The sequence below is a fragment of the Thermus tengchongensis genome, assembly GCF_021462405.1.
Taxonomy (GTDB): Bacteria; Deinococcota; Deinococci; order Deinococcales; family Thermaceae; genus Thermus; species Thermus tengchongensis.
Genome location: NZ_JAKEDU010000001.1, coordinates 219,501 through 274,767 on the forward strand (window position 1 = coordinate 219,501; position 55,267 = coordinate 274,767).

The following is a 55,267-nucleotide window of genomic DNA, read 5'->3' on the forward strand; positions in this document are numbered from 1 at the left end:
CAGAAGGAGGCTCACCAGGGCGGGCCGCTTCATGGCAAAACCCAGGATGGCCCCCGTTTCCTGGCGGGTGAGGTCGGTCTGCACGTAGGGCTCCACCGCCGCCACGGCCCGCGGCAGGCGCAAAAGCCCGGAAGGGGAAAGAAGTTGCTCCTTGAGGGCGTGGAAAAAGGCCTGTTGCCGTTGCACCCGCCCGATGTCCCCCAAGGCGTCCTTGCGAAAGCGTAGGTAGCCCTCCGCCTGCTCGCCGTTCAGCACCTGGCACCCCGGCTTTAAATCGATGTCCAAGCCCGCGGCGGTGTCCCGGTAGCGCATGGGCTTCTCCACGCAGACCCTAACCCCCCCCAAAGCGTCCACCCCCCGGCGGAGGGCCTCGGTGCTCACCACCACGTAGCGGTCCGCCTGCACCCCGGTGATCTGGTCCACCGCCTCCTTCATGAGGTCCGGGCCGCCCAAGGGGCTAGCCGCGTTCACCTTGTGCCAGCCGTAGCCGGGGAGGTTCACCCAGACATCCCTAGGGATGGAGAGGACCACCACCCGGCCCGCCCCCGGGTCCAGGCGCACCAGGAGGATGGTGTCCGCCAGGCCCCGAAACCGCTCCGGGGCCCGCCGGTGGTAGCCGGAGTACTCGGGGCTGGAGCCATAGACCAAGAGGGTCAAGGGGTTTTTGAGCCCTTCAGGAGCGGGCAACGCCCCATGGCGCACCGTAGGGCCCAAAAGGGGGTAGGCCCAAATCCCCAAGGCCAGCAAAAGGACTGCGAAGAGAAGGAGGAGCAACCGACGCACGAAGGCTCAGTCTACACCCCCTCGGGTGAGGGGGATTAGGGGAAGCAGTAGGTGGTGTCGGTCAGCACCCGGTCGGCGCGCACCAGGCCGAAGCCGTACTCATCGTCCTTCCCCGCAGGGCCCAGGTCCTCGGCGGTCTGGGTCAAGCAGGTATACACCTGATCCGGCGTGGGCCAGCTTTTGTATAAGCTAGCATACTTGCTCATGTACAGGGCTGCCACCCCCGCCACGATGGGGCTGGCGAAGGAGGTGCCCTCAAACCGGGCGTATCCTCCTGAAGGGACGGCCACCAGAACCCCCACCCCGGGGGCCACCAGGTCCAGCTCCGAGCCGCAGGCGGAGAAGGAGGCCCGCCTTCGGTTCTGGTCCACCGCCCCCACGGCCAAGGCACTAGGGCTGCTGGCAGGGAACATGACCGGGCCTCCTGAAGAGTACCCTGGGTATGGGCTCCGATAATTCCCCGCCGCCGCCACGATCACCATCCCCCCGGCCCGGGCCTGGGCCAGCTCCTGGTCCAGAAGCCCGTCGTATCCGTTGGTGCCCAAGGAAATGTTAGCAATGCGCACCCCCAAGTTGCGGGCGAGCCGCACCCCCTGGAGGAGGGTCAAAGTGGTAGCATTGCCCTTATCAAAGTACACCTTGATAGGCACGATGTACCCTCCCCAGGTCACCCCGGCCATCCCCAGGGCGTTATCCGTGTCCGCCCCCAGGACGCTGGCCACGGCGAGGCCGTGGCCCCGGTCGGCGCTCCGGTCGGTGGGGTCGGCGTCCCCATCGGCCACATCCAGGTTGACGCCTGCGGGGAGGTACTTGCTGGCCTGAAAGTCCTCATGGTCCAGGATGCCTGTGTCCAGCACCGCAATGAGGGGAGGACTCTCCTGGCCCGTGCTCAGGTTCCAGGCCGCTTCCAGTCGGAGCAGGTTGTTAAGGTATACCTTCTGGGTTGTATAGAGGGGATCGTTGGGCGTCCGCAGGGGGCGGTAGAGGTAGTTGGGCTGCACGTACCGCGCCCCCGCCCGGAGGAGGGCCCGGGCCTTGGCCTCCTCCTGCCCTTTGGGCACCTTCACCCGCAAGAGGCCTTGGGAAAGGGCCTCTTGGGGTTCCACGCCCTCGGCTCGCAGGGCCTGGACGGAAAGCCCCGGCTTGGGAAGCACCAGGAGCTCCCCGGGCACGTATTCCCCGGCAAAGCGGCCCAAGCCTTGGAGGCGAAGAGGCTCCTCCGTAGCCTGCGCCTGCAAGGGTCCCACAGGGCACTCGGCGGGGTTTACGGGAGGCGGCGGGGGCGTCTGGGGGCAGGCGGTTAGCAGGAAGGCCGTGCCCAAAAGAAGCACCACAAACAGAAAGGACCTCATGGGTTCCACTATACGCCGGTGCCGTAAGGGAAGCCTTAAGCCTGGGCTAAGGTTTCCTCTATGCGCCCCGCCAGCTTCTCCAGGAAGGCGAAGAACATGGGCCCGTAGTGGGCCAGCTCGTCCCCATCGGTGGCGGCCACGGGAAAGTCCCATCCCCGCTCCTCCGCCAGGGCCCTCGCCTTCGCCAAGGGGTTTCTCCCCCAGGGCTTGGGCTCGTAGAGGAAGAGGTCGGGCCTGCGGCGCTTGACCTCCTCCAGGTCCGGCGGGAAGTAGGCCTGGGGCACGTCCAGGAAGATGGGCTTAAGGCCCAGGTGCAAAAGGGCCTGGGCGATGTAGCTCCCCCGGCCCACGGTGATGGGTCCGCCCAGGTCCATTTCAAAGTAGACCTTCAGGTCAAACCGCCCCTTGAGGCGGGCGTAGCGCTGGGAAAGCCCATGGGCCAGCTCCGCGGCCCGCTCCTCCAGGTCCAGAAGGTGGCCCAGGGTGGAGAGGTTTTCCAGGATACCGTAGGGGCTCGTGGGCAAGGGTACGGCGTAGACGGGAAAGCCCTCCTCCTTGAGCCTGAGGGCCTGCTCCCGCTGCACCCCGGTGGAGAGGAGGACCAAATCGGGCTTCAGGCTCCGGAGGAAGTCGGTGCGGGTCTTGGTGTAGGAGGCCAGGACCGGCAGGGAAAGCACCTCCGCCGGGCGGTGGCAGAAGGCGCTCCGGCCCACCAACCTATCCCCCACCCCCAGGGCGAAAAGGGCGTCCGTAAGGTTGGGGGCCAGACTCACGATGCGCCCGAAGCGGTCGGGGAGGTCTAGGGGGCCGAGAAGCTCGTGAAAGATTTTCATTGCCTTAGGTCCAAGGAGCGGGCGTGGCCCTCGAGGCCCTCCGCCCGGGCCAGGAGGGCCCCCTTTTGGGCCAGGACCTTCACCGCGCCCTCGCTCAGGCCCATCACCGGAATGACCTTGAGGAAGTCCCGCACCGAAAGCCCCCCCTGGAAGCGGGCGGTGCCCGAGGTGGGCATCACGTGGCTGGGCCCGGCGATGTAGTCCCCCAGGGCCTCGGGGCTCCCCTCCCCCAGGAAGACCCCCCCAGCGTTCTGCACCCTCCCCAGCCAGGGCAGGGGGTCCGCCAGGGCGAGGCAGAGGTGCTCGGGGGCGTAGAGGTTGGCCAGCTCCAGGGCCTCCTCGAGGTCCCGGGTGAGGACCAACCCTCCCTTCTCCAGGGCCCGCCGGGCGATCTCCGCCCGGGGAAGATCGGAAAGCTGCTTGGCGAGCTCGGCCTCCACCCGCTCCAAAAGGGCCCGCTCTGGGGAGAGGAGCCAGGGCTCGGAGTCGGGGCCGTGCTCCGCCTGGGCCAGGAGGTCTGCAGCCAGGAGCTTAGGGGAGGCGGAGCCATCGGCCACAATCAGGGTCTCCGTGGGGCCGGCCAGCCCATCTACGCCCACGACTCCGAAAACCTGGCGCTTGGCCGCCACCACGTAGGCGTTGCCGGGACCCACGATCTTGTCCACCCGGGGGATGCGGGCCGTGCCGTAGGCCAAGGCGGCGATGGCCTGGGCCCCGCCCATGGCAAAGAGGCGGTCGGCCCCCGCCACCCAGGCGGCGGCCAACACCCCGGGGTGGACCCTGGGGGGACTGGCCACGATCACCTCCGCCACCCCGGCCACCTTGGCGGGCACCACGCTCATGAGGAGGCTGGAAAGAAGGGGGGCGCTCCCCCCGGGGACGTACACCCCCACCCGGGAAAGGGGGCGGACCAGCTGGCCGAGAAGGCCGCTGGCATCCGCCTTCAAAAATCCCCCCCTGGCCTCTTCCCGATAGAAGGCCTCTATGCGCTCCTTGGCGGTCTCCAGGGCATCCCTGAGTTCCTCGTCCAGATCCTCGTAGGCCTGGCGCCAGGCCTTCTTGGGAATCTCCTCCACGGGGTGGCCGTCCAGGTCCAGGCTGAAGCGGTCCAGGGCCGCATCCCCTTCCTCCCGCACCGCCTGCAGGATGCCCCGCACGATTTCCTCCACCGTGGGGTCAAAGGAAAGGCCCCGGCGGGCGAAGCGCTCCCTCACCTCCTCCGCGCGGTAGATCATGCCTCCACTATACCCAGCGGCGGCGCCTTTTCACTTCCTCCACCCCCTCGAGCACCGCCTCAAACACATGGTCCTGCACCTGCTGGGCCATCCTTGCGGGAAGGCCTTCCTCCAGCTCCACCAGGGTAAGCCCCGGGCGCAAGCGGTAATGCCAGCGCCTGCGCCCATTCACCTCGAGGTCCGCAAGCCTTTCCACATACACCCGCCCCCCGGGCATGGGGAAGCGAGCCACCCCTCCCGGCTCCAGGGCTAGGCGGGGCAGGGCCAGGAGGAGGGAAAGAGGATCGTGGTAGGGCACCAAGAAGGGCAGGGCCAGGCTTTCCTTGCCCTGGGTCACCAACACTAGCCCTTCCTCCTCCAGCCGCTCCACGGTGAACACCCGGCTCTCCCGCCCCTCCACCCGCTCGGCGAAGTATAAGGAGAAGCCCTCGGCGTCCGTTTCCGTCTGCCAGCGCTGGCGGGTCTTGGGCAGGGGCAGGTTCACCTCGGCGGTAAGGGTGGCCTTCACACCCCCTTCCGGCAGGGGGCGTACCTCCAGCCTCCCCTCCCCCGCCTCCTCCCCGGCGAAGAAGTAACGGTACACGTAAACGGCGGGGCGCTCGGTCATGGCCTTAGCGTACCCTGATGACCAGGGGTGGACCCGGTACCTCCAGGAGGTAGTCCACGGGATCGCGGCCTGCCACCCTGATGCGCAGGCGGTATACCCCCTTCTGGTCGAACTCCGCCCGGCCTGGAGCGGTGAGGAGCAGCTGGCCGGGCGCCATCCTGGAACCCTCCGGCGCCTCGAGGAGGAACACCTCCGCCCGCTCCGTGGGAGGATCGGTGCGGAACTCCATCACGTATCCCCCTCCGGAAGTGGAGGAAGGGCGAAGGAGCAAAAGGGCCAGACCCAAAAGCACCACGGCGCCCAGAAGCCCTAAAAGCAAGGTTCGCCTCCTGGGCCGCGGGGGTTCCACCACGGTAAAGGAAGGCTCCTCGGGCTCCTCGATGCGGATGACCCGGGGCCGGCTTGGGGTCTTGCCCTCGGGGGGCGTGGTTTCCTGGGTGGGAGAAACCTCCTGGCCCTCCAGGGGTTCGGAAACAGGGTCCACGCTCAGCACCTTCCGCGAGGAGGAAGGGAGCTTGGGCTCCTCCTTGGGCTTGGAGGAAGCATCCCGTAGGGGCTGAGCTTCCTGGCCAGGGGTCTCCGGGGTCAGATCCTTGGCCTCCTGTACACCATGGGCACGGGCAGGCCCCGAGAAAAGAACCTCCAGGGGGTCCTCCTTGGCCTCAATCCTTTCCAAGGTTTCCCTTAAGGGAAACTCGGGATAGCGCTCCCCGGCCAAGGCTCGAGCCAAAACGGCAAGGGCCTTCTCCGGCTCCCCGGAAAGCTCCTTAAGCCCCACTCCGGCCAACCACACCCGCTTGCCCTTCACCAGGCAAAGCTCCGGGATGGGGGCATGGGACACCCCCTTTGCCTTCAAGGACGCCAGAATACGGGCCATCTCCCCTACCCAATGCTCCAGGCGCTCCAGGTCCGCCACCCCCAGGTACTGGCTTAAGGGCACCGCCCCGATGGGCCACTCCAACACCCAAGCCTCCGGGGTCTCTTCCAAAAGGGGAAGCACCCCCTCCGCCGCCACCGGTACCCCTTGGGCCCCCTTAAGCACCATCACCGGCATCCCGGTGCGGGTATCCTGGGCTTCGTAAACAACCACGGAGGCAATACGGGCAAGAATGCGCCGCAGCCAATAGGTACCCAAAACCTCCATCCCCACAAGTATAGCCACTTTAACCTACGCTGGCCCTCAAAGGAGGCATCGGAAATCCCCCGATAACCCGCCCGGCCCTGGGCCTCGCCAAGGGTCTCCCTTTACCTGGCTTTGCCCTTCCTTCCGGCTATATAATCTCCCAAAGGTAGGGCCCTTAGGCCGGAAAGGAGCGGGGATGGAGTTCAAGATCACGCTGACCACGGAGGAGATCGTTCGGGGCTTGAAGCATTACCGCCGCATCGCCAAGCAGGACGTTCTCCGGGCGCCGGAGACGCCAAACCCGGAGGTCTTCCGCCGCCATGCGGAGGCCCGGCGCGAGGTCTACGCCAAGCTGGCCCAGGTGGCGGAGGCCGAGGGGCCGGATGCCGTGGTGCAGTACGCCCTGGAGCTCTACAAATCCCTGCCCTTTGTCACCGGCACCCCGGAGGACCAGTACCCCGAGATCAAGGGCCAGGAAAACGCCCTGGAGAACTTCTTCCTCATGATCGGCCTGGACCCCAAGACAAGGCGGGAGGCCCGGAAGGCCCGGAAACCCCTGCAATGACCCTGGAATTGCTACAGGCCCAGGCCAAGGCCTGCACCGCCTGCCGCCTGGCGGAAGGCCGCACCCAGGTGGTTTTCGGGGAAGGAAACCCCGACGCCCAGCTGATGATCGTGGGGGAAGGGCCGGGCGAGGAAGAGGACCGGACGGGGCGCCCTTTCGTGGGGAAAGCGGGGCAGCTTTTAAACCGGATCCTCGAGGCCGCAGGCATCCCCCGGGAATCCGTCTACATCACCAACATCGTCAAGTGCCGCCCCCCGGGAAACCGCGCCCCCCTGCCCGACGAGGCCAAGATCTGCACCGACAAATGGCTCCTGAAGCAGATTGAGCTCATTGCTCCTCAGATCATCGTCCCCTTGGGGGCGGTGGCGGCGGAGTTCTTCCTGGGGGAAAAGGTTTCCATCACCAAGGTGCGGGGGCAGTGGTTTGAATGGCACGGGATCCGGGTCTTTCCCATGTTCCACCCCGCCTACCTCCTGAGAAACCCCAGCCGTACCCCGGGAAGCCCCAAGCACCTCACCTGGCTGGATATCCAGGAGGTGAAGCGGGCCCTGGAGGCCCTTCCCCCCAAGGAACGCCGCCAGGTGAAGGCGGTAAGCCAGGAACCCCTCTTTTAAGCCCGGCTCCAGGGAGTATAGAGGACGGGCAAGGGGCTCACGAAGGGCTCGGCGTAGTCCACCCCCAGGTAGTTGCCAAAGTAGCGCCTAAGGGCCTTCCTGGCCTCCACCCCCTTGGGCCCCACGGTTTCGCTCACCCCCTCTCCGGCGAACTGGCTACGGTAGGCCAATACAGCGGCCTCCCACTGGTCGATGAAAGCGGAGATCTTCACCAGGAAGCTCGGGGTAAAGGGATGGTTTCCGGGGTAGAAGAAAAGCCGCTCCACCCGGTGGGGCTCAGCCTCCAAAGGGGCCTTCCTGAGGCCTGCCAGGTGCACCGCGGCCACCGCCAGGCGGCTTGCGGCGGTGTGGTCGGGGTGGCGGTCGGCCTCGAGGGGAGCCAGCACGATCCGGGGGCGAAGCCGCCTCAGGGCCTCCGCCAGGCGAAGCCTCTGCTCCGCCACATCGGCAAGACCCCCGTCCGGCAGGCCCAGGTTGCCCCTATAGTCCAGCCCCAGGATGCGGCTGGCCTCGGCCACCTCCTTTTCCCGCTCCTCCGGCGTGCCCTTGGTGCCCATCTCGCCCCGGGTGAGGTCCAAAATCCCCGTGGAAAGCCCCTCCGCCTTCGCCCGGGCCAGGGTGCCCCCACACCCTAGCTCCCCATCGTCGGGATGGGGGGCGATGACCAAAAGGTCAAGCATCCCGCACCTCCGCCTTCTCCCCCAGCCGCCTCTCCGTGCCTGCCTGAAGCCGCCTCAGGTTCTCCCGGTGGGTAAAGAAGATGAGGGCGGCCATCAGGGCCACGGTGAACACCTCCCACGAGGGCCGGCCCAGGGCCAGGGCCAGCACCGTGGCCGCCACCCCGCCGGTCATGCTCCCCGCGGAGACATACCGGGTGAGGAGCATCACGGAAACCCCGATGGGGAAAGTCCATAGGGCCAGGACCGGGTCCAGCACCAAGAGGGTGCCGAAGCTGGTGGCCACCCCCTTCCCCCCCCGAAAGCCCAGGAAGACCGAGTAGTTGTGCCCTAGGACCGCGGCCAGGGCCACCCCGCCTAAAAGCGCCCCCTCGATCCCCACGGCCCGGGCGATGAGGACGGCGATGCCCCCCTTGAACACGTCAAAGAAGGCCACCACCAAGGCCGGACCCGGCCCCAAGGCCCGGAGCACGTTGGTGGCCCCGATGTTGCCCGAGCCCACCTTGCGGATGTCCACCCCGTAGGTCCTGGCCACCAGAACCCCAGCGGGGATCGAGCCAAAGAGGTACGCCACCCCAAGGACCAACACCGCGGACGCCATAGGGGGGATTTTAACTGCTGGCGGAGGTGTAGCTCCTGAGGGCCAGGCGGAAGAAGCCCCGCGCCAAGAGGAAAAGCAGCGCCGCCAAAACCAGGGCCAGAAAGGTCCCTTCTCCCCGGCCCAAGGCCACCTCCGCGGGCACGGTGGTGAGAAAGGCCACGGGCACCACGAAGGTGAAGAAGACCCGATAAAGGGCGGGATACGCCCCCACGGGGAAGCGTCCCGCCTCCAAAAGCCCCCTCAGGACCTCGGTGACGTTGTAGATCTTCACGAACCAGATGCTGGTGGTGGCCAGGAGGAACCAGAGGCTATAGAGCATCAAGGCCCCCAGCAGCCAGTACCCGGCGAAGGCCCCGTAGTCCCAAGGCCCTAGCCCAAGGCGCACCCCCGCATAGAGGAGAAGGCCCAACCCCAGGAGGACATCCCCAAGACCCCAAGGGGAAAAGGCCCTTAGGGAAAGCCAGAACTGGGGGTCCAGGGGCTTCAGGAGCACGAAGTCCAGGGTGCCCTGCTGCACGTGCTCCACGATCTTGTTGAGGTTGGGGGCCAAAAGGGTGCTCCCAAGGCCCTGCAAAAGGGTGAAGGCTGCCAGGACCAAAAGGGCCTCCTCAAAGGCCCACCCCCCGGGCCGGTACCCCCCCTGGTAGAGGAGGAGAAGGCCGAAGAGGGCCCCCAACAGGGTGAGGGCTGAGGAGAGAAGGCCCAGGAGGAAGTTCAGGCGGTACTCCATCTCCGCGGCCAGGCTGAGGCGCAGAAAGAGCAGGAAGACCCGCAGGTAGCGCACAAGGACCATTACACCACGGGTAGACTGAAGGGGTGCGTGAGCCGCCCGTCATCCTCGCCCAAGACCTAACCAAGCACTACCGGGTGGCCTTGAAGGAGGAAACCCTGCTCGCCACCCTGCGCCACTTCTTCCTCCGCGAGTACCGCACGGTGCAGGCGGTGGAGGGGGTGAGCTTCCAGATCGCAAAAGGCGAGGTGGTGGGCTTCCTGGGCCCTAACGGGGCCGGCAAGACCACCACCTTGAAGATGCTCACCGGCCTGGTCCACCCCACAAGGGGCCAGGCCCTGGTGGGGGGGCATGTGCCCTGGCGGCGGGAGAAGGCCTTTTTGAAAAAGATCACCTTGGTGATGGGCAACAAGCAGCAGCTCATCTGGGACCTGCCCGCCATGGACACCTTCCGCCTCAACGCCGCCATCTACGAGATCCCCGAGGCCGAGTTCCGAAGGCGGGTTCTGGAGCTCGCTGAGATGCTGGCCCTTACGGAAAAGCTCCACCAGCCCGTGCGCAAGCTCTCCCTGGGGGAGAGGATGAAGGCCGAGCTCCTGGCCGCCCTCCTCCACCGCCCCGAGGTCCTCTTCCTGGACGAGCCCACCCTGGGCCTGGACGTGAACGCCCAGGTGGCGGTGCGGGAGTTTGTGCGGGAGTACAACCGCCGCTATGGGGCCACGGTCCTCCTCACCAGCCACTACATGGCGGACATCGCCGCCCTGGCCGAGCGGGTCCTGGTCATCCACCAAGGAAGGCTCCTCTACGACGGGGCCTTGGAGGGGCTTCTGGACCGCTTCGCCCCTTACCGGGAGGTGGGGCTCACCCTGAAGGCACCCCTCCCCCGGGAGGCCCTGGCCCCCTTCGGGGAAGTGCGGGAGCTAGAAGGGCGGGAGGCCAAGCTCCTGGTGCCCCGGGAAAGGCTCACGGAGAGGGTGGCGGAGATCCTCAGGAAGCTTCCCGTGGAGGACCTCGAGGTCCGGGAGCCCCCCCTGGAGGAGGTCATCGCCCGGGTCTTCCAGAGCCCAGTCCCGGCGGAGGAGGCATGAGGAAGGCAAGAACCCTCCTTTCCGTGTACCTGGCCTACATGCTGGAGTACCGGGCGGAGCTCTTCCTTTGGGCCTTGGCGGGGGCCTTGCCCCTCATCCTCCTCGGGGTCTGGACGGAAGCCGCCCGGAGCGGGGATTTCCCCTTAAGCCCCGGGGAGTTCGCCCGGTACTTCCTCATGGTTTTCCTGGTGCGCCAGGCCACGGTGGTCTGGGTGGTGTGGGAGTTCGAGCGGGACGTGGTGGAAGGGCGGCTTTCCTTCCGGCTGTTAAGGCCCCTAGACCCCTTTTTTGACCATCTGGCCGCCCACGTGGCCGAGCGCCTGGCCCGGCTTCCCTTTGTCGTGCTCCTCACCCTGCTCTTCTTCTGGCTCTTCCCCGAGGCCCGCTTCCTGCCCGAACCTAAGCCCTTCCTCCTGGGGCTTCTTTTCACCCTTTTGGCCTTCCTCCTCCGCTACCTGATGCAGTACACCACCGCCATGCTCACCTTCTGGAGCGAGCGGGCCTCGGCGGTGGAGGAGGTCTTCTTTCTCCTCTACCTCTTCCTCTCGGGGACCATCGCCCCCCTCGAGGTCTTCCCCGAGCCCCTGAGGGCCCTGGCCCTCCTCACCCCCTTTCCCTACCTGGTCTACCTGCCCGCAGGGCTCCTGGCGGGGCAGGAGGTGGGCCTCTTTCCCGGCGTCTGGGTGATGCTCTTCTGGGGCCTGGTCTTCCTCCTCCTCTGGCGGCTTCTCTGGCGCTTGGGCCTAAGGCGCTACTCGGGGATGGGGGCATAATGAGCCTATGGCCACCCGCTACCGCTTCCGCGTGGAGGAGTTTGAGCGGGCCTTCCGGGATGTACCCCGGGTGGAGCTCCTAAAGGGAGAGGTCTACCAGATGAGCCCCATTGGACCCAAGCACTTTCTTGCGGTGATGCGCCTCGACCATAGGTTGAAGGAGGCCCTCCAAGGAAAGGCCTTGGTGGCGGTGCAGTCCCCCCTTTACCTTTCGGAGGATTCCGAGTCCGAACCCGATCTCCTGGTGCTTCAACCTCCCCTGGAACGCTACGAGGGCCGGCTCCCCCGCCCTGAGGATGTTCTCCTCCTTGTGGAGGTCGCCGACACCTCCTTGGCGTTTGACCGGGAGGTGAAGCTTCCCCTCTACGCCGAGGCCGGCATCCCCGAGGTCTGGCTGGTGAACCTCAAGGAGAACCTCCTGGAGGTCTACCGGGAGCCCAAGGAGGGGCGCTACCGGGCCATCCGCCTCCTCTCCCCCTCCGAGACCGTAAGCCCCTTGGCCTTCCCCGAGGTCAGCCTGCCCTGGGCGTAGCCTCCCGCACCGGGTAGAGGAGGGCGTAGGCGTAGCCGTCGGTGAGGGCCTTTAGGGAGGCCTCGAGGATGTTCTCGCTGGCCCCCACGGTGGCGAAGCGCTCTTCTCCCCGCTTCATCTCCACCATCACCCGCACCCCGGAGTTGGTGCCCGCCTCCTGGCCCGCAAGGATGCGCACCTTATAGTCGGCAAGCTCCACGTCGGCAAGCTCCGGGTAAAACTGCAAGACCGCCTTGCGGAAGGCCTTATCCAGGGCGGAAACCGGGCCGAAGGGGCTTTCCGCCGCCGTGTGCTGCAAGCTTTCCCCCACCCTCACCCGCACCGTGGCCTCGGCCCAGGCGGTGGCGAGGCCCGAGCCGTGCACGAAAACGGAAAACCCCTCCACGGCAAAAGGCAGGCTTCCCCCTTTGAGGCGGTGGGCCAGGAGGTAGAAGCTGGCCTCGGCCCCCTCAAAGGCGTAGCCCTCGTACTCCAAGGCCTTCACCTCGTCCAGGAGGCGCTTGGCCTCCTCCTTGGAGAGGTCCACCCCCAGCTCCTGCAGCTTGGCCAGGAGGTTGGAGCGCCCCGCCACATCGGAAACCAGAAACCGGCGGCTATTCCCTACCCAATCAGGAGGGATGTGCTCGTAGGTGCGGGGGTTCTTGAGGACGGCGGAAACGTGCACCCCCGCCTTGTGGGCAAAGGCCGACTCCCCCACGTAGGGGGCGCGGCGGTTGGGGGTCTGGTTGGCCCGCTCGTCCACGAAGTGGGAAAGCTCCTTCAGGCCCTTGAGCCGCTCCGGGGGGAGGGCGGGGATGCCGTACTTGAAGACCAAGGCGGGGAGGAAGCTGGTGAGGTTCAGGTTGCCGCACCGCTCCCCGTACCCGTTGATGGTGCCCTGGGCGTGGGTGGCCCCGGCCCGCACCGCCGCCAGGGCGTTGGCCACCGCCAGCTCGGCGTCGTTGTGGGGGTGGATGCCGATGCGCACCCCAGGAAAGCGCTCCACCACCGCTTTGGTGATGGCATAGACCTCCTCGGGCAAGGTGCCCCCGTTGGTGTCGCAGAGGACCAGGGTGTCGGCTCCCCCCTCCCGGGCGGCCTCGAGGGTTTCCAAAGCGTACCCAGGGTCCTCCTTGTACCCGTCGAAGAAGTGCTCGGCGTCGTAAATGACCCGCTTGCCCCGCTGGGCAAAGAAGGACACCGTGTCCTGGATCATGCGGAGGTTCTCCTCCAAGGAGGTTTCCAAGGCCTCCAGCACGTGTAGGGTCCAGCTCTTGCCGAAGAGGACCACCACCGGGGTTTCCGCCTCCAAAAGGGCCAGGACCGAGGGATCCTCCTCGGGAAGGAGGCCCTTCCGCCGCGTGGCGCCGAAGGCGCAAAGCCGGGCCTCCCCCAGGTCCACCCCCTTCATGCGCTGGAAGAACTCGGCGTCCTTGGGGTTGGACCCCGGCCAACCCCCCTCGATGAGGTGGATGCCGAAGGCGGCAAGCCGCCGGGCAATGGCCACCTTGTCGTCCACGGAAAGGCTGATGCCTTCCCCTTGGGTTCCGTCCCTCAGGGTGGTGTCGAGAATTTCCACCATCGCTTCCTCCCCCCTAAGGCCCCTCGCCCAACCAGGGGCCTCATCCTTTCGTCCAACGCCTCCTTCCTCCCCTCGGTGGAAGGCCCCACCCCGACGGCGTCAGGGTGGGGTGGCCTCAAACCCCTCGCTGGACCTCCTCGATGGAGGGGGGGTGACGGGTGGCGCGGCCTGAGGCCAGCTTGCCCGCGGCGTCCAAGAAGGCCAGGGCGCTGGCCTCGATGATGTCGGGGGAAACCCCCACCCCCACCGCCTGGAGCTCCCCCAGCCGCAGGCGCACCGTCACCTGGCCCAAGGCCTCGGTGGAGCCGGTGATGGCCTCCACCCGGTAGAGCTCCAGCTCGGGCCTGAGGCCGATGGCCTCCTCCAAGGCCTTGTACACGGCGTCCACGGGGCCATCCCCGGTGTGGGTGGCCACCCGCACCCCATCGGGGGTCTTCACCTTCACCGTGGCCGTGGGCAGAAGGCCGGAGCCGGAGAAGAACTGCACGTGCTCCAGGGCGAAGAACTGGGAGGCGGGCTCCCGCTCGCTCTCCACCAGGGCCTGGAGCTCCTCGGCGGAGAGGGGGCCTTTTTTCTCGGCAATCTCCTTGAAGCGGGAGAAGAGGACCTTGAGCTGATCCTCGGTGAGGTCCTTGTAGCCCAGGTCCTCGAGGGCCTTCTTGAAGGCCGCCCGCCCGGAGTGCTTGCCCAGCACGATCACGGCGGGCCGCCGCCCGATGAGCTCGGCGTCCATGATCTCGTAGGTGGAGCGGTGCTTCAAGACGCCGTCTTGGTGGATGCCGGACTCGTGGGCGAAGGCATTGTCCCCCACGATGGCCTTGTTGGGGGGCACGGGCATGCCGGTGTAGCGCTCCACCAGCCGGGAAACCCGGTAGATCTCTCGGGTGTTGATCTGGGTCTTGGCCTTGTACCAGTCCCGGCGCACGTAAAGGGCCATGACCACCTCTTCCAAGGAGGTGTTGCCCGCCCGCTCGCCGATGCCGTTGATGGTGCACTCCACCTGGCCCGCGCCGTTCTCGATCCCCGCCAGGGCGTTGGCGGTGGCCAGGCCCAGGTCGTCGTGGGTGTGGGTGGAGATGATCACGTTCCGGCCCCGCACCACCTCGTCGCGGATGCGGCGGATGAGGGCCCCGTACTCATTGGGCGTACCGTACCCCGTGGTATCGGGAATGTTGATGGTGGTGGCCCCGGCCTCGATGGCCACCTCGTAGAGGCGCTTCACGAAGTCCCAGTCCGCCCGCATCACGTCCTGGGCGGAAAACTCCACGTCGTCCACGTACTGCCTGGCGTAGCGGACCATCCGGTCCGCCATCTCCAAGACCTCCTCCTCGGTCTTCTTCAGCATGTACTCGAGGTGGATCTTGGAAGCCGAGGTGAAGACGTGGATGCGGGGTTTTTCCGCCTTCTCCAGGGCCTTGGCCGCCTGGTCGATGTCCAGGGTGTGGGTGCGGGCCAAGGCGGCGATGATGGGCCCCTTTACCTCGGCGGCGATGCGGCGTACCGCTTCAAACTCCAAGGGCCCGGATACGGGGAAGCCCGCCTCAATGATGTCCACGTTGAGCCGGGCCAGGGCGTGGGCGATCTCCAGCTTCTGGTCCAGGGAAAGGGCCACCCCTGGGCTCTGTTCCCCATCCCTCAGCGTGGTGTCAAAGATTCGGATGTGCCTTTCCATTTCTCCCTCCCCAAAAACGCACCAGGCCCCCCACCTGGGGGGCCTTTTTGCCCAAGCTAGCCTACCTCCTCCAATACCCTTGCCCGCAGGAAGGGCATCATGGCCCGAAGCCTCGCCCCCACCTCCTCGATGGGGTGCTCCTTCCAGCGCTTGCGGTTCGCCTCCAAAACGGGCTGGCCCACCTGGTTTTCCAGCATCCACTCCCGGGCGAACTCCCCGGCCTGGATCTGCCGGAGGATCTCCCGCATGCGCCGCTTGGTCTCCTCCACCGGCACGGCCACCTCCCCCCGGGTGTAGTCCCCGTACTCGGCGGTGTTGGAGATGGAGTAGCGCATCCCGGCGAAGCCCGCCTCGTAGATGAGGTCCACGATGAGCTTGACCTCGTGCACGGTTTCAAAGTAGGCCATCTCCGGGGGATAGCCCGCCTCCACCAGGGTCTCAAACCCCGCCTGGATGAGCCGGGTCAGCCCCCCGCAGAGCACCGCCTGCTCCCCGAAGAGGTCGGTTTCCGTTTCGTCCTTGAAGGTGGTGGGGATCACCCCCGCCCGGGCGGCCCCGATGGCCTTGGCGTAAGCCAAGGCGGTGGGGAAGGCGGCTCCCGAGGCGTCCTGGTGCACCGCCACCAGGGCGGGCACCCCGCTTCCCTTCACGTACTCGCTCCGCACCAGGTGGCCCGGCCCCTTAGGGGCCACCATCCACACGTCCAGGTCCTTACGGGGTTTGATCTGGCCGAAGTGGACGTTGAAGCCGTGGGCAAAGGCCAAGGCCGCCCCCTCCCTTAGGTTGGGCTCGATCTCCTCCCGGTAGACCTTCCCCTGGGTTTCGTCGGGGAGGAGGACCATGACGATGTCCGCCTCCCGCACGGCCTCCGCTACAGGCAGCACCCTAAGGCCCGCGGCCTCCGCCTTGGCGAAGCTCTTGGAGCCGGGCCTGAGCCCCACCCGCACGTCTACCCCCGAGTCCTTGAGGTTCAGGGCGTGGGCGTGCCCCTGGGAGCCAAAGCCCAAAACCGCCACCTTCTTGCCTTGGATGAAGCCTAGGTCCGCGTCGTGCTCGTAGTAGATCTTCATACCGCCTCCCGTTTTTCCCTGACCTTAAGGGTGCGCTCCCCTCGGCTCATGGCCACCGCACCGGTGCGCATGACCTCGAGGATCCCATAAGGCCTGAGGGCCTCGATGAAGGAGTCTACCTTTTTGGAGTCCCCGGTGAGCTCCAGGATCAGGCTCTTCTGGGCCACATCCACCACCCGGGCCCGGAAGGCCTCCTGGATGTCCTTCACCGCCAGCCTCTCCTCTACTCCGGCCACGTGCACCTTCACGAGCGCCAGCTCCCGCTCCACGTGGGGCTCGGAGTGGTCGGTCACCTTCAAAACCTCGATCAGGCGGTTCAGCTGCTTCTCCACCTGCTCCAGGGTGTGGTCGTCCCCGGAGACCACCAGGCTGATGCGGGAAAGCCCCGGCACGTGGGTGGTGCCCACCGCCAAGCTCTCCAAGTTGAAGCCCCGGCGGGCGAACAGGCCGGTGATGCGGTTCAGCACCCGGGGGTGGTCCTGGACCAGGACCGAGATCACGTGCCTCACGCCTCCACCTCCTCCCTTTCTGCGGGGTGCTCCAGGATCATGTCCTCCGCGGCACCCCCCGCAGGGATCATGGGGAACACCCCCTCCTCGTGGTAGACCTTGAACTCCGCCACCACGGGGCCATCGGCGGAAAGCACAGCCTCCACCCCCTTCATCAGATCCTCCTTGCGCTCCACCTTGACCCCCTTGATGCCGTAAGCCTCGGCCAGGCGGGCGAAGTCGGGGTTGGAGTCCGCCAGGTAGACCTCGGAGTAGCGCTTGGCGTGGAAGAGGTCCTGCCACTGGCGCACCATGCCCAGGTAGCCGTTATTCAGGATCACCACCTTCACGTCCAGCTTGTACTTCACCAGGGTGGCCAGCTCCTGCAGGGTCATCTGGAAGGAGCCATCCCCGTCGAAGTCGATGACCAACTCCTCGGGGCGGGCCACCTTGGCCCCAATGGCGAAGGGCAGACCCACCCCCATGGTGCCGAGGCCCCCGCTGGTGATGAAGCTCCTGGGCCGGGACACGGGGAAGAACTGGGCGGCAAACATCTGGTGCTGCCCCACCCCGGTGGTGACGATGGCCTGTCCCCCCGTGGCCTCGTGGAAGGCCCGGATCACCTCCTGGCTCTGCAGGTGGGGCCGGGGCTTCCAGCGCAAGGGGTAACGGGTGCGCCACTCCTCCAGCTCCCGCCACCAAGCGGCCAGCTTGAGGGGCTTAGCCCCCTTCAAGAGCTCCCGGAGAACCAGCTTGGCATCCCCCACGATGGGCACGTGGGTGCGCACCACCTTGCCGATCTCGGCGGGGTCGATGTCCACGTGGATGATGGTGTGGGCGTGGGGGGCGAAGCGGGAAACCTTCCCCGTGACCCGGTCGTCAAAGCGGAGGCCGATGGCCAGGATCACGTCTGCGTGGTGGATGGCCCGGTTGGCGGCCACGGTGCCGTGCATGCCCGGCATCCCCAGCCAAAGGGGGTGATTGCCAGGGAAGGCCCCCAGGCCCATGAGGGTGGTGATCACCGGGATGCCCGTCCGCTCGGCAAAGGCCAGGAGCTCCCCATGGGCGTGCTGGGCCCCACCCCCCACCATGAGGATGGGCCTTTCCGCCTTCTCCAGGGCATCCAGGGCCCGTTCGATCTGCTTGGGATGGCCCTTGGTGGTGGGCTTGTAGCCGGGAAGGTCCAGCTCCACGTCAAAGGTTCCTGTGAACTCGGCAAGCTGCACGTCCTTGGGGATGTCGATGAGCACCGGCCCTGGCCTTCCCGTGGAGGCGATGTGGAAAGCCTCCCGCACCACCCGGGGGATGTCGTTCACCTCCTGCACCAGGTAGTTGTGCTTGGTGATGGGCATGGTCACCCCGGTCACGTCCGCCTCCTGGAAGGCGTCGGTGCCGATGAGGGCCCGGGGGACGTTCCCGGTGATGGCCACCACCGGGGTGGAGTCCATGAAGGCGTCCGCCAGGCCGGTCACCAGGTTCAAGGCCCCGGGACCGCTGGTGGCCATCACCACGCCCACCCGCCCCGAGGCGCGGGCGTAGGCGGTGGCCGCGTGAATGCCTCCCTGCTCGTGCCGCACCAGGATGTGGCGGATCTTGCTGTCGTAGAGGGCGTCGTAGGTGGGCATAATGGCCCCGCCCGGATGACCGAAGATCACCTCCACCCCTTCCCGCTCCAGCGCCTTCAAAAGTGCCTCCGATCCCTTCATCTCCCCCTCCTAAACCAAAACCCCCCGGGTTCTCCGGGGGGTTTTGGATGCGCCCTAAAACGCTACACCCTACCCCCCGCTGGCCCTACGATTAGGACCAGGCCTAGGGGTAGGACGAGGCCGAAGCGCATCTTGGGCTTTATCCTAGCCCCCTTTGTGAAGGGTGTCAAGAGCCCAAGCGGCGGGCAATGGCGGCTATGGCCACTCTTGCGTGCTCCCGGCCGTTTTCGATAAACACCGTGCGGGTGTCCGGCCCAAAGGCACTGGAGCCGATGGCGAAAAGCCCCTTGCGGGAGGTTTCCCATTCCGGGGAAAGCCAGGGTTTCTCCCCCTCGTAGCGCACCCCGGCCCGCCTAAGGAGATGGTCTTCCGCCCGGTAACCGATCTGGACCAGGACGAAGTCGGCCTCCAAAAACTCCTCCCCTTGGGGCCTTTCCAGCACCAGACCCGCGGGGGTGATGGCCTTCACCCTGGCCTCCATCACCGCCTTTATGCTTCCCTCCTTCACCCGGTTCTCAAAGTCGGGAAGAAGCCAGTACTTCACGCTGGGGCGCACCCATTTGCCCCGGTGGACCAAGGCCACCCGGGCCCCGCCCCGGTACAGGTCCAAGGCCACCTCCACCGCGGAGTTGCTCCCCCCCACCACCGCCACCCTCTGCCCGAAGAAGGGGAAGGCTTCCTCGTAGCGGTGGAGGACGTGAGGCAGCTCCTCCCCCGGCACCCCCAGGCGGTTGGGGTTGCCGAAATAGCCCGTGGCCAGAACCACGTATCGGGCGGCGAAGGCCTTTTCCCCCTTGCGGTCCCGCGCCCAAACCCGAAAGGCCCCCTCCTCCCCCTCCACCCGCAGGGCCTCGGTGTAGGGCAACACCCGCAGCCCCTCCCTTTCCGCCACCTGCTGGTAGTAGCGCAGGGCCTCGAGGCGGGTGGGCTTGGGCCCATGGGACACCAGGGGATGGCCCCCGATCTCGATGTTTCGGGACTCGGAGAAGAAGACCATCTGCCGGGGAAAACGGTAGATGGTTTCCGCCACCGTGCCCCTTTCCAGGATCAGGTGGCTCAGGCCTCGGCGCTTGGCCTCTATCCCCGCCGCCAAACCCACGGGTCCAGCCCCCACGATGAGCACGTCCACCATCCCCCCAAGTCTACGCCGCCGCCGGGCTCTTCCCCGTGGACGGGCCCACCAACCAAGTACCCGCACGCCAAGGTTGCCCCATCGGCCAAAGGCAAAGCGGCGTGCTCATGGCCTCTTTGGGGCCCCCGTCGCGGCGCAACCCACGACGGGGTACTTAACCGAGGCCCCTAGGAGCCCCCGCGGGGCGGAGGGGTAGAATCGGGGCTGGAGGTGCCCTATGGAATACCGGATCGAGCGGGACACCATGGGCGAGGTCAAGGTACCGGCGGACCGCTACTGGGGAGCCCAGACCCAACGCTCCCTCGAGCACTTCAAGATCGGCGCCTGGCGCTTCCGGATGCCCTTGGAGGTGATCCGCGCCTACGGCATGCTGAAGAAAGCGGCGGCCAGAGCTAACCTGGAGCTGGGTGAGCTTCCAGAGGAAATCGCCCGGGCCATCATCCAGGCGGCGGAGGAGGTCATCCAGGGCAAGCTGGACGACCACTTCCCCCTGGTGGTCTTCCAGACGGGAAGCGGCACCCAGACCAACATGAACGTGAACGAGGTCATCGCCAACCGAGCCTCGGAGCTTTTGGGGAAGCCCCTGGGCTCCAAGTACGTTCACCCCAACGACCACGTGAACCGGGGTCAGAGCAGCAACGATACCTTCCCCACCGCCATGTACGTGGCCGTGGCTTTGGCCCTCCACCAAAGGCTTTACCCGGCGGCGGAGGCCCTCATCGCCACTTTCGAGGAAAAGGCCAAGGCCTTCGACGGCATCGTGAAGGTGGGGCGCACCCACCTGATGGACGCCGTACCCATCACCCTGGGGCAGGAGGTGGGAAGCTGGGCGGCCCAGCTTAAGAACACCCTGGCCATGGTCAAGGAGGCGGGAAAAGGGCTTTATAACTTGGCCATCGGCGGCACGGCGGTGGGCACGGGCCTGAACGCCCACCCCCGGTTCGGGGAACGGGTGGCCCATTACCTGGCCGAGGAAACCGGCCTGCCCTTTAAGGTGGCGGAGAACCGCTTCGCCGCTTTGGCCGCCCACGATGAGCTGGTGCAGGTGATGGGGTCCTTGCGCACCCTGGCCGGGGCCCTGATGAAAATCGGCAACGATATCCGCTGGCTGGCCTCCGGGCCCTATGGGGGCATCGGGGAGATCTTCATCCCCGCCAACGAGCCTGGGTCCTCCATCATGCCCGGCAAGGTGAACCCCACCCAGGTGGAGGCCCTCACCATGGTGGTGGTGCGGGTCTTTGGCAACGACCACGCCGTGGCCTTTGCCGGAAGCCAGGGGAACTTCCAGCTCAACGTCTTCAAGCCGGTGATGGTGGATGCCGCCCTCGAATCCATCAAGCTCCTGGCCGACGCCATGGAATCCTTCAACGAGCATCTGGCCAAGGGGATAGAGCCCAACCTAGAACGGATAGAGGAACACCTCCAGAAAAACCCCATGCTGGCCACCGCCTTGAACAAGGCCATCGGCTACGACAAGGCGGCGGAGATCGTGAAGAAAGCCATCAAGGAAAAGAAGACCTTGAAGCAAGCTGCCTTGGAGCTGGGCTACCTCACGGAGGAGGAGTTTGACCGCATCGTGGTTCCCGTGAAGCTGGCCAAGCCCCATGAGGCCTGAGGGCCATTTGTGAGAACGCCCACCCCCAAGCGGGGTGGGCACTACTATAGTAACGGTCGCTGCGCACCACGGAACTGGCCGCACCATGGGTTCGCCACCGGGCGCCGCTTGCCTTCCCGGGTCGCGGCGCGCACCAGCGGTTCGGCGCCCTCGCTCACGCCTGCGCGACGGCGAGCAGCCGCCGGCTGTCGAGCGTGAGTGGTCCGCCCTCGTCGCCCAGCAGCTCGACGCGGGCGAACCCGGCCCGCAGCAGCTCGTCCCGCAGCTCCACCGGCGTATACAGCCGCAGCCCGTACGCGAACCGGCGCACACGCCCGTCCCGGACGATGGTGCGGTCGGTCTGCACGCGCCCGGTGAGCGGTTCGTACCCGGTGCGGTCGATCATCAGGTCGTCGCCCCGGCGGACCACGTCGAAGCGCACCGGCTCGCCGGGCGGCAGGCTGCGCAGGATCCGGTCGCGGTGGACCGTCTCGATCAGCAGCCGGCCGCCGGGCCGCAGCACGCGCCGGAACTCCGCCAGCACGCGGCGGTTCTCCTCGTCGTCGAAGTAGCCGAAGGAGGTGAACCAGTTGACCACGGCGTCGAAGTCTCGCCCGAACGGCAGGGCCCGCATGTCGCCGTGGACCCACTCGACGCCGACGCCCGCGGCCGCCGCGGCCTGGCGGGCCCGCTCCAGGAACAGCGGGCTGGCGTCGAGGCCGGTCACGCGGCAGCCTCGGCGCGCCAGGCGCACGGCGATGCGGCCGTGCCCGCAAGGCACATCCAGCACATCCGCCCCCGGACCGAGGTCGAGGAGCCGGGCGATGAGCTCGGCCTCCTTCTCGTTGCGCTCGTCGTGCAAGAAGGTCTCGTAGAAGTACAGGTAATCCTCGTCGAACACGGCGTCCCAGTGTGCACCCGTCATCGGCCATCCCCCCGCGGCGCGGCACCGGCCCCGGTGCCGGAGCTTTGGCCAAACTATAGTGCACCGCCCTGTAATCGGTCAATACATCTGAGACTGGGGGACCGACTCCGCTTGCATTTTAGCCAAGAACTCCAGGGGCGCCAGCCCCCCCAGGGCCATGTGGGGCCTGCGGTGGTTGTAGTACGCCAGATAAGCGTCCAGCTCGGCCTGCAGGCGCACAAGCCCCCTTGGCAAGGGCAGGGTATAAAACTCGTCGCGGAAGGTGCGCTGCATCCGCTCCACGTGCCCGTTGAGCTTCGGGCTCCGTGGGGGCAGCACAAAGAGCCGGATTCCCAGGCTCCGGCAGGCTTCCTCAAACTCGGCCATGAACTCGCTCCCCCCGTCCACCTGGACGGCCCGGATGGGGAAGGGGGCCTTGGTCACGAGGGCGGAGAGGAATCCCGCCGCCAGGTTGGCCGTGGCCCTGGTGTGCACCTGGGCCAGGGAGAAGCGCGTGACCAGGTCCAGGGCCGAGAAGTGCTTGACCACCTCCCCGGGCCCTAGGGTCACGGTGAGGGTGTCCAATTGCACCAGGTCCCCGGGCGCCCTGGCCTCGTATCCCCGGGGCTTCCTCTGGGCGTAGGGCCTCTGGGGTCTTGGCCTCCCCTTGCCCCGCCTCGCCCGGGCCAGGAAGGCGGCCACCCTTTCCACCCGCCCCCTGGCTTCCAGATGGGCGAGGATGCGGCCCACGGTGCGCTCGCTGACCTCAAAACCTCCCTTCCTCAAGCTCCACCAGATGGGCCAGCGGCCCCAGGTGGGGTTTTGTCTCCGCAAGTCCTCGGTGGCGATGAGGAGTTCGGAGGTCCAGTGCACCTTCCGCCGTAGGCGTTTGGGGCGTTTGGGTTTCGGAAGAAGGCCTTTAAGTCCTTCGTCCTTGAGCCTGCTCCGCCAGCGGTGATAGGTGGCCCGGCTGATCCCCACCAGGGCCTGGATCTCGGGCCAGCTCACCCCGTGCTTCCTGAACGCCTCCACCTGCTTGAGCTTGCGCAGCCGTTCCTGGACCAGGGGGTCGCCGGCCCCCGCCATCTCCAGCTCCTGGGCCTTCCTCGCTCCTCGCCAGATCGCTTTGCCAACCGTGGTAAGCTGCACTCGGGGGGCCTCCTTCCGGAGTCGGTCCCCCTCTTTTTATCCCAGCCCAGAGTCTCACATGTGTTTGTCCGGGTTCACGCCCGCCGTCCGGGAAGGACCGCCAGATGGATCGCTGGACAGCGGGCGCCCGCCGTGCTATGTTAACCCAAGTTGCTACCTATCCCGAGGCCTGAAAAAATAGTGGCCGCTATGCTGTCGCGCATCATAGCGGCCTTTTGCATTATAGACGATGCCCTCCAGGCCCTGGGCTACAAGGACGACCCCCAAGCCAAGACCCCAGCCTCCGCCATCCTGACCCTCGCCATCCTGGCCGCCATGGAACTGGGCGGCAAGCACAACAAGGCCCTGGCCCTCGCCAAAGACCTGCGCCTCTTTACCTACGTCCCCTCCCCAAGTCGCTTCAACCGCAGACTCCACGCCCTATACCCCTTCTTCCTCCCCCTTCGCAAGATAGCCCCTTCGGGGCTGACCCACCTCCTAGCCCAGGCCTGGAAAAACCTCCACCAGGCCCAGGCCTACGCCTTGGACACCTTCCCCCTCCCCGCCTGCGAGAATATCCGCGCCCCCCGCTCCCGCCTTTTCCCAGACAAGGCCTACCGCGGCTTCATCCCCAGCAAACGGGTCTACTTCCACGGCCCCAAGCTCCACCTCCTGGTGGACGACGGGAAGTTTATCCATGAAGTGAGCCTGACCCCGGGAAGCCTACATGATCTGAGCTCTTTGCTCCTTCTTCCCCTGGACCTTCCCGAGGGGGCGGAGCTCTACCTGGACCGGGGGTACGAAAGCCACTTCTATGAAGACCTCCTCCGGGAGGCGGGGGGGATTGTGCCCATGGTCATCCGTAGAAGGAACAGCCGGCGGTATGTGCCTTGGTTGCAGTACCTGGCCATTGTGGGGCGGCTGCTTTCCCGTGAGGGAAACACCTAGGGGGTGGTGGAGACGGTGGGCAGTATGCTCCATGCCCTCTTCCCGCGGCGCATCCATGCGGTGACCCAGGAGGGTTTTGTGATCAAGGTGCTCTCCTTCATCTTGGCCCACAACCTAAATCTCTTGGCTCAACAAATGCTTGGGTAGCAACTTGGGTTATAGTAAGGTTTGGGAGGTGAGGTATGCCGTATCCGTTTACGCTACCGGAACTGGGTTACCCGTACGAGGCCCTCGAGCCCCACATCGACGCCAAGACCATGGAGATCCACCACCAGAAGCACCACGGGGCCTACGTGAACAACCTGAACGCCGCCCTGGAGAAGTACCCCTACCTGCACGGGGCGGAGGTGGAGGTGCTCCTGCGCCACCTGGCCGCCCTGCCCGCGGACATCCAGACCGCGGTGCGCAACAACGGGGGTGGGCACCTGAACCATAGCCTCTTCTGGGAGCTCCTAACCCCCGGGGGAGCCAAGGAGCCGGTGGGGGAACTTAAGAAGGCCATCGACGAGCAGCTTGGGGGCTTCGCCGCCCTGAAGGAGAAGCTCACCCAGGCGGCCATGGCCCGCTTCGGCTCCGGCTGGGCTTGGCTGGTCAAGGATCCCTTCGGCAAGCTCCACGTCATCTCCACCCCCAACCAGGACAACCCCATCATGGAGGGGTTCACCCCCATCGTGGGCATCGACGTGTGGGAGCACGCCTATTACCTCAAGTACCAAAACCGCCGGGCTGACTACCTCCAGGCCATCTGGAACGTGCTGAACTGGGACAAGGCGGAAGCCTTCTTCCGGCGGAAGGGCTAAGGGAAATATAGTCCCCCACCCGGACCCCCCGGGTGGGGGTTTGTCTTCTCCCCCGGTTCCGCCGTCCGCCCAGGGTTTCCTAGCAGGTGAGCGCCCTGGAAAAGCTCCCCTTCAAAGCCCACCTCGCTTTCGGCCAGGGGACACCCCAGGCGAACAAGGGATTATCCTTGGAGCCCCTCCGGGAAGGCTCCCCCAAGGATGGGGGCCAAGGTTCCCTCCAAAGCCCTCACCGCCAAGGGAATCCTCCACGCTCCCTTGTCCCGCACCCCTGCCGGATTGGAAATAGCCCGAACCTCCACCCCCGGGATGCCCAGGGCCAGGCACGCTCGGGCGAAGGCAGCTCCCTCCATGCTCTCCACCTGGGCCCCCCAGCGCGAGGCCAGGGCCTCCGCCTCCCCCGGGTTTTCCGAAACCCGGTCCCGGGTGAGCCCCACCACCACCCGGAGGCCCAACATCCGGGCCAAAGCCCGGGTAAGGCCCGGATCCAGGGGAAATCGGTTGTAGTAGGCCTTTCCTCCCACCTCCAAGGCGGGAAAGCCCAAGGGCTTAAGGCCCTCTTGGGTACCCAGGTCCGCCTCCACCTCCTCCCCCACCAGGACCACATCCCCAGGAAGGAGGCCCGAGCTCGGGTAGGCCCCGGCGATGCCGAAAAGCAAGGCCTTCTCCACAGGATCCTGGCTGGCCCAGGCGGCCAGGGTAAGGGCCGCGTTCACCTTGCCGATCCCGGTTTCCAGCCAGACGAAACCCTCTCCCCTAAGCCCCTTCCTCCCCAGGAAGGAGAAGGGTTCGCCCCGGAGGAAGGGGGCCTCGAGGACCGTGGGGGAGAGGAGAAGCCACATCACTCCACCACCTTAAACCCCAAGGCCTCCGCCCGCTCCACGAAGAACTGGATGTTCTCCGCCTTCACCTCGCCCCCCAGGCTCTTGCGATCAAAGGCTTCCTCCGCCGCCAGGATCATGGTTTCCGCCAGGCAGGCAGGCACCTGGTCGGGGGCACCGAAGTGAAGGTCTAAGGTGGCCTTTGCCCTCCCGGGAAGCCGCACCACGCCCCCGGGGATGACCCTGACCCCAGGTACCTCTCTAACCGAGGGATGCACGTCGGGGGGCACGCCCTCGTCGTAGATCCAGGCTCCCGGCTTCACGTGCTCAGGGTAGATCACCGGGTTCGGATCGCTGGTGGCGGTGAAGACCAGGTCCGCCTCCCGGATGGCGGCCACCTCGGTGGTCACCTGGATCTCAGGCGCTTGCCCCTTTCGCTCCAGGTTCTTCCGAAGGCTTTCCGCCGACTTCTCCAGGCGCTCCCGGTCCCGGCCCACCAGGATAAGCCGCCCCACCAAGGGAGCGATCTGCCGGGCGATGCCGAAGGCCACCACCCCGTTCGCCCCCACCACCGCTGCCGTGGTGTTTCTCAGGTCCTTGCCGCTTTGGGCAAAGTGGGCCAGGATGCCGGGAATGGCCGCTTTGACGGTGCCCGCGGTGTAGGCCCCCCCGTTTGTCACCTCTATATCCGGCACCGCCTCCTGCACCCTCCTGCCCTTCTCCCCCACCACGCTCCAAAAGGCCCCCAGGCCCACCACCGTGGCCCCGAGTTCCTGGGCGAGCCTCGCCCCCTGGATGGCCCGCCTCACCGCCAGGTCCGGCTTGGCCTTGATCTGGTGGGGGAGCAGGGGAGCGGAGATGAGGTGGCAGAGGATCTCCCGGCCATCCGCCGTCTTAACCCCCCTCACCTCACCCACCTTCATGGGGCGGAAAAGCTCCGCTAAGCGTTCTATCCAGGCCTGTTTCAAAAGCCCCAGGCGAACCAGGGGCCGGGCCCAGCGGAAACGGGGACTTTGCCAAAAATCCTCCACCGTGAGGGGATGGATGAGGAAGGCGCAGACCACCTGCCTTTCCGAAGGCAGGGGCAAGGGGCTCCCCAGCTTGGGCTCGGTGCCCTCCAGGATGCGCCCCAGGTTCTCCTTGTAGCGCCAGAGGGCAAGGAGGAAGAGGAGGAGGGCGAGGAGCCTCTCGGTCAGGCCAAACCCTCCAAAGAGCATGACCCCAAGAAGCCCCAGGGGAAGCCCCAAGGCCCCCAAGGAGGCGTAGCCCGTGAGGGCGTAGAGGACCAGGCCCAAGGCCACAGGGACCAGGCCCAGGGCTGGGTCCAGGGGAAGGCCCGCCAAGACCCCCAAAAGCACCCCCGCCCCCTTGGCCCGGAGGGGCCAGGGGTCCCGGAAAAAAAGCGGGTAGAGGTGGCCCAGATAGACCGCTACCCCCAAAGCCAGAAGCTCCTCTAAACCAAGCCCCAAGCCCCGGCCCAGGGCCATGGGTAAATACCCCTTGGCAAAGTCCAAAAGGAAAGCTAGAAGGGTAAGCCCCAGCCCCGACCGCCTCAGGGCGGTTTCCAACCCCAGGGTGTAGGGGCTTGCCGTGCGCAGATCCACCCCCCGGCGCCTGGCCAGCCAGTACCCAAAGGGCAAGGCGCCCAGGGCGAAGGAAAGGGGTAGGAGAAGGAGCATCATCGCAGGTAGTTTAGCCCGGCCACCGCCCCACCCGTGAGAAGGAAAACGATGAGCCCTGCCGCCAGGACCCCAAAGGAGATGGCCAGAAGGGCGTAGCGCCTTTTGAGGCCCAAGACCACCGCCAACACCGCCCCGCTCCAGGCCCCGGTACCCGGCAAGGGCACGGCCACAAAGAGGAAAAGGCCCAAGGCTCCTAGGCGCTGCACCTGCTCCTCTCCCCGGAGGCGCACCCGGGCCTCGAGGGCCTCCCATGCCCGGGCTAGAAGGGGCACGCGGGTGGCCAACGCTACCGCCCAGGGCAGGAGGATGAGGGCCAGGGGGGCCACCAGGAGGTTGCCCAGGAGGGCCAGGAGAAAAGCCTTACCTGGGGCAAGCCCCAGGGCCACCCCCAGGGGGATGGCCCCCCGCAGCTCCACCACCGGCAGGGCGGCCACCAGGATCACGTACAGCTCAAGCGGCATAGGCCCTAAGGGACAACCCGCCGCCAGATCCAAAGGGGATCCCGACGGCGGGCCACCAGAGCCAAGGCGCTAGGCGCGGGCCGCCTTGGCCTTCTCCACCAGCTCGGCAAAGGCCTGGGGCTCCCGCACTGCCAAATCGGCCAGTACCTTGCGGTCCAGCTCCACCCCCGCCTTCTTCAGGCCGTGGATGAAGCTGGAATAGTTCATGCCGTGCTGGCGGCAAGCGGCATTGATGCGCACAATCCAAAGCCTGCGGAAATCCCGCTTCTTGCGCTTGCGGTGGGCATAGGCGTAGTTGCCCGCAGCGAAGAGGGTTTCCCTGGCCTTGCGGAAGCTTCTGGAGCGGAGCCCCCAATACCCTTTGGCCAGCTTGAGGATCTTCTTGTGCCTCCTGCGGCGAACGACTCCGGTTTTGGCGCGCGGCATCCTCTACCTCCTACTCGTAGGGCAGGAGAAGCTTCACCCGCTCCGCCTCTGGCTTGGCCAAGGCAAACTTCCGCCCCTTTTGGCGGATCTCCTTGCCGGACTTCTGCCAGTTGAGGTGCCGCTTGCCGGTCCGCATGGCCACCACCTTGCCCGAAGCGGTCACCTTGACCCGCTTCTTGGCGCCCTTATGGGTCTTCATCTTCGGCATGCTCTCCTCCTCTTTGGGAAGCGCCCCGCACCGGGGACTTGTAGGCTCCCCAAAAGCCCTCACACTATACCAAAGACGGGTGAAAAGGTCCAGTCTAGGCCGACGACACCTTGGCTGGGGCCAGGAGCATGTTCATGTCCCGACCCAGGAGCTCCGGCTTCATCTCCACCACAGCCAGACCCTTCAGGTCCTCGGCCACCCTTTCAAGAAGCCTCTCTCCCAGCTCGGGATGGGACATCTCCCGCCCCCGGAACATGATGGTGACCTTGACCTTGTGGCCCTCGGCCAGGAAACGCTTGATATGGTTCAGCTTGGTCTGATAGTCGTGGTCGTCGATCTTGACCCGGAACTTGATGGACTTTACCTCGGTGCGCTTGGCCTTTTTGCGAGCCTCCTTCTCGGCCACCTGCTGCTCGTAGCGCCACTTGGAGTAGTCCATGATGCGGGCCACGGGGGGATCGGCGGTGGGACCCACCAGCACCAGGTCCAGGTCCTGTTCCTGGGCCAAGCGCAGGGCCTCCCGGGTGTCCATGATGCCCAGCTGCTGCCCATCGACCCCGATCACCCGCACCTGCCGTGCACGGATACGTTCGTTAACCAAGTACTCCTTTATCTACACCACCTCCTAGCCCGCAGGTCTTCCCTTCTAGCTTGCGGGCTAAGGGGAGTGTAGCAGGAAAAGGCGGGCCCCTACAATGGGGGCATGGTCCAGGTAGAAGGAGGCTCCATCTTAAAGGTGTTCCTGAACGATCCTGAGCGCCGCAACCCCCTCTCCCCAGGAATGGTGGAGGGGCTGATGGCGGCCCTCGAGGAGGCGGAGAAGGACCCCGAGGTCCGGGTGGTGGTCCTTTCGGGCCGGGGAAAGGCCTTCAGCGCCGGGGCGGACCTGGCCTTTTTGGAAAAGGTCACAGAGATGGGCGCTGAGGAAAACTACCGCCACTCCCTCTCCCTCATGCGCCTCTTCCACCGCCTCTACACCTTCCCTAAGCCCACGGTGGCGGCGGTGAACGGCCCGGCGGTGGCGGGAGGAGCGGGCCTGGCCACCGCCTGCGACCTGGTGGTCATGGACCAAGAGGCCAAGCTGGGCTACACCGAGGTAAAGATCGGCTTTGTGGCCGCCCTGGTCTCGGTGATCCTGGTGCGGGCCGTGGGGGAGAAGGTGGCCAAGGACCTTCTCCTCACGGGAAGGCTCATCGGGGCGGAAGAGGCCAAGGCCCTGGGCCTGGTAAACCGGGTGGCCCCTCCAGGGAAGGCGCTTGAGGAGGCGGTGGCCCTGGCGGAGGAGGTGGCCAAGAACGCCCCCACCTCCTTGCGCCTCAGCAAGGAGCTCCTATTGGCCCTCCCGGGAATGGGCCTGGAAGACGGCTTCCGCCTGGCGGCCTTGGCCAACGCCTGGGTGCGGGAAACGGGGGACCTCAAGGAGGGCATCCGGGCCTTCTTTGAGAAGCGGCCCCCTAGGTTCTGAAAAGGCATAGCCTTGGAGCGGTGGGAGGGTTTGGACACCCGGCAAGGGCTATACTCCCCTTATGGGCCTTGTTCCCCCCTGCTTCATCACCGAGATCGTGGAGAAGGACCTGCGGGAAGGAAAGTACCCTAAGCTCCTCACCCGCTTCCCCCCCGAGCCTAACGGCTACCTGCACATCGGCCACGCCCGGAGCATCGTGTTGAACTTCGGCCTGGCCCTGGACTACGGAGGGGAGTGCAACCTGCGCTACGACGACACCAACCCGGAGACGGAAAAGGAGGAGTACGCCCGGGCCATCGAGGAGGACGTGCGCTGGCTGGGCTTCACCCCAGACCGGGTCCTCTACGCCTCCGACTATTTTGAAAAGATGTACGAGTGCGCCCTGGTCCTCATCCGAGAGGGCAAGGCCTACGTGGACGACCTCCCCGAGGAGGAGATGAGCCGCCTGCGGGCCGAGGGGAAGCCGAGCCCCTACCGGGACAGGAGCGTGGAAGAAAATCTGGAGCTATTCCAGCGCATGGCCCAGGGGGAGTTCCCCACGGGCAGCCGGGTGCTCCGGGCCAAGATCGACCCCACCCACCCCAACTTCAAGCTGCGGGACCCGGTCCTTTACCGCATCGTCCACGCCCCCCACTACCACGCCGGGGACCGGTGGGTGGTCTACCCCATGTACGACTACGCCCACCCCCTCGAGGACTTCATCGAAGGCGTGAGCCACTCCCTCTGCACCCTGGAGTTTGAGAACAACCGGGCCATCTACGACTGGGTCATCGAGAACCTGAAGGGGAAGTGCGGCCTCCCCGAGAGCCCCAGGCCCTACCAGTACGAGTTCGCCCGCCTGGACCTGAGCCACACGGTGCTCTCTAAGCGCAAGCTCATCCGGCTGGTGGAGGGGGGGTACGTCTCGGGCTGGGATGACCCCCGCCTGCCCACCCTGAGGGCCCTAAGGCGGCGGGGCGTGCGGCCCGAGGCCATAAGGGAGTTCGTGCGGCGCACGGGCATCTCCCGCAACGAGGCCCGCATCGAGATAGAGCTCTTTGAGGAGATGGTGCGGGACGACCTGAACCCCATCGCCCCCAGGGTTCTGGGGGTTTTAGACCCCTTGAGGGTGGTCCTCACCAACTACGACGGGGAGGAGCGGATCCAGGCCCCCTACTGGCCCCGGGACATCCCCAAGGAGGGCGCAAGGCCCCTTCCTTTCTCCCCGGAGCTCTACATCGAGCGCACGGATTTCAGCCTCAATCCCCCGAAGGGCTGGAAGCGCTTCGCCCCCGGGCAAAGGGTGCGCCTGCGGCACGCCTACGTCATCGAGCTGGAGGACGTGGTGAAGGAAAACGGCGAGGTAAAGCTTCTGAAAGCCCGCATCGTTCCCGGCACCCTGGGGGCCAACCCCCAGGACGGGGTGAAGCCCAAGGGGGTGATCCACTGGGTTTCCGCCCGGCACGCCCTGCCCGTGGAGTTCAGGCTTTACGACAGGCTCTTCCTGACGGAAGACCCCGAGGAGGGGGGGGATTTCCTGAGAAACCTGAACCCCAAGGCCCTCGAGGTGAAAAAGGGCTTTATCGAGCCCAGCGTGGCCCAGGATCCACCGGACACCCGCTACCAGCTAGAGAGGCTGGGTTACTTCTGGCAGGACCCGGTGGACTCCCGCCCCGGGCGGCTAGTCATGAACCGCATCGTGCCTCTCAAGGAGGGGTACCGGCCTCAGTAGAGGAGGCTAAAACCCCACGCTAACCCCCACTGCTGCCCCGATCCCCAAGCCCGTATGGGGAGACAGGTAAAGGGTGGGGTGGGCCTCCATGTACACCCCAAGAAGAGGCAAGGGCAGGTTCAGCCAGGTGCCCAAGACCGCCCGTAGGCCCGCATGACCCCGGGCATCCTGGGGTAGGGTAAGGGCGGGCCCTGTGCCGTAGAACCCTCCCAGGCCCAGATAGAGGTCGGTAAGGGGAAGCTTCAGAAGCAAGTCCACCCCACCTCCCACAGCCTCGAGGCCCACGCCCCCGTACACCCGCCCATCCAGCAGGAGGGGCACCAGGGAAAAGCGCACCCCCCCTGAACTCCAAAGGGGCTTCCCCCACTCACCTCAGCCCGCTGGGCCAGACCTAAGGCCAAAACCACCAAAACCGCCGCAAGCCACCTACGCATGCCGAACCTCCTCCAAAAGCACCTCCACCCGGGCCATCCGGGCCCGGTGGGCCCCGGGTTCGTAATCCACCAGGACCCCATCCACCTTGAGCATCCCCAGGGCCCTGAGGAAGGCCTCCTTCAAGGCCCGGGTCTCTAGGGCGCTCACCCGCATCCCTAGCTCAGGGTGCCGGGCCAGGAAACCCTGCGCCAAGGCCTCGGAGGTCCAGATACCGGAAAGCCTCTGCCCCAGGACCTCCAAAACCAGGTGTTCCCCCGGCTCCCCCTCCAGGATGTACCAGGGCCCCGAGAGATCCATCCCCCGGCATAATACCCCTCGTGAGGCTGGACCGCTACCTGGTGGAAAGGGGCCTAGCGGAAAGCCGGGAGAAGGCGCAAAGACTCATCCGGTCCGGCCAGGTCAAGGTGGCCGGGCAGGTGGTGACCAGGCCCGCCTACCCGGTAAAGGAAGGGGTCCAGGTGGAGGTCCTCTCCCCGGAGCGGTACGTGGGCCGGGGGGCCTACAAGCTCCTAGGGGCCTTGGCCGCCTTCCCCGTGGACCCCCAGGGCAAGGTGGCCGCCGACCTTGGGGCCAGCACCGGGGGCTTCACCCAGGTGCTCCTAGAAAGGGGTGCCCAGCGGGTCTATGCGGTGGACGTGGGCCGGGGCCAGCTCCACCCCTCCCTGCGCCAGGACGCGCGGGTGGTGGCCCTGGAAGAACAGGACGCCCGCACCCTCCAGCTCCCCGAGCCCGTGGACCTGGTGGTCATGGACGTGTCCTTCATCTCCTCCACCCTCCTCCTCCCCAAGGTGAAGGAGCTCCTCCGGCCCGGCGGAGAAGCCCTGGTGCTGGTGAAGCCCCAGTTTGAGCTTTGGCCCGGGGCCCACCGGGGGGTGGTGCGGGAGGAGGCCTTGAGGCGGGAGGCCTTGGAGCGGGTCAAGGGAAAAGCCCTAGGGCTTGGCTTCCAGGTGCTGGGCGAAGCCGAAAGCCCCCTGGCAGGCAAGGAGGGGAACCGGGAATTTTGGCTTTGGCTCAGGGCCCCTTGAGCCACTCCTCGGCGATCTGCACCGCATTGAGGGCCGCCCCCTTCAGGAGCTGGTCCCCCACCACGAAGAAGTCCAGGCCGTTTTCAAAGGCCAAGCTCTGCCGGATCCTGCCCACCTCCACGTCCCACTTGCCGCTCGCTGTGAGGGGCATGGGGTAGCGCCGGGCCTGGGGTTCGTCCACCACCTCCACCCCGGGGGCCTGGGCCAGGACCTCCCGGGCCGCCTCCGGGGTGACGGGGCGCTCGAACTCCACGCTCACCGCCTCCGCGTGGGCCCTCAGGGTGGGCACCCGCACCGCGGTGGCGCTGATGCGGAGGGAGCTATCCCCGAAGATCTTGTGGGTCTCCCAAACCACCTTCATCTCCTCGCGGGTGTAGCCGTTCTCCTGGAAGGCGTCGATGTGGGGGATGACGTTGAAGGGCAGGGGGTGGGCGAAGACCTCCGCCTTGGGGGCCTCCCCGTGCAGGTAGCGGTGGGTTTCGTGGAGGAGCTCCTCCATCCCCTTGGCCCCGGCGCCGCTTGCCGCCTGGTACGTGGCCACGATGACCCGCTTGGCCCTGAAGGCCCGGTGGAGGGGCCACAGGGCCATGGCCAGGATGGCGGTGGTGCAGTTGGGGTTGGCGATGATGCCCTGGTGGCGGAAGATCTCCTGGCGGTTCACCTCCGGCACCACCAGGGGCACGTGGGGCTCGTAGCGCCAAGCGCTGGAGTTGTCCACCACCAGGGCCCCGCCTTCTGCCCAGGTTGGGGCCAAGGCCTTGGAGAGGGAGCCTCCGGCGCTGGCCAGGACCAGATCGGCGGGTAGGAACCCCTCGGGCAGGGGTTCCACAGGAAGCTCCTCTCCCCGGAAGGGAAGCCGCACCCCGGCGGAGCGGGGGGAGGCGTAGAGCCTAAGCTCGGAAAGGGGAAAGTTTCTGGCCTCGAGGACCTTGAGGATCTCCCGCCCCACGGCCCCCGTGGCTCCTACCACGGCTACCCTCACCTTATCTCCTCCTTGCTGGCTACCCAGAAGGCTACCATGCTTTCGTCTCCCAGACCTTCCTCGCCCAAAGGGCTACCCCAGCACCTTGGCCCGCAGAAGGGCTGGACCCCGCAGGGGAAGAACCTCGTCCTCCTTTAGATCCAGCAAAGCCACGGTGTTTCCCTCATGGTCCACAAACTCAACCATGTAGCCACCCTTGGGATAGACCAGGACCACCGTACCCACATCCCCCGCTTCGAGGCCCACTTCCCTGTGGTCGTGCTTAAGAACCACCAAATCGTGCTCGCGGATCATTTCTCCCTCCACGGGTAGGCGGTCACCAAGCGAAAGGTATCCTCTCCCTCCCCACGATACCAAACGCTTTGCAGGAGAACTGGACCCGTGGGGCAGACCAAAGGGCCCCTTAAGATCAAGACCTCCCCCCTCCCCGTATAGCCCCGGGCGCCTTTGGACTTCCTGCGCCGCCTGGGCATGCGCCAAAAGCGCGAGCTCCAACACCTCCGGTGCATCCACGGAAAAACCCCTGGACAGAAAAAACCGCGCCTTGCTCCCCCCTTCTGGATGCCTGGGGTTAAGCAGGTACTCCGTCAGCTTGGACCGGGGCACGAGAAAGCCCATTCCTGCCGGTGCCCTCCCCTACCACCTAAGCTTTTCCCGCAAAAACCCCTCCAGCTCGTCCACATGGAGCCTTATCTGCTCCATGGTGTCCCGGTCCCGCACCGTCACCGTGTCCTTGAGCCTTGTGGTCCCGTCCTTGCTCTGGCCGATGGTGTCGTAGTCCACGGTGATGGCGAAGGGGGTGCCCACCTCGTCGTGGCGGCGGTAGGCCTTTCCGATGTTGCCCGTGTCCTCGTAGAGAATGCGCCCCAGGCCCAAGGCCTGGAGGCGGGCCTTCAAGGCCTTGGCGTAGCCGGTGATCTCCGGGCGGTTCTTGACCAGGGGGATGACCGCCGCCTTGATGGGGGCAAGCTGGGGCTTGAGCTTGAGAACGATGCGCTCTTCCCCATTAGGAAGCTCCTCCCGGGTGAAGGCCTCGGCCAAGAGGGCCAGCACCCCCCGGTCCACCCCAGCAGAGGGCTCGATGACATAGGGGACAAACCACTTGCCGGTGTCGGGGTCCCGGTAAGCCAGGCGGGCGGTGGAGTGTTCGTTTTTAAGCACCCGGGCGGTGATGCCAAGCTCCTCCTGGTCCTTGGTGTGGCTTCCCAGGTCAAAGTCCGTGCGGTTGGCGATGCCCTCCAGCTCCTCCAGGCCATGGGGAAAGCGGTAGAGGATGTCCACCGTGGCCTTGGCGTAGTGGGCCAGCTCCTCGGGGGGCTGCTGGTAGGGCACCAGGTTTTCCCGGCTCAGGCCCATCTCCTGCCACCACCGGAGCCTCTCCTCCACCCAGTAGCGGTGCCAGTACTCGTCCTCCCCCGGACGGACGAAGTACTCGATCTCCATCTGCTCGAACTCCCGCACCCGGAAGATGAAGTTCCTGGGGGTGATCTCGTTGCGGAAGGCCTTGCCGATCTGGGCAATGCCGAAGGGAAGCTTCCGGCTCGTGCTGTCCAGGACGTTCTTAAAGTTCACGAAGATGCCCTGGGCAGTCTCCGGACGCAAATAGGCCAGGGAAGCCTCGTCCTCCACAGGGCCCACGTAGGTCTTGAACATCATGTTGAAGTACCGGGGCGGGGTCCAGTCGCCAGGTTCCCCAGTAGCCGGGTCCAGGACCCCGGCAGCGGTCATGGCCCCCCCAGCCCGCTCGGGAGCCTGCATCATGGCCTGGACCAGGGCGTGCAGGTTGCCCTCCTCCACCTCCATAGCCCGGTAGAGCCGCCCGAGCACCCCTTCCGGCTGTTCCTTGAGGAGGTGGTCCAGGCGGTAGCGCTTCTTGGAGATGCGGTTATCCACCATAGGATCGGCGAAAGTGGCCTCGTGGCCGGAATAGTACAGGACCAAGCGGTGGGTGAGGACGCTGGCATCCAACCCCTCCATATCGTCCCGCTCGTAGACGTTCCTCCGCCACCAGGCTTGCTTCAGGTTGTTCTTGAGCTCCACCCCCAAGGGACCGTAGTCGTAGGTCCCCTGGAGGCCCCCGTAGATCTCAGAGCCCTGAAAGATAAACCCCCTGCGTTTGCAAAGCGCCACCAGTTCGTCAAGGCTACTCGCCGGCATCGTCCCTCCCGAAAGGGGGCTTGGCCCCCGGTTAAAGGGCATCTTACCGGATGCCGGGCCCTTTTGGCTCCTGGCAGCCCCGGTCAAGGGCCTTCCCCAAGGCCAAGGTAATCCCAGGCGCAAACCCCCGCCGCGGCCTCCTTTAGGCTAGAATGTGGGTAGAGGGGAGCATGAACAGGTACGACGATCGCGCCAGGCTGGTTTTCCACTACGCAAGGGAGGAGGGGAGCCGCTTAGGCCACTCCATGATCGGCCCAGAGCACCTCCTCCTGGGCCTGATGCGCGAGGGGGGTACGGCGGCCCGGATCCTCCAGGAGTACGGGGCGAGCCTCGAGGCCATGCGCCGCATGGTGGAGGAGCTGGTGGGCCGCGGAGAGGGGAGCCGCACCGGGGAGCCCCCTGCCATTACGCCCAGGGCCAGGCGGGTCATGGAGCTGGCCAGCGCCGAGGCCCGCAACATGGGGGCCTCTGTGATCGGCACCGAACATATCCTCCTGGGCATCATCCGGGAAGGTGACGGGATCGCCTACCGCATCCTCTCCCACTTCGCCAAGGATGTGGACGCCATCCGCTGGCGCATCCTCTCCATGGCCGAGGGGCGGGAGCGGGAAAAACCGGTGAACACCCCCTTCCTGGACGAGTACGGCCGGGACCTCACCAAGGAGGCCCGGGAGGGCAAGCTGGACCCCGTGATCGGCCGGCAGGAGGAGATCAACCGGGTGATCCAGATCCTAGCCCGGCGCACCAAAAACAACCCCGTCCTCATCGGCGACCCCGGGGTGGGCAAGACCGCCATCGTGGAAGGGCTGGCCCAGGCCATCGTGGAGGGGCGGGTACCCCCCATCCTACGGGGGGCCCGGGTGGTGGCCATCGACCTGGCGGGGGTGGTAGCGGGCACCAAGTACCGGGGAGAGTTTGAGGAACGCCTGCGCCAGATCATCGAGGAGCTCAAAAATGCCAAGGTCATCGCCTTCATCGACGAGCTCCACACCCTGATCGGGGCCGGGGGGGCGGAGGGCACCTTGGACGCCGCCAACATCCTGAAGCCCGCCCTGGCCCGCGGCGAGATCCAGGTGATCGGGGCCACCACCACCGGGGAGTACCACCGCTACATCGAAAAGGACGCTGCCCTGGAAAGGCGCTTCCAGCCGGTGATCGTCCTGGAGCCCTCCCCGGAGGAGACCCTGGAGATCCTGAAAGGCCTCCGCCCCCGCTACGAGGCCCACCACGGGGTCATCATCCCTGACGAGATCCTGGAGCTTGCCGTCAAGATCGGGATCCGTTCCCTTCCGGGGCGTAATTTCCCCGACAAGGCCATCGACCTCATCGACGAGGCGGCGAGCCGGGTGCGCCTCAATGCCTCCTTGGGCCTGCCCGTGGCCGAGGAAGAGGATGGAACCCCCGTGGTGACCCGGGAGGACATCGAGGCGGTGGTGGACTCCTGGGGGGGGATCTATGTGGACGACAAGGACGACGAGAAGCTCATGCGCCTCGAGGAGGAGCTCAGAAAACGGGTGGTGGGCCAGGAGGAGGCCATCCGCGCCCTGGCCAACGCCCTCCGCCGGGCCCGGGTGGGCCTGGGCGGCCGGACCCGGGTGGCGGCTAGCTTCCTCTTCGTGGGGCAAAGCGGGGTGGGCAAGACCCAGCTGGCCAAGGCCCTGGCTGAGGTGCTCTTTGGCTCGGAGCGGGCCCTCATCCGCTTTGACATGTCCGAGTTCCAGGAGCCCCACTCCATCTCCAAGCTCATCGGGGCCCCTCCGGGCTACGTGGGCTACGAACAGGGCGGGCGCCTCACGGAGGCCGTGCGCCGCCAACCCTTCAGCGTGGTCCTCCTGGACGAGATCGAGAAGGCCCACCCCGACGTGTACAACACCTTCCTGCAGGTGCTGGACGAGGGCCGCCTCACCGACGGCATGGGCCGGACCGTGGACTTCCGCCGGGTGATCCTCATCATGACCTCCAACACCGGCTACAACGTGGGCCCGGCTATCGGCTTCACCTCCAAGGAGGTGGATACCGAGTCTCCCCTCAAGGCCCTCTTCACCCCCGAGTTCCTGGACCGGCTGGATGAGGTCATCCGCTTCCGCCCCCTCACCGAGGAGGAGCTGGTGCAGGTGGCCCGGATGATGCTGGACGACATACAGAAGGAGCTGCAATCCCGGGAGATCACCGTGCGCTTCTCCCCCGAGGTGGCCCGGTTCGTGGTGGAGCAGGCCCCCAAGACGGGGAGCGCCCGGGCCATCCGGAGCATCATCCGGGAACGCATCGAGGACCCCCTTTCCCTGGCCCTCCTCAAGAAGCCCACCGGCCACCTCTACGTGAACGTGGAGGACGGGCACCTGGCCTTCCACGAGGTGGAGGGGGAGGAGCTTTTGGTCTAGATGTTCCCAGAAATCCCAAGGCCCCGCCTCCTCCTCCCGAGGGGGCTGCTTTTTCTTGGGCGCCTAGAGGCTTGAACCCATGGCCAAGACCTCCTACACCTGCGTGGAATGCGGTTACCGCACCCCCAAGCCCCTGGGGCGGTGCCCGGCCTGCGGCGCCTGGGAGAGCTTCCAGGAGGTCACCCTCTCCCCCGCCCGTGTCCCATCCCGCCAAGCCCACTTGGAAGTCCCCTCGCCGATTCCCCTTTCCCAGGTGAACGAGGCCGAGGAGAAGCGCTTTTCCTCGGGTCTTTCTGAGGTAGACCGGGTCCTGGGCGGGGGGTTCGTGCCGGGGGAGGTGGTCCTCCTCGGGGGAGAACCCGGGGTGGGCAAGAGCACCCTCCTTCTGGAGCTGGCCAAGCACCTCACCAAGAAGGTTTACTACCTGGCCGGAGAGGAATCCCCGGCCCAGATCAAGCTGCGGGCCAGGAGGCTTGGGGTCCAGGACCTCCTCCTCCTCAAGGAAACCCGCCTGGAACCCCTTCTTTCCCTCCTGGAGCGGGACCCTCCTGAGGTGCTTTTTGTGGACTCCATACAAACGATTGAGGCGGGAGGAAGCCCAGGCAGCCTGGTGGCGGTGCGGGAGGCCACCCATGCCTTCGTGCGCTTGGCCAAGGAGGAGGGCATCACCACCCTTTTGGTGGGCCACGTGACCAAGGAAGGGGTGGTGGCGGGGCCCAAGAGCATAGAGCATGCGGTGGACGCCACCTTATACCTGGAAACCGCCGGGGTCTACCGGGTCTTGCGGAGCGCCAAGAACCGCTTCGGCCCCGTGGGGGAGCTCGGGGTCTTTCGCATGGAGGAAGAAGGCCTGGTGGAGGTGAAAAACCCCTCGGAGGCCTTCCTCTTGGAGAGGCCCCTCGGGGTTCCGGGAAGCGCCATCGCCCTAGTCCTGGCGGGGGAGCGGGCCTTGGCCCTCGAGGTCCAGGCCCTGGCCGCCAAGACCCCCTTTCCCGCCCCCCGCCGGGTGGTGCAGGGGCTGGACCCTAGGCGGGTCGACATGGTCCTGGCGGTGCTGGAAAGGCGGCTCGGCCTTCCCCTGGGCAACCTGGACGTCTATGTGAACCTGGCGGGAGGGCTTAGGGTCTCGGACCCAGGGCTGGACCTGGCAGTGGCCCTGGCGGTGTATTCTGCGGTGGTGGGCAGGCCCTTGCCCCCCGACCTGGCCCTGGTGGGCGAGGTGGGGCTTTTGGGGGAGGTGCGAAGCGTCATGGGGCTGGAGCGGCGGCTTAGGGAAGGGGAGCGGGCGGGCTTCGCCCGTTTCCTGCACCCGGGGAACACCCGGGCCTTGGGGGAGGCGGTGGAGCAGTACCTGGGATGAGCCCTCGGCTCCTCCTCTACCTCCTCTTCGCCCTCCTGGGCTACGGCCTGGCGGTGGGCCTCGAGGACCTGGGCCTCCTCCCCCGCTCCGCAGGCCTCCTCTCCCTGAACCGGCTCTACCTGATCGCGGCGGGCTTCCTCTCCGGGGTGCTCCTGGCCCCCCGGCTGGAGGCCCTCCTGGAACCCCGCCTCCGCGCCTTGCGGGAACTTCCCCCAGAGGTGCCCGTAGCCCTCACCCTGGGGGCCACCCTGGGCCTCCTCTTCACCGTCCTCCTCACCACCCTCCTCTCCCAGGTTCCGGGCTTCTCCCCCTACCACAGCTTCTTCCTGGCCCTTTTCCTGGTGGGGCTTTTCTCCTACCTGGCCCTGGGCTACAAGGACTACCTGCGCCTGCCCCAGCGGGGGCCCCGGCCCCAGGGGGGCAAGGTGCTGGACACCAGCGTCCTGGTGGACGGCCGGCTGGCGGAGGTGGCGGCCACGGGCTTCCTGGAAGGCCCCCTTTATGTGCCCCACTTCGTGCTGAAGGAACTCCAGCACTTCGCCGATAGCCAAGACCCCCTAAAGCGGGCCAAGGGCCGCCGGGGACTGGAAACCTTAGAAAAGCTAAAGGAACTCCTCCCCCTGGAGGTGCTGGAAGAAACCCCCAAAGGGGAAAGCGTGGACGAGAAGCTCCTTTTCCTGGCCCGCTCCCTGGGAGGAGCCCTGGTCAGCAACGACCTGGCCCTTTTGCAGATGGCCCGCATCTACGGGGTGAAGGCCCTTTCCGTGCAAGCCCTGGCCCAAGCCCTAAGGCCCCAGCTCCAGGTGGGGGACACCCTAAAGCTCCTCATCCTCAAGGAAGGCAAGGAGCCCCACCAGGGGGTGGGCTACCTGGAGGACGGCTCCATGGTGGTGGTGGATGGGGGCATCCGCTACCGGGGCCAGGAGGTGGAGGTGGTCATCACCCAAGCCATCCAAACCCAGGTGGGGCGCCTCTTCTTTGCCCGGCCCGCCGCCGAGGCTTAGCGCCACGACGGGGCACCTAGCCCTTGCCCACGCTCCGCCAGAGCAGATAGGCCCCGGCCCCCACCAAGGCCAGGGGGAAGGCGTAGGCCAAGAGGCCCCTTAGCCCCTCGCTGGCAAGGGCCAAGGGCACCAGCACCCCCAAGGCGGGCCAAAGGGCCCAGCGTTGCCCCAGGAGGAAGAGAAGGCCAAAGGTGAGGGCAAGGCCCACGAAGAGGAGCCAGCCCGCCTCCACCCCCAGGAGGCCGAACCCGGGGACCCCCAACAGCACCCGCCCCAGGGCCAACCCCAGGTTCTGCAAGAGGAGAAGCACCCCTAGGAGAACCAGGGTCAGCCCCAGCACCCACCCGCCGCCCTTAAGCTCCTTTCCCCTCCAGCCTAAGTACCCGCACGCAAAGGTTGCCCCACCGGCCAAAGCCAAAGCGGCTTGCTCATGGCCTTTTTGGGGCCCCCGGCGGGGGGCAAGCCACGCCGGGGCACTTAGGCCCTTAGCCTGCCAGGAGGAAGGGTATAATGCCCCTTGGCCTTGGCCCGCCAAGGCCAAGGAGGTGGAGCTTGAACCTGCACGAGTATCAAGCCAAGGAGATCCTGGCCCGCTACGGGGTGCCGGTGCCCCCCGGCAAGGTGGCCTACACCCCGGACGAGGCCAAAAGGATCGCCGAGGAGTTTGGCAAGCGGGTGGTGATCAAGGCCCAGGTGCACGTGGGCGGCAGAGGTAAGGCCGGGGGCGTGAAGCTGGCGGACACCCCGGCCGAAGCCTACGAGAAGGCCCAGGCCATCCTGGGCATGAACATCAAGGGCCTCACGGTGAAGAAGGTCCTGGTGGCCGAGGCGGTGGACATCGCCAAGGAGTACTACGCCGGCCTCATCCTGGACCGAGCGCAAAAGCGGGTGGTCCTCATGCTCTCCAAGGAGGGGGGCGTGGACATCGAGGAGGTGGCCGCCGAGCGCCCCGAGGCCATCCACAAGTTCTGGATCGACCCCCACAAGGGCTTCCGCGCCTTTGAGGCCCGGGAGATGGTGAAACGGGCAGGCCTCGAGGGCAACCTCAACAAGCTGGCCCAGGTGCTGGTGGCCCTCTACCGGGCCTACGAGGGGGTGGATGCCTCCATCGCCGAGATCAACCCCTTGGTCATCACCACGGACGGCCAGGTGGTGGCCGCCGACGCCAAGATCGTCCTGGACGACAACGCCCTCTTCCGCCACCCGGATCTGGCGGAGCTCAGGGAGATCGAGGCCGAGCACCCCCTGGAGGTGGAGGCCAGCAACTACGGCTTCGCCTACGTGAAGCTCCAGGGCAACATCGGCATCATCGGCAACGGGGCGGGCCTCGTCATGTACACCCTGGACCTGGTAAACCGGGTGGGCGGAAAACCCGCCAACTTCCTGGACATCGGGGGCGGGGCCAAGGCGGAGGTGGTCTATAACGCCCTCAAGGTGGTCCTTAAGGACCCAGACGTCAAGGGGGTCTTCATCAACATCTTCGGCGGCATCACCCGCGCGGACGAGGTGGCCAAGGGGGTGATCCGGGCCCTGGAGGAGGGCCTTCTCACCAAGCCCGTGGTCATGCGGGTGGCAGGGACCGCCGAGGAGGAGGCCAAGAGGCTCCTCGAGGGCAAGCCCATCTACATGTACCCCACGTCCATTGAGGCGGCCAAGGCCATGGTGGCCATGGTGGGAGGTGCGGCGTGATCCTGATCAACCGTGAAACCCGCGTCCTGGTCCAGGGCATCACCGGCCGGGAAGGGCAGTTCCACACCCGGCAGATGCTGGAATACGGCACCAAGGTGGTGGCCGGCGTGACCCCGGGCAAGGGGGGTAGCGAGGTCCTGGGTCTTCCCGTGTACGACACGGTAAAGGAAGCCGTAGCCCACCATGCCATCGACGCCTCCATCATCTTCGTGCCCGCCCCCGCGGCGGCGGACGCCGCCTTGGAGGCCGCCCACGCAGGTATCCCCCTCATCGTCCTCATCACCGAAGGCATCCCCACCCTGGACATGGTGCGGGCGGTGGAGGAGATCAAGGCCTTAGGAAGCCGCCTCATCGGCGGGAACTGCCCCGGCATCATCAGCGCCGAGGAGAGCAAGATCGGCATCATGCCCGGCCACGTGTTCAAGCGGGGCAAGGTGGGGCTCATCAGCCGCTCCGGCACCCTCACCTACGAGGCGGCGGCCGCCCTCTCCCAGGCGGGCCTGGGCACCACCACCACCGTGGGGATCGGGGGCGACCCGGTGATCGGCACCACCTTCAAGGATCTCCTCCCCCTCTTCAACGAGGACCCCGAGACCGAGGCCGTGGTCCTCATCGGGGAGATCGGCGGCTCCGACGAGGAGGAGGCGGCGGCCTGGGTGAAAGCGCACATGAAGAAGCCGGTGGTGGGCTTCATCGGCGGCCGCAGCGCCCCCAAGGGCAAGCGCATGGGCCATGCCGGGGCCATCATCATGGGGAACGTGGGCACCCCGGAGTCCAAGTTGAAGGCCTTCGCCGAGGCGGGCATCCCCGTGGCCGACACCATCGACGAGATCGTGGAGCTGGTGAAGAAAGCCTTGGGCTAGGCCCTTTTCCGGGTTCCCCGCCGTGGCCTGCGCCACGGCGGGGCGTTTATACCCGCCCTGTGGCCTCGGCCATCCGCAAAAGCCTCTCCCCGTGCCCAGGGGTAAGCTCCCCCGGCCTAAGCCGCCAGGCCCAGTTCCCCGAGGGGCGTCCGGGGTAGTTCATGCGGGCCTCGCTGCCCAAAGCCAGGACGTCCTGGACCGGGTAGACGGCCAAAGCGGCCCTCGAGGCCATCCCCAGGCGCATGAGGGCCCAGGGCACCTCCTCCTCCCCCCGGAAGGCAATGCCCCAGTCCGCCAGGTAGCGCTCCAGAAAGGCCCGCTCGTGGGGGGTGGCCGTGCGGTACCAGCCCAAGGTGGTGTCGTTGTCGTGGGTGCCGGTGTAGACCACCACCCGGCCGTGCTCCGGGTAGTTGTGGGGCAGGAAGGGGTTCTCCATCCCGTTGTCAAAGGCGAACTGCAAAACCTTCATCCCCGGCAGGCCAAAGCGGTCCCTTAGGGCCTCCACCTCGGGGGTGATCACCCCTAGGTCCTCCGCCAAAATGGGCACCCGTCCAAAGGTTTCCTGAATCTTCTGAAAGAGCTTCTCCCCTGGGGCCTTCACCCAGCGTCCCTCCACCGCCGTAGGGCAGGAGGCGGGGATCTCCCAGTAGGCTTCAAAGCCCCGGAAGTGGTCGATGCGCACCAGGTGGAAGAGCTCCAGGGCTTTCTTGAGGCGGGCTATCCAAAAAGAAAACTCCTCCCGCTCCAGCACTTCCCAGCGGTAAAGGGGGTTCCCCCAGCGCTGCCCCGTCTCCGAGAAGTAATCGGGTGGCACCCCAGCCACCACCGTGGGGCGTCCTTCCCCGTCCAGGTGGAACCACTCGGGGTGGGCCCAGACCTCGGCCGAGTCCTCGGCCACAAAGATGGGCATGTCCCCGATGATCTCTAGACCTAAAGCCTCCGCCTCCCCTTTCAAGGCCTCCCACTGCCGGAAGAAAAGCCACTGGGTCCAGGCGTGGAAGGCCACCTCCTGAGAGAGGGCCAAAGACGCTTCCCTTAAAGCCCTTTCCTCCCTCAGGCGTAGGGGCATGGGCCAGCGGTTCCAGGGAAGGCCCCCGTGGTGGGCCTTCAAGGCCATGAAGAGGGCGTAGTCATCCAACCAGCTCCTTTCCCGGTCCCAAAAGGCCTGGAAGGCCTCCTTTTCCTCCCGGCCCGCCCGCTCCTGGAAACCCCGGAAGGCTTCCCTAAGCGCCGGCCACTTCCAGGCGTAAAGCCCCCCGTAGTCCACCCGGCCCTCGGGGAAGCCGGGATCCTGCAAGCGCAGGTACCCCGCTTCCGCCAGGGGGCGGAGGTCGATGAGGTAGGGGTTCCCGGCGAAGGCGCTGAAGGACTGGTAAGGGGAGTCTCCGTACCCTGTGGGGCCCAGGGGGAGGACCTGCCAGTACCTTCCCCCCGCCTCCTTGAGGAAGCGGAGGAAGGCCCGGGCTTCTTCCCCAAGGACACCCACCCCGTAGGACCCAGGTAGGCTCGTGGGGTGGAGGAGCAGGCCGTAAGCGCGCAGCAGTTCCATGCTCCGAGTCTACCCCTACTCTGGAAGCTCTTCCAGAGGCAAAAGGCCCACCCCCTGGGACCGACTCCGGACTTTAGCCTACCTTGTTCCCCTTCTCGTCGTAGACATAAAAGCCCCGGCCCGTCTTGCGGCCCAGAAGCCCCGCCTGCACCATGCGGCGCAACAGGGGCGAGGGGCGGTACTTGTCGTCCCCGAAGCCCCGGTGGAGCACCTCCATGATGGCCAGGCAGGTGTCCAGGCCGATGAAGTCGGCGAGCTCCAGGGGACCCATAGGGTGGTTCATCCCCAGGCGCATGATGCCGTCGATGGCCTCCTTGGTGGCCACCCCTTCCCTTAGGGCCTCGATGGCCTCGTTGATCATGGGCATGAGGAGGCGGTTGGAGACGAAGCCGGGGTAGTCCTGGACCTCGAGGGGGGTCTTCCCCATCCGCTTCGCCACCTCCACCACCACATCCCGGGTTTCCTCCGAGGTAAGCTCGCCCCGGATCACCTCCACCAGGGCCATGAGGGGCACGGGGTTGAAGAAGTGCATGCCGATGAAGCGGTCAGGCCTTCCCGAGTAGCGGGCCAAGGCGGTGATGGGGATGGAGGAGGTGTTGCTGGCCAGGATGGCCTCGGGCTTGGCCAAGCTGCCCAGGCGCTCAAAGAGGCGGCGCTTCTCCCCTTCGTCCTCCACGATGGCCTCCACGATGAGGTCCGCTTCCGCCAACTCCTCCAAGCGCAGGCTGGTGCGGATACGCCCCAAGGCCTCGTCGTGGGCCTCCTGGGTTAGCTTGCCCTTCTCCAGGAACTTGCCCAAAGAACGCCGGATGGCGGCGAGGCCCCGCTCCAGGAAGCTTTCGGCCACGTCCACCAGCACCACCTCAAAACCCGCCTGGGCCGCCACCTGGGCGATCCCGCTTCCCATCTGCCCTGCGCCCACCACGCCAATCCTCTTAACCTCCATACCGCACCTCTCCGGGCTATTTTACGCCCCGGAAGTTCACGAGAAGAACGCCAAGGAGAGCTAGCCCTCCTCCCAGGAGGGAGAGGGGGCTCGGCACCTCGCCCAACCACAGGTAGGCGATGAGGATGGCCAGGACCGGGGAGAGGTAGAGGAAGCTGGAAAGGCGGGAGGCCGGGGTGCGGGAGAGGGCATAGGTCCAGGTGAGGTAGGCCAGGGCTCCGGGAAAGGCACCGAGGTACAAGGTGGCGAGGAGGGCAGGCCGGGGAGCGGTGCGGAGGGCCTCGGGAAGCCCCGGCAGGAAGAGGAGGAGGGGCAGGGTGCCCAAGACCAGGGTGTAAACGGTCATCTCCCGGCTGTCGTAGCGGGCGAAGAGGGGCTTTTGCAGCACGAAATAGAAGGAGGTGGAAAGGGCGGAGAGGAGGATGAGAAGGGCCCCTGGGCTGAAGGCGAACCCGCCGCCCTCCCCGAAGCCGATGAGGGCGGCCCCCAGCAGGGCCAGGCCGAACCCCAAGACCCCCAAGGGCCTGAGCCGCTCCCCAAGGAGGAGGTAGGAGAGCAGCGCGGTGAAAACCGGCCCCGTGGCGATGAGGAGGCTCGCCGCCCCCGCGCTCACCCAAAGCTCCCCGTAGACCAAAGCCGTGTGGTAGAGGGTGATGCCCAAAACGCCCAGGAGGAAAAGCCGGGGCAGGTCCGCCCTCCGGGGGAGGCGGAGGCCTGTGGCCCTGGCGTAGAGGAGGAGGAGGGCGCTGGCGGTGAGGAAGCGGAGGAGGACCAGGTGCCCGGGGGAAAGCCCCTGGAGCCCCGCCCGGATCCCCGCGAAGGCGCTGGCCCAGAAGAGGATGGTGAAAAGGGCCGCCCCTAAGGCTCTAGGCTCCATGGGGAAGCACCAGGTAGTAGAGCCCCTGCCGCAGGAAACCCCGCTCCAGGAGGGCGTTCACCTCCCTCGCCCCCACCTTCTGCACCCGGTCCTTCACCTCCGCCAGGGAGAGGTAGCGGCCGGTGTAGAGGTACTCCATCCCCAGGTGGAAAAGCCGCCCCATGGGGGTCTCCCCGGCGAAGACCAGGCCCGTGGCCAGGGGGGTCTTGGCCCTTTGCACCTCCTCCTCTTTCACCCCTTCCCGCTCCAGGCGCGCCAGTTCCCCGTGCAGGGCCTCGAGGACCGCCTCCTTATGGGCGGGGTCGGCTTGCACGTAGGCGTGGAAAAAGCCCGCCCCATCCGCCTCCTCGTGGCCGAAGGAGGCCGTCTCCGCGAGGCCCGTGTCCACCAGGGCGAAGTGGAGCCGCCCCGAGCCCTCCTCCCCCAGGAGGTGGGCCAGGACCTGGGCGGCAAAGCGTTCCTCCTCCTGGTAGCTTACCCCGGGGAAAAGGCCCACCAAATAGAGGGCCCGGGCCTTCTCGTAGGGATGCTCCTCCATCCCCTGGACCGGGTTTAGGGTCGGGTAGACCCTCTCCGCCTCCCCTAAAGGCCAATCCTCCGTAAGCCTTTCCGCCTCGGCCACCAGGGCCTCGAAGTCTACCTTTCCCGTGGCAGCCAGGACCATGTTCCCAGGAAGGTAGCGCCTTGCGTGGTACTGGGCCATCTGGTCCCGGGTGAGGGCCGTGATGCTTTCCACCGTCCCCAGCACGCTATTTCCCAAGGGGTGGCCGGCGAAAAACCGGGCCCGGGCCCAGTCGTAGGCCATGAAGCCGGGGCGGTCCTGGTAGCGGGCGATCTCCTCCAGGATCACCTTCTTCTCGGTGTCAAAGTCCTCCTGGCGCAAGGCGGGGCGCATGAGCCTGGAAAAGAGTTCCAGAAGGGGAAAGGCGAACTCCGGCAACACAGCCCCGTAGAAGACCGTGGCCTCCTCGGAGGTGAAGGCGTTGTACTGGGCCCCCATCCGGTCAAAGGCCAGGTTCACCGAAAGGGCGTCCATCCCCTCGGGCCCCTTGAAGACCATGTGCTCCAGGAAATGGCTGACCCCGCTCTCCTCGGGGGCCTCGTCCCGGGCCCCGGTCCTTACGAAATACCCCAAGGCCACGCTGCGGGCCCCAGGAACCACCTCAGCGATGACCCTCAGGCCATTCCTTAGTTCGGCCTCACAAAACATCGTCCACCTCGCCCAGGAGCCCCACCCAGGGGTTGCGGTAGGGGTGTTCCCGCAAGAAGGCGTTCACCGCCTCGAGGCCCGTACCCTCTATGGCCTCCTCGACCTCGGAAAGGGGCCGGATCCGCCCCAGCACGAAGAGGTCCCGCACCATGGAGGCGGCCCGGCTGCGGATGGACTCGTCCGCCATCACCAAGGCGGTCTTCAAGCCCACCTTGGCGCGGGAAAGCTCCTCCTCCGTAACGCCTTCCGCCAGGCGCTCCATCTCCGCCAGCATGACCCTTAGGGTTTCCCCGGCCCTCTCCTTGGTGGTGCCCCCGTAGGCCATGAGAAGGCCCTGGCCCTTAACCCCGGCAGGAAAGGCGCTCACCGCGTAGACCAGTCCCCGCTTCTCCCGCACCTCGGTGAAGAGGCGGCTACTCATGCCCCCGGAAAGGACCTCGAGGGCCAGCCGGGCCGCATAGAAGCCAGGGTGGTCCGGGCCCACGTCGGGGTAGGCCAGGCCGATCTGCACCTGGGCGGTGGAGCGCCTGAGGACAAAGCGCTGGGGCTCCGAAAGCCTGGGCTCCGGGTACCAGGCCTCCTCCCCCTCCCAGGCCATAAGGGGCTCCAGGGCCCTTAGAAGCCTATCCCAGGAAACCCCTCCCGCCACCGCCAGGATGGCCCCCCTGGGGGTGTAGCGCCGCCCGTAGTCCTCCCGCACCGCCTGGGGTGTGGCCCTTTTTAAACCCTCCTCCTCCCCCAAGGGGTCCCGGCCGTGGGGGGAGAGGAAGACCCGTTTCCGGAGCTCGGAGAAAAGCTTCCTGGCAGGCTGGTCCTCCTGGGAAAGAAGGGCCTGCAGGGCCACGCTTCTTACCGCCTCAAACCCTTCCTCGGGAAGCCGGGGCCTCAGGAGAAGAAGGGCATAGAGCCGGAAAACCTCCTCCAGCACCTCCGGCAAAAAGGCGGCGGTAAAAAGGGTGTACTCCAGCCCCGCCCCGCTTTGCCGCCTGACCCCTAAGGCGTCTAGGGCCTGGGCCAGGCCCTGGGCGTCCAGCTCCCCCGCTCCCTTCCAGAGCCAGCCCTCTATGAGGGTACTGGCCCCCAAAAGCCCCTCAGGCTCGTTCACCGCCCCGGCGGGCACCAAAAGCTGGAAGGCCACCCCGGGGTAGTCCCGCTCCTCGAGGGCCAGCAAAAGCCCATTCGGCAGTCGCTCCACGCGGCTCACAGGCCTAAGGGTATCATGGAGGGCGTGAGGGAAGGGGAACTTCGGGAAAGGCTCCTCAGGCCCATCCTGCGGGAGCTAAAGGATGGAGCCAGGGACCAGGTGGTGGTGGGAGGGCTGGAAAACCTCATCCAGAACCTGGCCAAACCCTTCCCCAGGCTCCAGACCCTCTTCCAGGGGTATGGGGAAAAGACCCCAGAGGAACGAAAGGAGATCCTGACGGAGGCCATCCGCTTCCTTAAAGACGGCCTGACGGCCCCTCCCTCCAGGGCACAGGCGGCCTCTATCCCTTCCCCATACCGCCGCCTTACCCCCCAGGACGCCGCCCACCTCCTGGTTCCCCCCCAGAGCCGGAAGAAGCTTACGGAGCTTTCCCTCCACACGGTGCGGGACCTCCTCCACTACTACCCCCGCCGCTATGAAGACCGCAGGACCCTCCCCGGGGTGCGCTTCCTGGAGGACGGCCAGAAGGCCACCCTCTCCGTGAAGGTTTTGAGCAAGGAGCTGGTGAAAACCCCCAAGAAGGGGATGCAGCTGGTGCAGGTGCGGGCCCAGGACGCCTGGGGATTCCGCGTCACCCTGGTCTGGTTCAACCAGACCTGGGTCCTTTCCCAAATCCAGGAGGGGGAGACGCTCATCGTCACGGGAAGGGTACAGAGGCGAAACGGGGTGCAGCTTTACGTGGAGCATTTTGAGAACGAGGGCACCGAGTCCCTCTCCACGGGCCGGATCGTACCCATCTATCCTGCCAAGGAGGGCATCGGACAAGCCTTTTTGCGCCGCACCGTCCACCGGGCCCTGGAAACGGCCCTCCCCCTCCCCGACCCCCTGGAGCCTTACCGGGAGGAACACCGCCTTCTTCCCTACTCCGAGGCCCTTCGCCAGATCCACTTCCCCGAGGACGAAGAGGCTTTGAAGCAGGCCCTCCTCCGCCTTAAGTTTGACGAGTACGTGCTTTTGGAGCTAAAAGCCCTCTTGGACGCCGGGGGGCTGGTCCTGGGCCGAAGCTTTAAGGTGGAGGAGACCTGGACGGAAACCTTCAAGAAAACCCTTCCCTTTCCCCTGACCCGGGCCCAGGAAAGGGTCATGGCAGAAATCGCCCAGGACATGCAAAGCCCCAGGCAGATGGCCCGCCTCCTCCAGGGGGACGTGGGCTCGGGGAAGACGGTGGTGGCGGCCTTCGCCCTCTACCTGGCGGCCATGAACGGAGCCCAGGGAGCCCTTATGGCCCCCACGGAGATCCTGGCCAAGCAGCACCACCAGAACCTCACCCGCTACCTCTTCCCCCTAGGGGTGCGGGTGGAGCTCCTTCTGGGCTCCATGACCTCCAAGGAAAGGGAAGGGGCTATTGAGAGGCTTCTTTCCGGGGAGGCCCAGGTGGCGGTGGGCACCCACGCCCTCATCCAGGAGGGGGTGGGCTTTCGGGACCTGGGCCTGGCGGTGGTGGACGAGGAGCACCGCTTCGGGGTGCTTCAGCGGCGGGCCCTGCTGAAGCTGGCCAAGGTCCCCCCCGATGTGCTGGTGATGTCCGCCACCCCCATCCCCCGCTCCCTGGCCCTGACCCTTTATGGGGACCTCGAGGTCAGCATCCTGGACGAGATGCCCCCAGGGCGCAAGCCCGTGAAGACCAAGGTCCTCCCCCACCGCCTCCGCCTCCAGGCCTACGCCTTCGCCCGGGAGGAGGTGAGAAAGGGGCACCAGGTCTTCGTGGTGGCCCCGGCCATCGAGGAGTCCGAGGAGCTGGACCTGAAGGCGGCCACCGCCCTCTACGAGGAGCTGAAAGGCCTCCTTCCCGAGGTGCGCATGGCCCTCCTCCACGGCAGGATGCCCGCACGGGAGAAGGACAGCGTCATGGAGGCCTTCCGAAAGGGGGAGTTCGACCTCCTGGTGTCCACCACCGTGGTGGAGGTGGGGGTGGATATCCCAAGGGCCAGCCTCATCATCGTGGAAAACGCCGAGCGCTTCGGCCTGGCCCAACTCCACCAGCTTAGGGGACGGGTGGGGAGAGGAGGGCTGGAAGGCTACGCCATCCTCATCGCCGGGGAAGCCAGCCAGAAGACCCTAAAGCGCCTTAAGGTCCTGGAGGAATCGGGGGACGGCTTCTACATCGCCGAGATGGACCTGAAGCTAAGGGGCCCCGGGGAACTCAGGGGCACCCGGCAGTCCGGCTACCCGGAATTGAAGCTCGGGGATCTCTCTCAGGACACCGAGATCATCGAGCGAGCCCGGGCCCTGGCCAAGCGCATCCTGGAGATGGACCCCGACCTTTCCCTGCCCCAGCACCAGGCCCTTAAGGAGGAACTTCGGGCCCAGGCCGAGCGCATCGGCTTCCGGGAGGTCATCTAGGGAATGGCGGGGCCTGGGCAAATCCTCGCCAAGAGGTGAGGGATGAAGGCCCTGCCCCATCCCCATATCCCCGCCTTCGCCTCCGAGGGGGGAGTCCTTAGGGCCGAAAGCCTCCGAAGCTACCTTCTGGAGCTGCGGGAGGCCTACACCCCTTATGCCCCGGTACCCCCCGTGACCCTTTACGTCCTTTCTGAAAGGGACTGGCGGGCCCTCCTCCCCTACCCCTACGGCCTGGCCTTCCAGCGAAGCGAGGGGGGAAGGCTTTCCCTCTTCGCTCCCCTCACCTACCCCGAAAGGCTCCTCCAACGCTTCCGCGAGGCCCTGCTTCCCCTGGGGCCCCCTCCCCTGGAAATCCCCGCCTTCTTGGACCTGAACCTGGGCCACGAGTACGCCCACGCCCTCCAGGTAGCCTGGCGCCTCAGGACGGGGGTGAGGTGGCTGGACGAGTTCCTCGCCAACTACCTTTTCCTCCTGGGCCTGGCTAAGGCCAGGCCGGACCTGGCGGAGCCCCTCCTGGCCTTTAGCCGCTACCTAAGCCGCTTGGAACCGGAAAGGCGAAGCCTTTCCGCCTACGAGAGGAGGCGGGGGAACCTGCAAAGCGCCCTCTGGTTCCAGGCCCAGTTCACGCTGAAGTCCCAGGAAATCCTGGAAAGGAAAGGGGACGGCCTTCTCTTGGCCTTCCTTCAGGCCGCCCCCCTGGACCGGAAAAAGGGGCACAGGATCCTGCTGGAACTCTTCCCTGAGCTCAGGGCCTGGTTCGCCGCCTTCGGCCTCAAGGACGCACCCTAGGGGCTGCCCTCCCCTCCGCCAGGGCCCTAAGCCACTCCAGGAAGGACACCTCCCCCACCTTCAAGGTGTAGAGCTCCGGCCGGGGCAGGATGCAGTGCTGGCCCCCTGGGGCCAGGTAGAAGGCGTAGTTTTCCGCCTGGGCCGGGGCTAGGACCGCCCTCATGGCCCCTTCGGCCCACTCCCGGGCGGTGGCCTCAGAGGGGGCCCGCTCCCCCTTCATGAGGCCGTAGAAGAAGATCTGGGTGCCGTCCAGGAGGGTGGTGTACTGGGCGATACGGGCCTTAGGGAAGGCTTTGGCCAGGACCAGGTAGATCTCGGCCACCTCTGGGTTTTGGGAAAGGCCAGGAAGCTCAGGCAGGCGCGGGTTCCAAACCCTGAAGCCAGGGAAGTCCGGGGTGCGCACCCCCACCCCGGCGTCCCCGCAGACGGCCACCTGGGCGTTTTTGTAGGTGGCGAGCACCTTGTCCGCCCAGAAGACCGCCCCGTAGGCCCCGGCGGAGCACCCGGTCACGAAGACCCGCTCGGGATTGGTGTGGTTGCGGAAGACGTACTCCAAGGCCGCCAGGGCGTTCCTGGCCCCCTGGTGGTGGACCTTGAAGCCCCCGTAGTCCACCGTGGCCCGGCCCACGTGGAGATCCCCCGTGCAGTAGGGCACAAAGACATGGGTCCAACCGTGGAAGGGGTTGGCCACGCTCAGGCGGTTGTAGATGCCCTGGGCCAAGAGGAGCTCTTGAACATCCACCCGCTTGCGGTAGGTCTGGCTTTGCGGGCCGCAGGTGGCGGCGTCCCAGCAGGCCCCACCCCCCTGGAAGTCGATCACCACCTTCCTGGGGTCCCCCGGGCCCACGTAGAAGCGGTAGGGGGAGCCGTCGGCACACACGCCTCCTGGAACCTCCACCGCCTTCCAGAGGGCCTCGAGGCCCTGGGCCAGGGCCAAACCCAGAAGTAAAAGCAGGGCGAGCAACCGCCGCATTGTTCACCTCCGCCTGCAGTGTATAAGGGATCTTAAACCAGGTCAAGAAAGGGCAGCCCTCCCGGCTGCCCCAGGGGCGAAACCCCCTCTAAGTACCCCGTCGTGGCTTGCGCCACGACGGGGGCCCCAAAGAGACCATAGGCACGCCCCTTCAGCTTTAGCCGATGGGGCAACCTTTGCGTGTGGGTGCTTAGAACACCGCCTTGCGTAGGATATCCGTCACGGAAACGATCCCGATCACCTCGCCCTGGATCACGGGAGCCCGACGGATGCCGGTGTTGGCGAAGAGCCGGGCCACATACTCCACACCCAGGTCGGGGTTTACCGTGATCACCGGCAGCTCTAAGCCCACTCCACCCGGCTCCCCGAGGGATGCTTGCGCACCACGAGCTTGGCGGGAAGCCTTTCCGCCAAAGCCTCCACGTGGGTGACGATGCCCACCAACCGCCCCCGGGTGGGAAGGGCCTCCAGCACCCCCGCCACCACCTCCAGGGTCTCCGGGTCCAGGGTGCCGAAGCCCTCGTCCAAAAACAAAGCCCCAAGCCGCCCCCGGGAAAGCTCCTCGGAGAGGGCCAGGGCTAAGGAGAGGCTAGCCAGGAAGCTTTCCCCCCCGGAAAGGGTCTTAACCGGGCGCACCGCCTCGGTCCAGAGGTCCAGGACCTGGTACTCGTCCTCCTTGGAGCGCAGGCGGTAGCGCCCGGCGGAAAGGGTAGCCATGAGCTCATCCGCCCGCTCCACCAGGTTCCTCTGCCTAAGGCCCAGGAGGTAGGCGGGGAAGTTATTCTGCTGGAGGTCAAAGGCCAGCTTCTCCCAGAGGTCCATCTCCCGCACCACCTCCGCCAGGCGGGCTTCCATCTCCCGGCGGCGCTTTATCCTTTCCCCCATCTCCTTAAGCCGCTCCTCCAAAACGGCCTTTTCTCCCATCCTGGCCTCGAGGCTCCCCTGCACCTCAGAAAGCCTTTCCTCTTCCCGGCGCAAGCGGGCCTCCACTTCCGCAAAAGGGGGAAGGGAACCAGGAAAGCGAGCCCTGGCCTCCCGTTCCACCTCCTCCAGGAGGGCTTCCACCTGGGCAAGCTCCTCCCGGTGGGCCCGGATCCTCTCCGCCAGGGCCTCCCGCTCCTTGGGGGGAAGGTAAAGAACCTTGGCCTCCTCCTCGGGCATCAGGTCCACCACCCGGCCCTTGGCCTCCTCCAAGGCCTTTCGCTGCTCCTCCTCCTGGGCCAAAAGCCCCGCCAGGATCCGGGAGGCCTCCTCCCAGGCCCGGGCGAGATCGCGGTCCTGCTTTTCCTTTTTCTCCAGCTCCTCCACCCTCCGGGAAAGGGCCGCGATGTGCTCCGGCACCGGCCTGCCTCCCGTCCTCTCCCAAAGCAGGCGGTAAAGCCCGGCCGCCAGGGCCTCCTTCTCCCGGCGCAGGGAGGCCAGGGCTTCCCGGGTCTTTTCCCAGGCGATTTCCGCCTCCTCCTCCAGGCGGGAAAACCCCTGGTGCAAACGCTCCTTCTCCTGGGAAAGCCGCTTCACCTCCTCCTCGAGGGCCCTGGCCTCTCCCTGTTTCTCCCGGTACTTTTCCCTAAGCTCCTGAAGCCTCGCCTGCGCCTCCTGCAGCTTCCCCTCCAGCTCCTTGGGATCCCCAGGGATGGGCTCCACACCCAGGGTCTCCAGGGCCTCACGTTTGGCCCTTTCCTCCTCCGCCACGGCCCCAAGCCGGGTCAGGACCTCCCGCAAGGCCTTCTCCGCCTCCTCCCGCCTTTCCCTAAGGGCGATAGCCCCGTGTCCCTCCAACGCCAGGGGGAGGCCGTGGACCACGCTGCCGCAAAGGGGGCAGGGCTCCCCCGGGCGCAAAAGGTCGCGATAGGCCAGGAGCCCAAGCCGCCGCTCCTCCCGGGCCAGGTGGGCGAGTTCCGACTCTAGGCGCTCCTTTTCCGCCTGCAAAAGCCCCCGTTGCCTCCCGATCTCCTCCAGCTCCTGCTGAAGCCGGTGGGCTTCCGCACCCTTAAGCGCCCTCTCCAGGGCCTCCACCTGGGCTCGGGCCCGCCCTCCCTCCTCCACCAAGGCCGCCAGGGCCTCCCTAACCCGCTTCAGGGCTTCTTCCTTTTCCCTTAACCGCCCCTGCACCTCCACCGTACGGGATAGCTCTCGCTCCTTCTCCGCCAAATAGGCCTCCTCCTGGAGGAGGGATTCCAAGGCCTCCGCGTA

At 66.4% G+C, this 55,267-nt stretch carries 53 protein-coding genes and 3 pseudogenes (2 of these 56 only partly in view); 18 read left to right on the forward strand and 38 right to left on the reverse strand.

Features of this window, described 5'->3' with window-relative positions:
* The 6 genes in view from L1087_RS01125 to L1087_RS01150 are tightly spaced (at most 35 nt apart) and all read right to left on the reverse strand, a layout consistent with a single transcriptional unit that may run on beyond the window.
* A protein-coding gene (locus L1087_RS01125; protein ID WP_234557240.1) for an LCP family protein crosses the window boundary here: on the reverse strand, positions 1–783 show its 5' portion. It extends 369 nt beyond the left edge of the window; the window shows 783 of its 1,152 coding nt (coding positions 1–783); the start codon lies at positions 781–783; its stop codon lies beyond the left edge, outside the window.
* A gap of 35 nt (positions 784–818) precedes the next feature.
* Positions 819–2,135 carry a S8 family peptidase gene (locus tag L1087_RS01130; RefSeq protein ID WP_234557241.1) on the reverse strand — a complete coding sequence of 439 codons (1,317 nt, stop codon included), beginning with the start codon at positions 2,133–2,135 and terminating at the stop codon, positions 819–821.
* A gap of 35 nt (positions 2,136–2,170) precedes the next feature.
* Positions 2,171–2,968, reverse strand: a complete 798-nt coding sequence (locus L1087_RS01135; RefSeq protein WP_234557242.1) for a helical backbone metal receptor — start codon at positions 2,966–2,968, stop codon at positions 2,171–2,173.
* Positions 2,965–4,203 (reverse strand): histidinol dehydrogenase, encoded by a 1,239-nt coding sequence (gene hisD / locus L1087_RS01140; RefSeq protein WP_234557243.1) that lies wholly within the window; start codon positions 4,201–4,203, stop codon positions 2,965–2,967. Before hisD ends, L1087_RS01135 begins: the two co-directional genes overlap by 4 nt.
* Positions 4,204–4,210: 7 nt before the next feature.
* Positions 4,211–4,810, reverse strand: coding sequence for a hypothetical protein (locus L1087_RS01145; protein ID WP_234557244.1), 600 nt, complete (start codon positions 4,808–4,810; stop codon positions 4,211–4,213).
* A 4-nt stretch (positions 4,811–4,814) separates the two neighbouring features.
* On the reverse strand, positions 4,815–5,954 hold the full coding sequence (locus tag L1087_RS01150; protein WP_234557245.1) for a hypothetical protein: 1,140 nt from the start codon (positions 5,952–5,954) through the stop codon (positions 4,815–4,817).
* 175 nt (positions 5,955–6,129) lie between these two features.
* Between L1087_RS01150 and L1087_RS01155 the strand changes: the two genes are divergently transcribed.
* Both L1087_RS01155 and L1087_RS01160 read left to right on the forward strand, forming a co-directional pair.
* Entirely contained in the window at positions 6,130–6,498 is a 369-nt protein-coding gene (locus L1087_RS01155) for a hypothetical protein (protein WP_234557247.1), read from the forward strand.
* Positions 6,495–7,112 carry a uracil-DNA glycosylase gene (locus L1087_RS01160; protein ID WP_234557248.1) on the forward strand — a complete coding sequence of 206 codons (618 nt, stop codon included), beginning with the start codon at positions 6,495–6,497 and terminating at the stop codon, positions 7,110–7,112. The genes L1087_RS01155 and L1087_RS01160 overlap by 4 nt, the downstream gene beginning before the upstream one ends.
* Here L1087_RS01160 and bshB1 read toward each other — a convergent pair.
* From bshB1 to L1087_RS01175, 3 genes are read right to left on the reverse strand one after another with little or no spacing between them, the layout of a single operon-like run.
* Positions 7,109–7,792, reverse strand: coding sequence for a bacillithiol biosynthesis deacetylase BshB1 (gene bshB1, locus L1087_RS01165; protein ID WP_234557249.1), 684 nt, complete (start codon positions 7,790–7,792; stop codon positions 7,109–7,111). The genes L1087_RS01160 and bshB1 overlap by 4 nt on opposite strands.
* Positions 7,785–8,390, reverse strand: coding sequence for a glycerol-3-phosphate 1-O-acyltransferase PlsY (gene plsY / locus L1087_RS01170; protein WP_234557250.1), 606 nt, complete (start codon positions 8,388–8,390; stop codon positions 7,785–7,787). Before plsY ends, bshB1 begins: the two co-directional genes overlap by 8 nt.
* A gap of 10 nt (positions 8,391–8,400) precedes the next feature.
* Positions 8,401–9,183 (reverse strand): ABC transporter permease, encoded by a 783-nt coding sequence (locus L1087_RS01175; RefSeq protein WP_234557251.1) that lies wholly within the window; start codon positions 9,181–9,183, stop codon positions 8,401–8,403.
* Between the two features lie 23 nt (positions 9,184–9,206).
* Here L1087_RS01175 and L1087_RS01180 point away from each other — a divergent pair, with 23 nt between their 5' ends.
* The 3 genes from L1087_RS01180 to L1087_RS01190 are packed head-to-tail and all read left to right on the forward strand — an operon-like array spanning position 9,207 to position 11,513.
* Complete coding sequence (locus tag L1087_RS01180) at positions 9,207–10,208, forward strand: ABC transporter ATP-binding protein (RefSeq protein ID WP_234557252.1); 1,002 nt, start codon at positions 9,207–9,209, stop codon at positions 10,206–10,208.
* On the forward strand, positions 10,205–10,981 hold the full coding sequence (locus L1087_RS01185) for an ABC transporter permease (RefSeq protein WP_038042844.1): 777 nt from the start codon (positions 10,205–10,207) through the stop codon (positions 10,979–10,981). The genes L1087_RS01180 and L1087_RS01185 overlap by 4 nt, the downstream gene beginning before the upstream one ends.
* Before the next feature lie 7 nt (positions 10,982–10,988).
* On the forward strand, positions 10,989–11,513 hold the full coding sequence (locus L1087_RS01190; protein ID WP_234553304.1) for a Uma2 family endonuclease: 525 nt from the start codon (positions 10,989–10,991) through the stop codon (positions 11,511–11,513).
* Here L1087_RS01190 and cimA read toward each other — a convergent pair.
* The 6 genes from cimA to L1087_RS01220 all read right to left on the reverse strand — a co-directional run bounded on the left by cimA (position 11,494) and on the right by L1087_RS01220 (position 19,142).
* On the reverse strand, positions 11,494–13,074 hold the full coding sequence (cimA, locus tag L1087_RS01195) for a citramalate synthase (RefSeq protein WP_234557253.1): 1,581 nt from the start codon (positions 13,072–13,074) through the stop codon (positions 11,494–11,496). The two genes, L1087_RS01190 and cimA, sit on opposite strands and share 20 nt — an antisense overlap.
* A gap of 115 nt (positions 13,075–13,189) precedes the next feature.
* Positions 13,190–14,746 carry a 2-isopropylmalate synthase gene (locus L1087_RS01200; RefSeq protein ID WP_038042847.1) on the reverse strand — a complete coding sequence of 519 codons (1,557 nt, stop codon included), beginning with the start codon at positions 14,744–14,746 and terminating at the stop codon, positions 13,190–13,192.
* A gap of 56 nt (positions 14,747–14,802) precedes the next feature.
* Positions 14,803–15,816: a ketol-acid reductoisomerase gene (ilvC, locus tag L1087_RS01205; protein ID WP_234557254.1), complete on the reverse strand. Its 1,014-nt coding sequence runs from the start codon at positions 15,814–15,816 to the stop codon at positions 14,803–14,805.
* The gene (gene ilvN / locus L1087_RS01210) at positions 15,813–16,325 is read right to left on the reverse strand and encodes an acetolactate synthase small subunit (RefSeq protein WP_038042849.1); all 513 of its coding nucleotides are present in this window, start codon (positions 16,323–16,325) and stop codon (positions 15,813–15,815) included. The genes ilvC and ilvN overlap by 4 nt, the downstream gene beginning before the upstream one ends.
* Positions 16,322–18,010: a biosynthetic-type acetolactate synthase large subunit gene (ilvB, locus tag L1087_RS01215; protein WP_234557256.1), complete on the reverse strand. Its 1,689-nt coding sequence runs from the start codon at positions 18,008–18,010 to the stop codon at positions 16,322–16,324. The genes ilvN and ilvB overlap by 4 nt, the downstream gene beginning before the upstream one ends.
* 166 nt (positions 18,011–18,176) lie before the next feature.
* Positions 18,177–19,142, reverse strand: coding sequence for a YpdA family putative bacillithiol disulfide reductase (locus L1087_RS01220; protein WP_234557257.1), 966 nt, complete (start codon positions 19,140–19,142; stop codon positions 18,177–18,179).
* A 217-nt stretch (positions 19,143–19,359) separates the two neighbouring features.
* Here L1087_RS01220 and fumC point away from each other — a divergent pair, with 217 nt between their 5' ends.
* On the forward strand, positions 19,360–20,757 hold the full coding sequence (gene fumC / locus L1087_RS01225; protein ID WP_234557259.1) for a class II fumarate hydratase: 1,398 nt from the start codon (positions 19,360–19,362) through the stop codon (positions 20,755–20,757).
* Between the two features lie 154 nt (positions 20,758–20,911).
* Here fumC and L1087_RS01230 read toward each other — a convergent pair whose 3' ends face one another.
* Positions 20,912–21,637, reverse strand: a complete 726-nt coding sequence (locus L1087_RS01230) for a class I SAM-dependent methyltransferase (RefSeq protein ID WP_169335130.1) — start codon at positions 21,635–21,637, stop codon at positions 20,912–20,914.
* Between the two features lie 102 nt (positions 21,638–21,739).
* The gene (locus L1087_RS01235; protein WP_026175045.1) at positions 21,740–22,789 is read right to left on the reverse strand and encodes an IS481 family transposase; all 1,050 of its coding nucleotides are present in this window, start codon (positions 22,787–22,789) and stop codon (positions 21,740–21,742) included.
* A gap of 189 nt (positions 22,790–22,978) precedes the next feature.
* Between L1087_RS01235 and L1087_RS01240 the strand changes: the two are divergent.
* Positions 22,979–23,863, forward strand: a pseudogene (locus L1087_RS01240) (transposase).
* Positions 23,864–23,898: 35 nt separating this feature from the next.
* Entirely contained in the window at positions 23,899–24,516 is a 618-nt protein-coding gene (locus tag L1087_RS01250) for a superoxide dismutase (protein ID WP_234557261.1), read from the forward strand.
* A 161-nt stretch (positions 24,517–24,677) separates the two neighbouring features.
* Here L1087_RS01250 and mqnB read toward each other — a convergent pair whose 3' ends face one another.
* From mqnB to infC, 6 genes are all read right to left on the reverse strand, one after another.
* Complete coding sequence (gene mqnB / locus L1087_RS01255) at positions 24,678–25,355, reverse strand: futalosine hydrolase (protein WP_234557457.1); 678 nt, start codon at positions 25,353–25,355, stop codon at positions 24,678–24,680.
* Positions 25,355–27,016, reverse strand: coding sequence for a glycerol-3-phosphate acyltransferase (locus tag L1087_RS01260; RefSeq protein WP_234557262.1), 1,662 nt, complete (start codon positions 27,014–27,016; stop codon positions 25,355–25,357). Before L1087_RS01260 ends, mqnB begins: the two co-directional genes overlap by 1 nt.
* The gene (locus tag L1087_RS01265; protein WP_135259421.1) at positions 27,013–27,477 is read right to left on the reverse strand and encodes a COG2426 family protein; all 465 of its coding nucleotides are present in this window, start codon (positions 27,475–27,477) and stop codon (positions 27,013–27,015) included. Before L1087_RS01265 ends, L1087_RS01260 begins: the two co-directional genes overlap by 4 nt.
* Positions 27,478–27,546: 69 nt before the next feature.
* Positions 27,547–27,903, reverse strand: coding sequence for a 50S ribosomal protein L20 (gene rplT, locus L1087_RS01270; RefSeq protein ID WP_135342782.1), 357 nt, complete (start codon positions 27,901–27,903; stop codon positions 27,547–27,549).
* 10 nt (positions 27,904–27,913) lie between these two features.
* A complete protein-coding gene (rpmI, locus tag L1087_RS01275) occupies positions 27,914–28,111 on the reverse strand; it encodes a 50S ribosomal protein L35 (RefSeq protein WP_135259419.1) in 198 nt (65 codons plus the stop codon).
* A 94-nt stretch (positions 28,112–28,205) separates the two neighbouring features.
* A complete protein-coding gene (infC, locus tag L1087_RS01280; protein ID WP_135259418.1) occupies positions 28,206–28,724 on the reverse strand; it encodes a translation initiation factor IF-3 in 519 nt (172 codons plus the stop codon).
* A gap of 90 nt (positions 28,725–28,814) precedes the next feature.
* On the opposite strand from infC, the gene L1087_RS01285 reads away from it, so the two are divergent.
* Positions 28,815–29,576, forward strand: coding sequence for an enoyl-CoA hydratase/isomerase family protein (locus L1087_RS01285; RefSeq protein ID WP_135342783.1), 762 nt, complete (start codon positions 28,815–28,817; stop codon positions 29,574–29,576).
* A gap of 61 nt (positions 29,577–29,637) precedes the next feature.
* Complete coding sequence (locus L1087_RS01290) at positions 29,638–31,287, forward strand: glutamine--tRNA ligase/YqeY domain fusion protein (protein WP_234557265.1); 1,650 nt, start codon at positions 29,638–29,640, stop codon at positions 31,285–31,287.
* Between the two features lie 6 nt (positions 31,288–31,293).
* Here the strand turns inward: L1087_RS01290 and L1087_RS01295 are convergent.
* Positions 31,294–31,721: pseudogene (locus L1087_RS01295) on the reverse strand (hypothetical protein).
* Positions 31,714–32,019, reverse strand: a complete 306-nt coding sequence (locus tag L1087_RS01300; RefSeq protein ID WP_015716729.1) for a DUF3234 domain-containing protein — start codon at positions 32,017–32,019, stop codon at positions 31,714–31,716. The pseudogene L1087_RS01295 and the gene L1087_RS01300 overlap by 8 nt, the downstream one beginning before the upstream one ends.
* A 20-nt stretch (positions 32,020–32,039) precedes the next feature.
* Here L1087_RS01300 and L1087_RS01305 point away from each other — a divergent pair, with 20 nt between their 5' ends.
* On the forward strand, positions 32,040–32,747 hold the full coding sequence (locus L1087_RS01305; protein WP_234557267.1) for a TlyA family RNA methyltransferase: 708 nt from the start codon (positions 32,040–32,042) through the stop codon (positions 32,745–32,747).
* On the opposite strand, the gene L1087_RS01310 is transcribed toward L1087_RS01305, so the two are convergent.
* The 4 genes and pseudogenes from L1087_RS01310 to L1087_RS01320 form a co-directional block, all read right to left on the reverse strand.
* A complete protein-coding gene (locus L1087_RS01310; RefSeq protein WP_234557269.1) occupies positions 32,734–33,729 on the reverse strand; it encodes an aspartate-semialdehyde dehydrogenase in 996 nt (331 codons plus the stop codon). The two genes, L1087_RS01305 and L1087_RS01310, sit on opposite strands and share 14 nt — an antisense overlap.
* Before the next feature lie 72 nt (positions 33,730–33,801).
* Positions 33,802–34,023, reverse strand: a complete 222-nt coding sequence (locus tag L1087_RS01315; RefSeq protein ID WP_038047110.1) for a DUF4926 domain-containing protein — start codon at positions 34,021–34,023, stop codon at positions 33,802–33,804.
* A gap of 201 nt (positions 34,024–34,224) precedes the next feature.
* Positions 34,225–34,347: pseudogene (locus L1087_RS13280) on the reverse strand (DUF6883 domain-containing protein); the annotation flags it as partial.
* A gap of 18 nt (positions 34,348–34,365) precedes the next feature.
* The gene (locus L1087_RS01320) at positions 34,366–35,886 is read right to left on the reverse strand and encodes a glycine--tRNA ligase (RefSeq protein ID WP_135342789.1); all 1,521 of its coding nucleotides are present in this window, start codon (positions 35,884–35,886) and stop codon (positions 34,366–34,368) included.
* Between the two features lie 170 nt (positions 35,887–36,056).
* On the opposite strand from L1087_RS01320, the gene L1087_RS01325 reads away from it, so the two are divergent.
* The 3 genes from L1087_RS01325 to L1087_RS01335 all read left to right on the forward strand — a co-directional run bounded on the left by L1087_RS01325 (position 36,057) and on the right by L1087_RS01335 (position 40,631).
* A complete protein-coding gene (locus L1087_RS01325; RefSeq protein WP_135259407.1) occupies positions 36,057–38,267 on the forward strand; it encodes an ATP-dependent Clp protease ATP-binding subunit in 2,211 nt (736 codons plus the stop codon).
* Positions 38,268–38,346: 79 nt separating this feature from the next.
* A complete protein-coding gene (gene radA, locus L1087_RS01330; protein ID WP_234557270.1) occupies positions 38,347–39,627 on the forward strand; it encodes a DNA repair protein RadA in 1,281 nt (426 codons plus the stop codon).
* Positions 39,624–40,631 (forward strand): PIN/TRAM domain-containing protein, encoded by a 1,008-nt coding sequence (locus L1087_RS01335; RefSeq protein WP_234557272.1) that lies wholly within the window; start codon positions 39,624–39,626, stop codon positions 40,629–40,631. The genes radA and L1087_RS01335 overlap by 4 nt, the downstream gene beginning before the upstream one ends.
* Before the next feature lie 16 nt (positions 40,632–40,647).
* Here L1087_RS01335 and L1087_RS01340 read toward each other — a convergent pair whose 3' ends face one another.
* Positions 40,648–40,971, reverse strand: coding sequence for a hypothetical protein (locus L1087_RS01340; protein WP_234557274.1), 324 nt, complete (start codon positions 40,969–40,971; stop codon positions 40,648–40,650).
* A gap of 212 nt (positions 40,972–41,183) precedes the next feature.
* Between L1087_RS01340 and sucC the strand changes: the two genes are divergently transcribed.
* Positions 41,184–42,320, forward strand: coding sequence for an ADP-forming succinate--CoA ligase subunit beta (gene sucC / locus L1087_RS01345; RefSeq protein ID WP_167764484.1), 1,137 nt, complete (start codon positions 41,184–41,186; stop codon positions 42,318–42,320).
* A complete protein-coding gene (gene sucD / locus L1087_RS01350) occupies positions 42,317–43,183 on the forward strand; it encodes a succinate--CoA ligase subunit alpha (protein WP_135259402.1) in 867 nt (288 codons plus the stop codon). Before sucC ends, sucD begins: the two co-directional genes overlap by 4 nt.
* Positions 43,184–43,229: 46 nt before the next feature.
* Here sucD and malQ read toward each other — a convergent pair whose 3' ends face one another.
* The 5 genes from malQ to L1087_RS01375 all read right to left on the reverse strand — a co-directional run bounded on the left by malQ (position 43,230) and on the right by L1087_RS01375 (position 48,969).
* A complete protein-coding gene (gene malQ / locus L1087_RS01355; protein WP_234557276.1) occupies positions 43,230–44,732 on the reverse strand; it encodes a 4-alpha-glucanotransferase in 1,503 nt (500 codons plus the stop codon).
* 73 nt (positions 44,733–44,805) lie between these two features.
* On the reverse strand, positions 44,806–45,678 hold the full coding sequence (locus L1087_RS01360) for a 3-hydroxybutyryl-CoA dehydrogenase (RefSeq protein ID WP_234557278.1): 873 nt from the start codon (positions 45,676–45,678) through the stop codon (positions 44,806–44,808).
* Positions 45,679–45,694: 16 nt separating this feature from the next.
* Positions 45,695–46,555, reverse strand: a complete 861-nt coding sequence (locus tag L1087_RS01365; RefSeq protein ID WP_234557280.1) for a DMT family transporter — start codon at positions 46,553–46,555, stop codon at positions 45,695–45,697.
* The gene (locus L1087_RS01370) at positions 46,545–47,765 is read right to left on the reverse strand and encodes a M16 family metallopeptidase (protein WP_234557282.1); all 1,221 of its coding nucleotides are present in this window, start codon (positions 47,763–47,765) and stop codon (positions 46,545–46,547) included. Before L1087_RS01370 ends, L1087_RS01365 begins: the two co-directional genes overlap by 11 nt.
* The gene (locus L1087_RS01375) at positions 47,755–48,969 is read right to left on the reverse strand and encodes a M16 family metallopeptidase (protein ID WP_135259396.1); all 1,215 of its coding nucleotides are present in this window, start codon (positions 48,967–48,969) and stop codon (positions 47,755–47,757) included. The genes L1087_RS01370 and L1087_RS01375 overlap by 11 nt, the downstream gene beginning before the upstream one ends.
* Positions 48,970–48,984: 15 nt before the next feature.
* Between L1087_RS01375 and recG the strand changes: the two genes are divergently transcribed.
* Together recG and L1087_RS01385 are read left to right on the forward strand one after the other, a co-directional pair.
* Positions 48,985–51,312 (forward strand): ATP-dependent DNA helicase RecG, encoded by a 2,328-nt coding sequence (gene recG, locus L1087_RS01380; protein ID WP_234557284.1) that lies wholly within the window; start codon positions 48,985–48,987, stop codon positions 51,310–51,312.
* Between the two features lie 42 nt (positions 51,313–51,354).
* A complete protein-coding gene (locus L1087_RS01385) occupies positions 51,355–52,101 on the forward strand; it encodes a hypothetical protein (protein ID WP_038042869.1) in 747 nt (248 codons plus the stop codon).
* Here L1087_RS01385 and L1087_RS01390 read toward each other — a convergent pair.
* From L1087_RS01390 to L1087_RS01400, 3 genes are all read right to left on the reverse strand, one after another.
* Positions 52,085–53,074, reverse strand: coding sequence for a pectinacetylesterase family protein (locus L1087_RS01390; protein ID WP_234557286.1), 990 nt, complete (start codon positions 53,072–53,074; stop codon positions 52,085–52,087). The genes L1087_RS01385 and L1087_RS01390 overlap by 17 nt on opposite strands.
* Positions 53,075–53,264: 190 nt before the next feature.
* Positions 53,265–53,426 (reverse strand): CBS domain-containing protein, encoded by a 162-nt coding sequence (locus tag L1087_RS01395; protein ID WP_234557288.1) that lies wholly within the window; start codon positions 53,424–53,426, stop codon positions 53,265–53,267.
* Positions 53,417–55,267: the 3' portion of an AAA family ATPase gene (locus tag L1087_RS01400; RefSeq protein WP_234557289.1), read on the reverse strand. 1,083 nt of this gene lie beyond the right edge of the window; 1,851 of the gene's 2,934 nt are visible here — the last part of the coding sequence; the start codon falls outside the window, past its right edge; the stop codon is at positions 53,417–53,419. The genes L1087_RS01395 and L1087_RS01400 overlap by 10 nt, the downstream gene beginning before the upstream one ends.

Excerpts from the sequence above, each read along its gene's own strand:
- L1087_RS01390 (WP_234557286.1), bottom strand. The coding sequence starts at position 53,074 with ATGCGGCGGTTGCTCGCCCTGCTTTTACTTCTGGGTTTGGCCCTGGCC.
- plsY (WP_234557250.1), bottom strand. The coding sequence starts at position 8,390 with ATGGCGTCCGCGGTGTTGGTCCTTGGGGTGGCGTACCTCTTTGGCTCG.
- L1087_RS01300 (WP_015716729.1), bottom strand. The coding sequence starts at position 32,019 with ATGGATCTCTCGGGGCCCTGGTACATCCTGGAGGGGGAGCCGGGGGAA.
- L1087_RS01320 (WP_135342789.1), bottom strand. The coding sequence starts at position 35,886 with ATGCCGGCGAGTAGCCTTGACGAACTGGTGGCGCTTTGCAAACGCAGG.
- L1087_RS01285 (WP_135342783.1), top strand. The coding sequence starts at position 28,815 with ATGGTCCAGGTAGAAGGAGGCTCCATCTTAAAGGTGTTCCTGAACGAT.
- L1087_RS01360 (WP_234557278.1), bottom strand. The coding sequence starts at position 45,678 with ATGGAGGTTAAGAGGATTGGCGTGGTGGGCGCAGGGCAGATGGGAAGC.
- L1087_RS01250 (WP_234557261.1), top strand. The coding sequence starts at position 23,899 with ATGCCGTATCCGTTTACGCTACCGGAACTGGGTTACCCGTACGAGGCC.
- hisD (WP_234557243.1), bottom strand. The coding sequence starts at position 4,203 with ATGATCTACCGCGCGGAGGAGGTGAGGGAGCGCTTCGCCCGCCGGGGC.
- L1087_RS01325 (WP_135259407.1), top strand. The coding sequence starts at position 36,057 with ATGAACAGGTACGACGATCGCGCCAGGCTGGTTTTCCACTACGCAAGG.
- L1087_RS01160 (WP_234557248.1), top strand. The coding sequence starts at position 6,495 with ATGACCCTGGAATTGCTACAGGCCCAGGCCAAGGCCTGCACCGCCTGC.
- L1087_RS01260 (WP_234557262.1), bottom strand. The coding sequence starts at position 27,016 with ATGATGCTCCTTCTCCTACCCCTTTCCTTCGCCCTGGGCGCCTTGCCC.
- L1087_RS01315 (WP_038047110.1), bottom strand. The coding sequence starts at position 34,023 with ATGATCCGCGAGCACGATTTGGTGGTTCTTAAGCACGACCACAGGGAA.
- rplT (WP_135342782.1), bottom strand. The coding sequence starts at position 27,903 with ATGCCGCGCGCCAAAACCGGAGTCGTTCGCCGCAGGAGGCACAAGAAG.
- recG (WP_234557284.1), top strand. The coding sequence starts at position 48,985 with ATGGAGGGCGTGAGGGAAGGGGAACTTCGGGAAAGGCTCCTCAGGCCC.
- L1087_RS01200 (WP_038042847.1), bottom strand. The coding sequence starts at position 14,746 with ATGGAAAGGCACATCCGAATCTTTGACACCACGCTGAGGGATGGGGAA.
- L1087_RS01265 (WP_135259421.1), bottom strand. The coding sequence starts at position 27,477 with ATGCCGCTTGAGCTGTACGTGATCCTGGTGGCCGCCCTGCCGGTGGTG.
- L1087_RS01135 (WP_234557242.1), bottom strand. The coding sequence starts at position 2,968 with ATGAAAATCTTTCACGAGCTTCTCGGCCCCCTAGACCTCCCCGACCGC.
- ilvB (WP_234557256.1), bottom strand. The coding sequence starts at position 18,010 with ATGAAGGGATCGGAGGCACTTTTGAAGGCGCTGGAGCGGGAAGGGGTG.
- fumC (WP_234557259.1), top strand. The coding sequence starts at position 19,360 with ATGGAATACCGGATCGAGCGGGACACCATGGGCGAGGTCAAGGTACCG.
- L1087_RS01145 (WP_234557244.1), bottom strand. The coding sequence starts at position 4,810 with ATGACCGAGCGCCCCGCCGTTTACGTGTACCGTTACTTCTTCGCCGGG.
- L1087_RS01290 (WP_234557265.1), top strand. The coding sequence starts at position 29,638 with ATGGGCCTTGTTCCCCCCTGCTTCATCACCGAGATCGTGGAGAAGGAC.
- rpmI (WP_135259419.1), bottom strand. The coding sequence starts at position 28,111 with ATGCCGAAGATGAAGACCCATAAGGGCGCCAAGAAGCGGGTCAAGGTG.
- bshB1 (WP_234557249.1), bottom strand. The coding sequence starts at position 7,792 with ATGCTTGACCTTTTGGTCATCGCCCCCCATCCCGACGATGGGGAGCTA.
- cimA (WP_234557253.1), bottom strand. The coding sequence starts at position 13,074 with ATGGTGGAAATTCTCGACACCACCCTGAGGGACGGAACCCAAGGGGAA.
- radA (WP_234557270.1), top strand. The coding sequence starts at position 38,347 with ATGGCCAAGACCTCCTACACCTGCGTGGAATGCGGTTACCGCACCCCC.
- L1087_RS01370 (WP_234557282.1), bottom strand. The coding sequence starts at position 47,765 with ATGTTTTGTGAGGCCGAACTAAGGAATGGCCTGAGGGTCATCGCTGAG.
- L1087_RS01150 (WP_234557245.1), bottom strand. The coding sequence starts at position 5,954 with ATGGAGGTTTTGGGTACCTATTGGCTGCGGCGCATTCTTGCCCGTATT.
- L1087_RS01175 (WP_234557251.1), bottom strand. The coding sequence starts at position 9,183 with ATGGTCCTTGTGCGCTACCTGCGGGTCTTCCTGCTCTTTCTGCGCCTC.
- mqnB (WP_234557457.1), bottom strand. The coding sequence starts at position 25,355 with ATGTGGCTTCTCCTCTCCCCCACGGTCCTCGAGGCCCCCTTCCTCCGG.
- L1087_RS01130 (WP_234557241.1), bottom strand. The coding sequence starts at position 2,135 with ATGAGGTCCTTTCTGTTTGTGGTGCTTCTTTTGGGCACGGCCTTCCTG.
- L1087_RS01335 (WP_234557272.1), top strand. The coding sequence starts at position 39,624 with ATGAGCCCTCGGCTCCTCCTCTACCTCCTCTTCGCCCTCCTGGGCTAC.
- L1087_RS01185 (WP_038042844.1), top strand. The coding sequence starts at position 10,205 with ATGAGGAAGGCAAGAACCCTCCTTTCCGTGTACCTGGCCTACATGCTG.
- L1087_RS01220 (WP_234557257.1), bottom strand. The coding sequence starts at position 19,142 with ATGGTGGACGTGCTCATCGTGGGGGCTGGACCCGTGGGTTTGGCGGCG.
- malQ (WP_234557276.1), bottom strand. The coding sequence starts at position 44,732 with ATGGAACTGCTGCGCGCTTACGGCCTGCTCCTCCACCCCACGAGCCTA.
- L1087_RS01365 (WP_234557280.1), bottom strand. The coding sequence starts at position 46,555 with ATGGAGCCTAGAGCCTTAGGGGCGGCCCTTTTCACCATCCTCTTCTGG.
- L1087_RS01155 (WP_234557247.1), top strand. The coding sequence starts at position 6,130 with ATGGAGTTCAAGATCACGCTGACCACGGAGGAGATCGTTCGGGGCTTG.
- L1087_RS01385 (WP_038042869.1), top strand. The coding sequence starts at position 51,355 with ATGAAGGCCCTGCCCCATCCCCATATCCCCGCCTTCGCCTCCGAGGGG.
- ilvC (WP_234557254.1), bottom strand. The coding sequence starts at position 15,816 with ATGAAGATCTACTACGAGCACGACGCGGACCTAGGCTTCATCCAAGGC.
- L1087_RS01190 (WP_234553304.1), top strand. The coding sequence starts at position 10,989 with ATGGCCACCCGCTACCGCTTCCGCGTGGAGGAGTTTGAGCGGGCCTTC.